Origin of the sequence: Marinobacter orientalis, from assembly GCF_004792665.1 — a bacterium.
Classification (GTDB): Bacteria; Pseudomonadota; Gammaproteobacteria; order Pseudomonadales; family Oleiphilaceae; genus Marinobacter; species Marinobacter orientalis.
Window position 1 is genome coordinate 402,898 of the sequence record NZ_SRZX01000002.1, and the last position, 49,791, is coordinate 452,688.

Annotated in this window: 47 protein-coding genes and 1 pseudogene; 34 read left to right on the top strand and 14 right to left on the bottom strand. The window is 57.6% G+C overall.

All coding sequences use genetic code 11. The annotated features are described in order from the left end of the window. Nucleotides 1–88 precede the first annotated feature (88 nt). From DIT72_RS18510 to DIT72_RS10095, 8 genes are all read left to right on the top strand, one after another. On the top strand, nt 89–409 hold the full coding sequence (locus tag DIT72_RS18510) for a cold shock domain-containing protein (RefSeq protein ID WP_323053139.1): 321 nt from the start codon (nt 89–91) through the stop codon (nt 407–409). A gap of 183 nt (nt 410–592) precedes the next feature. Next, entirely contained in the window at nt 593–1,234 is a 642-nt protein-coding gene (locus DIT72_RS10065) for a pseudouridine synthase (protein ID WP_135955102.1), read from the top strand. Next, nucleotides 1,231–1,680 carry an NUDIX hydrolase gene (locus tag DIT72_RS10070; RefSeq protein WP_135955103.1) on the top strand — a complete coding sequence of 150 codons (450 nt, stop codon included), beginning with the start codon at nt 1,231–1,233 and terminating at the stop codon, nt 1,678–1,680. The genes DIT72_RS10065 and DIT72_RS10070 overlap by 4 nt, the downstream gene beginning before the upstream one ends. Nucleotides 1,681–1,729: 49 nt before the next feature. Beyond that, entirely contained in the window at nt 1,730–2,890 is a 1,161-nt protein-coding gene (gene mnmA, locus DIT72_RS10075) for a tRNA 2-thiouridine(34) synthase MnmA (RefSeq protein ID WP_135955104.1), read from the top strand. Then, entirely contained in the window at nt 2,887–3,531 is a 645-nt protein-coding gene (hflD, locus tag DIT72_RS10080) for a high frequency lysogenization protein HflD (RefSeq protein WP_135955105.1), read from the top strand. Before mnmA ends, hflD begins: the two co-directional genes overlap by 4 nt. A 78-nt stretch (nt 3,532–3,609) precedes the next feature. After that, nucleotides 3,610–4,977 (top strand): adenylosuccinate lyase, encoded by a 1,368-nt coding sequence (gene purB / locus DIT72_RS10085; RefSeq protein ID WP_135955106.1) that lies wholly within the window; start codon nt 3,610–3,612, stop codon nt 4,975–4,977. Then, nucleotides 4,978–6,129, top strand: a complete 1,152-nt coding sequence (locus tag DIT72_RS10090) for a cupin domain-containing protein (protein WP_135955107.1) — start codon at nt 4,978–4,980, stop codon at nt 6,127–6,129. A 37-nt stretch (nt 6,130–6,166) separates the two neighbouring features. Next, a complete protein-coding gene (locus tag DIT72_RS10095) occupies nt 6,167–7,132 on the top strand; it encodes a GNAT family N-acetyltransferase (protein WP_135955108.1) in 966 nt (321 codons plus the stop codon). Here the strand turns inward: DIT72_RS10095 and DIT72_RS10100 are convergent. Next, a complete protein-coding gene (locus DIT72_RS10100; protein WP_135955109.1) occupies nt 7,121–8,131 on the bottom strand; it encodes a LysR family transcriptional regulator in 1,011 nt (336 codons plus the stop codon). The two genes, DIT72_RS10095 and DIT72_RS10100, sit on opposite strands and share 12 nt — an antisense overlap. Before the next feature lie 259 nt (nt 8,132–8,390). On the opposite strand from DIT72_RS10100, the gene DIT72_RS10105 reads away from it, so the two are divergent. Then, complete coding sequence (locus tag DIT72_RS10105; RefSeq protein ID WP_135955110.1) at nt 8,391–9,164, top strand: hypothetical protein; 774 nt, start codon at nt 8,391–8,393, stop codon at nt 9,162–9,164. A gap of 126 nt (nt 9,165–9,290) precedes the next feature. Then, nucleotides 9,291–11,561: a hybrid sensor histidine kinase/response regulator gene (locus DIT72_RS10110; protein ID WP_135955166.1), complete on the top strand. Its 2,271-nt coding sequence runs from the start codon at nt 9,291–9,293 to the stop codon at nt 11,559–11,561. Here DIT72_RS10110 and DIT72_RS10115 read toward each other — a convergent pair. Together DIT72_RS10115 and DIT72_RS10120 are read right to left on the bottom strand one after the other, a co-directional pair. Continuing rightward, nucleotides 11,521–11,991 (bottom strand): MarR family winged helix-turn-helix transcriptional regulator, encoded by a 471-nt coding sequence (locus DIT72_RS10115; protein WP_135955111.1) that lies wholly within the window; start codon nt 11,989–11,991, stop codon nt 11,521–11,523. The genes DIT72_RS10110 and DIT72_RS10115 overlap by 41 nt on opposite strands. Nucleotides 11,992–11,994: 3 nt before the next feature. Further along, nucleotides 11,995–12,480, bottom strand: a complete 486-nt coding sequence (locus tag DIT72_RS10120; RefSeq protein ID WP_135955112.1) for a glutathione peroxidase — start codon at nt 12,478–12,480, stop codon at nt 11,995–11,997. Nucleotides 12,481–12,721: 241 nt separating this feature from the next. Between DIT72_RS10120 and DIT72_RS10125 the strand changes: the two genes are divergently transcribed. The 3 genes from DIT72_RS10125 (at nt 12,722) to htpX (ending at nt 15,388) form a co-directional block, all read left to right on the top strand. Then, a complete protein-coding gene (locus DIT72_RS10125) occupies nt 12,722–13,936 on the top strand; it encodes a pyridoxal phosphate-dependent aminotransferase (RefSeq protein WP_135955113.1) in 1,215 nt (404 codons plus the stop codon). A gap of 11 nt (nt 13,937–13,947) precedes the next feature. Next, a complete protein-coding gene (locus DIT72_RS10130) occupies nt 13,948–14,409 on the top strand; it encodes a hypothetical protein (protein ID WP_135955114.1) in 462 nt (153 codons plus the stop codon). A gap of 97 nt (nt 14,410–14,506) precedes the next feature. Beyond that, complete coding sequence (htpX, locus tag DIT72_RS10135; protein WP_135955115.1) at nt 14,507–15,388, top strand: protease HtpX; 882 nt, start codon at nt 14,507–14,509, stop codon at nt 15,386–15,388. Here the strand turns inward: htpX and pdxB are convergent, their stop codons facing one another. The 3 genes from pdxB to DIT72_RS10150 are packed head-to-tail and all read right to left on the bottom strand — an operon-like array spanning nt 15,389 to nt 18,435. Then, entirely contained in the window at nt 15,389–16,543 is a 1,155-nt protein-coding gene (pdxB, locus tag DIT72_RS10140; RefSeq protein ID WP_135955116.1) for a 4-phosphoerythronate dehydrogenase PdxB, read from the bottom strand. Between the two features lie 20 nt (nt 16,544–16,563). Continuing rightward, entirely contained in the window at nt 16,564–17,850 is a 1,287-nt protein-coding gene (locus DIT72_RS10145; protein WP_135955117.1) for a DEAD/DEAH box helicase, read from the bottom strand. 6 nt (nt 17,851–17,856) lie between these two features. Beyond that, entirely contained in the window at nt 17,857–18,435 is a 579-nt protein-coding gene (locus tag DIT72_RS10150) for an elongation factor P hydroxylase (RefSeq protein WP_135955118.1), read from the bottom strand. Between the two features lie 151 nt (nt 18,436–18,586). On the opposite strand from DIT72_RS10150, the gene dsbD reads away from it, so the two are divergent. After that, nucleotides 18,587–20,497 (top strand): protein-disulfide reductase DsbD, encoded by a 1,911-nt coding sequence (dsbD, locus tag DIT72_RS10155; RefSeq protein ID WP_135955119.1) that lies wholly within the window; start codon nt 18,587–18,589, stop codon nt 20,495–20,497. 8 nt (nt 20,498–20,505) lie between these two features. Here dsbD and tusA read toward each other — a convergent pair whose 3' ends face one another. Beyond that, entirely contained in the window at nt 20,506–20,745 is a 240-nt protein-coding gene (tusA, locus tag DIT72_RS10160) for a sulfurtransferase TusA (protein WP_135955120.1), read from the bottom strand. An 85-nt stretch (nt 20,746–20,830) separates the two neighbouring features. Between tusA and DIT72_RS10165 the strand changes: the two genes are divergently transcribed. After that, the gene (locus DIT72_RS10165; protein ID WP_135955121.1) at nt 20,831–21,121 is read left to right on the top strand and encodes an antibiotic biosynthesis monooxygenase family protein; all 291 of its coding nucleotides are present in this window, start codon (nt 20,831–20,833) and stop codon (nt 21,119–21,121) included. Between the two features lie 20 nt (nt 21,122–21,141). On the opposite strand, the gene rlmM is transcribed toward DIT72_RS10165, so the two are convergent. Beyond that, a complete protein-coding gene (gene rlmM / locus DIT72_RS10170; protein ID WP_135955122.1) occupies nt 21,142–22,218 on the bottom strand; it encodes a 23S rRNA (cytidine(2498)-2'-O)-methyltransferase RlmM in 1,077 nt (358 codons plus the stop codon). 113 nt (nt 22,219–22,331) lie between these two features. Between rlmM and DIT72_RS10175 the strand changes: the two genes are divergently transcribed. Further along, entirely contained in the window at nt 22,332–24,173 is a 1,842-nt protein-coding gene (locus tag DIT72_RS10175; protein ID WP_135955123.1) for a sensor domain-containing diguanylate cyclase, read from the top strand. Between the two features lies 1 nt (nt 24,174). Here the strand turns inward: DIT72_RS10175 and DIT72_RS10180 are convergent, their stop codons facing one another. Continuing rightward, entirely contained in the window at nt 24,175–24,741 is a 567-nt protein-coding gene (locus tag DIT72_RS10180; protein ID WP_228260783.1) for an alpha/beta family hydrolase, read from the bottom strand. A gap of 323 nt (nt 24,742–25,064) precedes the next feature. Here DIT72_RS10180 and ccoN point away from each other — a divergent pair, with 323 nt between their 5' ends. The 9 genes from ccoN (at nt 25,065) to DIT72_RS10225 (ending at nt 33,763) form a co-directional block, all read left to right on the top strand. Continuing rightward, nucleotides 25,065–26,495: a cytochrome-c oxidase, cbb3-type subunit I gene (ccoN, locus tag DIT72_RS10185; RefSeq protein WP_135955124.1), complete on the top strand. Its 1,431-nt coding sequence runs from the start codon at nt 25,065–25,067 to the stop codon at nt 26,493–26,495. 15 nt (nt 26,496–26,510) lie between these two features. After that, a complete protein-coding gene (gene ccoO / locus DIT72_RS10190; RefSeq protein ID WP_135955125.1) occupies nt 26,511–27,119 on the top strand; it encodes a cytochrome-c oxidase, cbb3-type subunit II in 609 nt (202 codons plus the stop codon). Between the two features lie 5 nt (nt 27,120–27,124). Next, the gene (locus DIT72_RS10195) at nt 27,125–27,310 is read left to right on the top strand and encodes a cbb3-type cytochrome oxidase subunit 3 (RefSeq protein ID WP_135955126.1); all 186 of its coding nucleotides are present in this window, start codon (nt 27,125–27,127) and stop codon (nt 27,308–27,310) included. Next, nucleotides 27,307–28,197: a cytochrome-c oxidase, cbb3-type subunit III gene (gene ccoP, locus DIT72_RS10200; protein ID WP_135955127.1), complete on the top strand. Its 891-nt coding sequence runs from the start codon at nt 27,307–27,309 to the stop codon at nt 28,195–28,197. The genes DIT72_RS10195 and ccoP overlap by 4 nt, the downstream gene beginning before the upstream one ends. A 135-nt stretch (nt 28,198–28,332) precedes the next feature. Beyond that, complete coding sequence (ccoG, locus tag DIT72_RS10205; RefSeq protein ID WP_135955128.1) at nt 28,333–29,766, top strand: cytochrome c oxidase accessory protein CcoG; 1,434 nt, start codon at nt 28,333–28,335, stop codon at nt 29,764–29,766. Between the two features lie 42 nt (nt 29,767–29,808). After that, on the top strand, nt 29,809–30,324 hold the full coding sequence (locus DIT72_RS10210; RefSeq protein ID WP_135955129.1) for a FixH family protein: 516 nt from the start codon (nt 29,809–29,811) through the stop codon (nt 30,322–30,324). Further along, nucleotides 30,321–32,768: a heavy metal translocating P-type ATPase gene (locus DIT72_RS10215; RefSeq protein ID WP_135955130.1), complete on the top strand. Its 2,448-nt coding sequence runs from the start codon at nt 30,321–30,323 to the stop codon at nt 32,766–32,768. Before DIT72_RS10210 ends, DIT72_RS10215 begins: the two co-directional genes overlap by 4 nt. A gap of 54 nt (nt 32,769–32,822) precedes the next feature. Then, a complete protein-coding gene (ccoS, locus tag DIT72_RS10220; protein ID WP_206081094.1) occupies nt 32,823–33,065 on the top strand; it encodes a cbb3-type cytochrome oxidase assembly protein CcoS in 243 nt (80 codons plus the stop codon). Continuing rightward, nucleotides 33,065–33,763: a sulfite exporter TauE/SafE family protein gene (locus DIT72_RS10225; protein ID WP_135955132.1), complete on the top strand. Its 699-nt coding sequence runs from the start codon at nt 33,065–33,067 to the stop codon at nt 33,761–33,763. The genes ccoS and DIT72_RS10225 overlap by 1 nt, the downstream gene beginning before the upstream one ends. Nucleotides 33,764–33,789: 26 nt before the next feature. Here the strand turns inward: DIT72_RS10225 and ttcA are convergent, their stop codons facing one another. After that, the gene (gene ttcA / locus DIT72_RS10230) at nt 33,790–34,701 is read right to left on the bottom strand and encodes a tRNA 2-thiocytidine(32) synthetase TtcA (RefSeq protein ID WP_135955133.1); all 912 of its coding nucleotides are present in this window, start codon (nt 34,699–34,701) and stop codon (nt 33,790–33,792) included. Between the two features lie 149 nt (nt 34,702–34,850). Here ttcA and DIT72_RS10235 point away from each other — a divergent pair, with 149 nt between their 5' ends. Both DIT72_RS10235 and DIT72_RS10240 read left to right on the top strand, forming a co-directional pair. Next, nucleotides 34,851–35,498, top strand: a complete 648-nt coding sequence (locus DIT72_RS10235) for a DNA-J related domain-containing protein (RefSeq protein ID WP_228260784.1) — start codon at nt 34,851–34,853, stop codon at nt 35,496–35,498. A 37-nt stretch (nt 35,499–35,535) separates the two neighbouring features. After that, entirely contained in the window at nt 35,536–36,567 is a 1,032-nt protein-coding gene (locus DIT72_RS10240; protein WP_135955135.1) for a polysaccharide deacetylase family protein, read from the top strand. A gap of 17 nt (nt 36,568–36,584) precedes the next feature. Here the strand turns inward: DIT72_RS10240 and DIT72_RS10245 are convergent, their stop codons facing one another. Then, nucleotides 36,585–38,048, bottom strand: coding sequence for an SLC13 family permease (locus DIT72_RS10245; protein ID WP_135955136.1), 1,464 nt, complete (start codon nt 38,046–38,048; stop codon nt 36,585–36,587). A gap of 20 nt (nt 38,049–38,068) precedes the next feature. Continuing rightward, nucleotides 38,069–38,389, bottom strand: coding sequence for a TraR/DksA family transcriptional regulator (locus tag DIT72_RS10250; RefSeq protein ID WP_135955137.1), 321 nt, complete (start codon nt 38,387–38,389; stop codon nt 38,069–38,071). A gap of 159 nt (nt 38,390–38,548) precedes the next feature. Here DIT72_RS10250 and DIT72_RS10255 point away from each other — a divergent pair, with 159 nt between their 5' ends. The 5 genes from DIT72_RS10255 to DIT72_RS10275 all read left to right on the top strand — a co-directional run bounded on the left by DIT72_RS10255 (nt 38,549) and on the right by DIT72_RS10275 (nt 44,618). Continuing rightward, complete coding sequence (locus DIT72_RS10255) at nt 38,549–40,270, top strand: diguanylate cyclase domain-containing protein (RefSeq protein ID WP_135955138.1); 1,722 nt, start codon at nt 38,549–38,551, stop codon at nt 40,268–40,270. A 98-nt stretch (nt 40,271–40,368) separates the two neighbouring features. Next, the gene (locus DIT72_RS10260; protein WP_135955139.1) at nt 40,369–41,751 is read left to right on the top strand and encodes a sodium:solute symporter family transporter; all 1,383 of its coding nucleotides are present in this window, start codon (nt 40,369–40,371) and stop codon (nt 41,749–41,751) included. A 151-nt stretch (nt 41,752–41,902) separates the two neighbouring features. Then, the gene (locus tag DIT72_RS10265; RefSeq protein ID WP_135955140.1) at nt 41,903–43,156 is read left to right on the top strand and encodes a substrate-binding protein; all 1,254 of its coding nucleotides are present in this window, start codon (nt 41,903–41,905) and stop codon (nt 43,154–43,156) included. 254 nt (nt 43,157–43,410) lie between these two features. Then, entirely contained in the window at nt 43,411–43,887 is a 477-nt protein-coding gene (locus tag DIT72_RS18515) for a hypothetical protein (protein WP_323053140.1), read from the top strand. After that, the gene (locus DIT72_RS10275) at nt 43,884–44,618 is read left to right on the top strand and encodes a nitroreductase family protein (protein ID WP_135955141.1); all 735 of its coding nucleotides are present in this window, start codon (nt 43,884–43,886) and stop codon (nt 44,616–44,618) included. The genes DIT72_RS18515 and DIT72_RS10275 overlap by 4 nt, the downstream gene beginning before the upstream one ends. A 46-nt stretch (nt 44,619–44,664) precedes the next feature. Here DIT72_RS10275 and DIT72_RS10280 read toward each other — a convergent pair whose 3' ends face one another. Together DIT72_RS10280 and edd are read right to left on the bottom strand one after the other, a co-directional pair. Next, nucleotides 44,665–45,630: a glucokinase gene (locus DIT72_RS10280; RefSeq protein ID WP_135955142.1), complete on the bottom strand. Its 966-nt coding sequence runs from the start codon at nt 45,628–45,630 to the stop codon at nt 44,665–44,667. After that, nucleotides 45,627–47,447, bottom strand: a complete 1,821-nt coding sequence (gene edd / locus DIT72_RS10285) for a phosphogluconate dehydratase (protein WP_135955143.1) — start codon at nt 47,445–47,447, stop codon at nt 45,627–45,629. Before edd ends, DIT72_RS10280 begins: the two co-directional genes overlap by 4 nt. Before the next feature lie 168 nt (nt 47,448–47,615). On the opposite strand from edd, the pseudogene DIT72_RS10290 reads away from it, so the two are divergent. After that, nucleotides 47,616–47,915: pseudogene (locus tag DIT72_RS10290) on the top strand (erythrose-4-phosphate dehydrogenase); the annotation flags it as partial. Nucleotides 47,916–47,988: 73 nt separating this feature from the next. Beyond that, nucleotides 47,989–49,437 (top strand): pyruvate kinase, encoded by a 1,449-nt coding sequence (gene pyk, locus DIT72_RS10295; protein ID WP_135955144.1) that lies wholly within the window; start codon nt 47,989–47,991, stop codon nt 49,435–49,437. The last annotated feature ends 354 nt before the right edge of the window (nt 49,438–49,791 follow it).

A 49,791-nucleotide genomic window follows, 5' to 3' on the forward strand; every position in this document is an offset into this window, starting at 1 on the left:
GTGATTGACCTACTTCCGTGCAAGGCAGACGCTCGGCAAAATTGTCATCAACAAAGACACTGACAGTGAAAGAACAGGGGAGTTCAACATGCCAAGAGGCAAAGTGAAGTGGTTCAACAATGCCAAGGGTTATGGCTTCATTATCGAGGAAGGCTGCAGTGATGATCTGTTTGCCCATTTCTCTTCAGTGCAAATGGACGGTTACAAGACCTTGAAAGCCGGCCAGCCTGTCACTTTTGACAAAAAACCGAGTGACAAGGGTGTTCACGCCGTCAACATTGTCCCTGAAGAGCAGCCGAAGAAGCAGGATTCGCCGGAAAGCAGCGCGGAACCGAAGCCAGCTATCAGCGATGCCGGCGAAAATCAGGGCGCTGATTATCCGGGCCAGCCTCGTACCGCGAGTGGCTGATTAATCGGTTGTCGTAACCGACAATGCCTGGCAGCTGTACCACCGGAACTGCCAGGTAAAGGCCTCCTCTTGCTGAGAGTGGGACGGAGCCCTGTGTTCTCCGGTTTGCTCGAATCGCTCTGTTCCCCGCCTGTTTCTGGCATACTATCGGCTTTAATCCTGCACTGAAGGTTATACGCCGCAATGGCAACGTTGATCCTGTTCAATAAGCCTTTCCAGGTTCTGTGCCAGTTCAGCGATGAAAAGGGCGACGCTAACGGCGAACGCCGCTTCACGCTCGCGAACTGGATCACCATCCCTGCTGTTTACCCCGCCGGACGCCTGGACTTTGATTCCGAGGGGCTCTTGCTGCTGACGGATGATGGCCAGTTGCAGCACCGGATTGCCTCGCCCCGCCTAAAAATGCCGAAAACCTATTGGGTTCAGGTTGAAGGCGAAATGACCCCGGCAGCGCTGAATAAACTACGTGAAGGCGTCGTACTGAAAGATGGCAAAACCCGCCCGGCGGACGTCTCAGTCATGGAGCCGCCCGACATCTGGCCCAGAAACCCGCCTGTCCGTTACCGGGCGTCGATTCCCACCAGCTGGATCAGAATCACCATTACCGAAGGCAGGAACCGGCAGGTCCGGCGAATGACTGCTGCGGTGGGCTTCCCTACCCTGCGGCTGGTTCGTTATGGTATCGGAGACTGGACCCTGAACGGGCTTTCGCCCGGGGAGTTCCGGACAATAACTGTTCATGCGCCGGCAGCAGCAACGACTGAATCCGTGCGCAAGCCTTCAAAATTTCACAAACACTCATCCCGGAGACGCCCTCGCCCATGACCTGGACACCCCACGCCACCGTCGCTGTTATTGTCGAAGATGACCAGGGCCGCTTTCTGCTGGTAGAAGAGTTCAGTCACGGTCAGGTGGTGTTCAACCAGCCCGCCGGACATGTGGAGGAAGGCGAGAAGATTATCGATGCCGTGCTCAGGGAAACCCTGGAGGAAACGGGCTGGACGGTGGAACCGCAACACTTTCTCGGAATATACACCTACAAGGCGCCGGCCAATGGTGTGACCTACTATCGCTTCTGCTTTTCCGCCAAAGCCCTGGACAGGGTCACCCAGCAACTCGATGACGGTATCATCGCCGCCCACTGGCTGACACCGGATGAAATCAGGCAGCGGTCAGAGAAGCTTCGCAGTCCGCTGGTGATGCAGTGCATAGACGATTACCGAAACGGACGTCGCTTTCCCCTGGATGTCATTGTCGAGCCGCAGACGTAAGCGGGCTTAAATGCTAGAATCCGCCCCTTTGAACCCGACAGACCCAGACATGACTAAAGCACCAGAAAATACCCGAGTGATTGTCGGCATGTCCGGCGGCGTAGACTCTTCCGTGGCAGCCTGGCTCCTGAAAGATCAGGGCTACCGGGTGGAAGGGCTGTTCATGAAGAACTGGGACGAGGACGACGGTACCGAATACTGCACCGCCATGACCGACCTGGCGGATGCGCGGGCGGTTGCGGATGCTATCGGAATCACCCTGCACACCGCCAGCTTTGCCGCAGAATACTGGGACCGGGTCTTTGAACACTTTCTGTCTGAATACAGGGCCGGCCGGACCCCGAACCCGGACATCCTGTGCAACAAGGAAGTGAAGTTCCGCGCTTTTCTCGACTACGCCATCACCCTGGGCGCCGATTACATTGCCACCGGCCATTACACCCGCCGGAGGCCACTGAATGATGGTAGTGGAAGGGCTGAACTGCTCAAGGGGCTGGATCCCAACAAGGACCAGAGCTACTTCCTGCACGCGGTTTCCGGCGAGCGCATCGCCCGCACCCTGTTTCCGGTGGGGGAGCTGGAAAAGCCGGAAGTTCGCCGCATTGCCGCGGAACAGGGCTTCATTACCCATGACAAAAAGGATTCCACTGGCATCTGCTTCATCGGCGAGCGCAAATTCCGGGATTTCCTGAAACAGTACATCCCTGCGCAGCCCGGCAATATCGAAACGCCCGACGGGCAGGTCATTGGCCGCCACCAGGGCCTGATGTATCACACCATTGGCCAGCGCCAGGGGCTGGGTATCGGCGGCCTGAGCGAGTTTGGTGACCAGCCCTGGTACGTGGCGGAAAAAGATCTCTCCCGTAATGTATTGATTGCCGTTCAGGGCAAGCACCACCCGCTGCTGTTTTCCCGCGGGCTGCTCAGTGGGCCGGCAGACTGGATTGCCGGTGCGCCGCCGGCGGCGGAATTCCGCTGCAAGGCCAAGACCCGTTACCGCCAGCCGGATCAGGACTGCGTAGTGACCGCATTGGACAGCGGATTCAAGGTAGTGTTTGACGAGGCCCAGAGGGCCGTCACACCTGGTCAGTCCGTGGTCTTCTATGAGGGTGAAGTCTGCCTTGGCGGTGGCGTTATCGAACAGACCTGGCGGGATGGCGACGAGGAACCAACAGTGACTGTCAGCAGGGCAGAGGGAGCCGGCGCATGAGCCGATCGATACACGACCAGACTCTTGCCCTGGCGGGGGTGTTTCAGGCCTCGGCACTGGTGCAGCAAGTGGCCCACTCCGGGCAATGTGCGGAGTCCAGCTTTGAAACCTGCATGCGCTCCCTGTTCGCCACACAACCGGAAACCACCCTCGATGTGTATGGCGGCGAACTGAAAGATCTGCGTGAAGGCCTGTCCACGCTGGCCAGCGTTCTCAGCCAACAGAGCAGGCAGCAGGATATTGAAGTGCTGCGTTATGCCCTGAATCTGATCAACCTGTCGTCAAAGCTGCGTCGTAACAGCGACATGCTGGATGTGATTGGGAGCCGGATAGACCAGGCACGGCATACCGCCAGCCATTTCGGATACAGCCACGGCAACCTGATTGCCAACGTGGCTTCCATTTACACAGACACCATCAGCACCTTCCGCCAGCGTATCCACGTCACTGGTGAGCCCACCATTCTCCAGCGCGAGGAAAACGCCGCCAAAGTACGTGCTTTGCTGCTGGCCGGCGTGCGTTCCTCAATACTCTGGCACCAGACCGGCGGACGGCGCTGGCAGCTCATTTTCAACCGCCGCAAGGTGATCATGACCGCCCGCGAGCTTGCGGAGAAGGCAAACCGGTCGGTTTACGACTGATTCCCGATCGCCGCTGGTGTATCATACCGTCCCCCAATTATTCTTTTGCCCATTCTCTGATGATTTGAGAGGTTTTCGATGGAACTCAACGCCCTGACCGCCATTTCCCCTGTCGATGGACGCTATGGCAGCAAAGTCAGCGTTTTCCGTGACATTTTCAGTGAATATGGCCTGATCAGGAACCGTGTGACCGTCGAACTCCGTTGGCTGCAGAAGCTGGCTGCTCACCCCGGCATCACCGAAGTGCCGGCCCTGTCCCCTGAAGCCAACCAGTTTCTGGACAGCATGGTCGCCGGCTTCAGCCTGGCGGATGCCGAGCGGATCAAGGGCATTGAGCGCACCACCAATCACGACGTCAAAGCGGTGGAATACTTCATCAAGCAAAAGATCGCAGACGTTCCTGAACTGCACGCGGTGACTGAATTCGTGCATTTTGCCTGTACTTCAGAGGACATCAACAACCTGTCTCACGCGTTGATGCTGCGTGAAGGCCTGGACCATGGCCTGTTTCCAGCCATGGACAGGATTGTGGACCGGCTCGCTGAGCTGGCCCATGAACACGCCGCCCAGCCCATGCTGTCCCGCACCCATGGCCAGACCGCATCGCCGTCAACCGTGGGCAAGGAACTGGCCAACGTGGTTTATCGCCTGCGCCGCCAGATGAAGCAGATTCGCGCTGTGGAACTGATGGGCAAGATCAACGGCGCTGTGGGCAACTACAATGCCCATCTCTCGTCCTATCCATCCATCGACTGGGCTGCCAGTGCCAAAGACTTCGTTGAGAGCCTGGGCCTGGACTGGAATCCGTATACCACGCAAATCGAGCCCCACGATTACATCGCCGAGCTCTACGATGCCATTGCCCGCTTCAACACCATCCTGATCGATCTGGACCGGGATATCTGGGGCTACATTTCCCTGGGCTATTTCAAACAGAAAACCGTGGAAGGCGAAGTGGGTTCGTCCACCATGCCCCACAAGGTCAACCCCATCGATTTCGAGAACTCCGAGGGCAATCTGGGCATTGCCAATGCCCTGTTCAGCCACCTGTCCGCCAAGCTGCCGATTTCCCGCTGGCAACGTGACCTCACCGACTCCACGGTGCTGCGCAACCTCGGCGTCGGTTTTGCTCACAGTCTGATTGCCTATGAGGCAACCCTGAAAGGCCTGAGCAAGCTGGAAATCAACCCTGCAAGGCTTGACGAAGACCTGAACCACGCCTGGGAAGTCCTGGCAGAGCCTATCCAGACTGTTATGCGCCGCTACAGCATCGACAAGCCCTACGAGAAACTCAAGGCGCTGACCCGCGGCAAGGCCATGACGCCGGATGTAATCAAGGCCTTTGTGGACTCTCTGGATATTCCCGATACTGCCAAAACAGAACTCATGGAACTCACTCCGGGCACGTACATTGGCAACGCCACCCAACAGGCACAGGATATCTGAATGAAACTGCCCGGCGGAATGCCCGCGGAAGAATTCCTGCGGGATTACTGGCAGAAAAAGCCTCTGGTGATCCGCCAGGCATTTCCGGGCTTTGAATGCCCGGTGTCGGCAGACGAACTGGCCGGGCTGGCCTGCGAAGAAGCAGTCGAATCCCGCATCGTGATCGAGAATGACAACGGCAAACCCTGGCAGTTGCATAATGGTCCCTTTGAGCCCGAGCGCTTCGGCAAACTGCCGCAAAGTCACTGGACACTCCTGGTGCAGGGCCTTGATCACTGGGTTCCTGACATCGCGGACCTGCTGGATGAATTCCGTTTTGTGCCCAACTGGCGTCTGGATGACATTATGGCCAGTTATGCGCCGGAAGGCGGCAGCGTGGGGCCCCATTACGACCAGTACGACGTCTTCCTGCTGCAGGCCCAGGGGCATCGGCGATGGACATTCGGTGGCCACTGCGATCACACCTCTCCCCGTGTGGACGGTACACCGTTGCGTATTCTCAGCGGTTGGGACGGCGAAGAGACTGTGATCCTGGCACCCGGTGACATGCTCTACCTGCCACCCGGCATTGGCCATCACGGCGTTGCCGAGGATGACTGTATTACCCTGTCCGTCGGCTTTCGGGCACCCACCATTGACGATGTGCTTACCGGATTCACCGACTTCCTCTGCAGCCAGTCCGATGCCTCGGAGCACCTCGATGATCCTGACCTGACAGTGCAGGAGAATCCCGGCATCATTGCTCCCAAGGTGATCGACCGCCTTGAGGGCGTGATTCGTGAAAAACTCACCGATAAACGCCAGCTGGCGCTCTGGTTCGGCCAGTACGCCACGGTTCCCAAGAGTCTTGATATTGTGGTACCGGCGGAGGAACCGGTAACACCAGCCTTGCTCAGTGAGTGGATTGCAGCCGGCAACCTGTTACGCTGGAATGAAGGCTCGCGTTTCGCCTACCATGAGTTTGCTGAGGATACGGCACTGTTCGTGGATGGCGAGCAGTTCCTGCTGCGGGGCGACGCCCGGCCGCTGGCCCCGCTGCTCTGTGCCGGCGCCCGGCTGGACATGGCAGCGCTGGCTGAATTTGTCGGCGATGAGGCGATCTGTGGGCTATTGAGTAACCTCGTCAACCAGGGTTCATTGTATTTCGAGTGACACTTTATTTTGAATGACAGGAGTGGGTGCAGGCGCAATGACCGTGCGGATTCGAAAATACAGCTGGCAACTGGCGCCGGCCGACATCCGGAACATACGCCAGACCGTGTTTGTGGAAGAGCAACAGGTACCGCCGGAGCTGGAATGGGACGACACCGACGAGATCGCCGATCATTACCTGGTGGTCCTGCCCGACAACACCCCCGTCGGGGTCGGCCGGCTATTCTCTACCCTTGAAGAGACCGCCCATATCGGGCGCATGGCCATTCTTCCTGCCCATCGCGGCAAGGGTATCGGCAAGCGCCTGCTGCGCCACCTGGTATCTGAAGCAGCCGGCCGCTTCAGCGAGCTTCGGCTTTCGGCCCAGGAACACGCCATCCCCTTCTACCAGCGCTCTGGCTTCCATGTCTGCTCGGATCTTTACGACGACGCTGGCATTCCCCATGTCGACATGCGCTGCCTGGCGCCACAACTGCTCAGTAACGCGTTCGGCACCCGCCAGGCTCCCATGCTGCTGGGAGAAGACCGCGACGCCTGGCTGTTTCACAGCGAACAAACCATGACGGAACTGATGGATTCGGTGGTCGGCCAGGCTCGCCAGCGGCTCTGGCTGTATGACCGCCTGCTTGACCACGATCTCTACGATCGCCTGCGTTTGCGGGAACTGATATCCACACTGGCCCGCCGCCATCGGCTCAGCGAGGTACGCCTGCTGATTCACGACGACAAGCCACTGGTCAAACACCGGCACCGGATCGTGGAACTGATGCGCCGCCTGCCCAGCAGGATTGAACTGAGGCTGGTCAACGATGACTACCCTGTGGGAGATCAACCGTTCCTGCTGGTCGATCGGGAAGGTGTGGTTTTCCGGCACGACTTTTACAAGCCGGAGGGGTTCGCGAAATTTTCCGACAGCGGCCGGGTCAGGCTGCTGGCGGAATCCTTCCAGCGCATGTGGGACGTCGGCAAGAGCTCACTTGAGTTGAGGGAACTACCGCTCTGAGTGATGGATGCCAGGGACATCGGCGGATTCAAACTGTGCTCCGAACGGTGCAAACTCCATATCGACCTCCTCCGCCACTTCGGCAATCAGTCTGCGTAACCACTGGTGATCGGTGTTGTGCTGCAACAGCGGACTCCAGGCCATCTTCAACTCGAACGGCGGAATCTCGAACGGCGGCACCTTGACCACCAGATTGGGATTGTCCTTCTGTAGCCAGGCCGCCCGCGACGGCAGGGTAGCGATCAGGTCGTGCTGTTCCGCCAGCAACATCGCTACCTGGTAATGCCGCGTAAACACCGAGATCTGCCTCTTCCGGCCCATCAGTGACAGCGCCTCGTCCACCCAGCCCAGACGCTGGACATCCTTCGGATTCACTCCTACCCCGACACCGAAACCCGTCTTGCTGACCCATATATGGCTGGCATCCAGGTAGGTGTCCAGGGTAAACGGCTGCTTGTGAATCGGGTTACGGACGTTCATCAGGCAGGCAAAGTACTCGGTCCACAGGGTTTTCTGGTGGAAGGACTGAGGAATCTTGTCGAACCGGTTGATGGCCATGTCGAGGCGGCCCTGCTCCACGTCCAGAAAACTGACGTCACTGGGCGTGAGGACATCCAGAGTGACATGGGGTGCTTCCTGGCGAATCCGCCGCAGCACCCGTGGCATCAGGCAGGATTCGGCGTAATCGCTGGCCATGATCCGGAACACCCGCTGGCTTTCCATGGCGGCGAAGGCGGTTTTCTCATGAACGGCCCGCTCGATGTCTGAGAGGATGCCCCGCACCAGTGGCTGCAGTTCTGTTGCCCGTTCCGTTGCGGTCATGCCCTCACTGGTTCTTACCAGCAATGGATCACCGAACAGATCCCTCAACCGTCGCAAGCCGTTGCTCATGGCCGGCTGTGTGATGCCCAGGTGATTGGCCGCCTTGGTGACGTTCCGCTCCCGCAGAAGCACATCGAGATAAACCAGCAAATTCAGATCGACCCGGGAAATATCCATAGATTGGCACCTGTTTGAAGACCGGCATTGCCCGTCACCGGACTCGGCCTTAGGAACGCAGTGGCAGCTACATTCACAAAAATAATGAAGTTAATCATACCAATTCACTTAAATGATATAAAGCCACCATCGTTCACATTTCAAAACGGAATCGTTTCCGGATTTCTGCTAGTCTTTCGGATATTTGCTGGATGTCTACGCTCTGTTTGAGCCACCGGAGCCCCAGCGGCCGTCCATAAGCCGGAGTTTTTTAAACAGAATGGATACCACAATGATTGTGCTGCTACTGGCAGCTATCGTTATTATTTCGATCATCATTATTGTGGCCAGCCAGATGCGGGAACGGGCGCGTATTGAGCGCGCTCGGAAAATCACCGCCCTGGAGGACAGCTACAATCGGGCCAATCGTCTTCTTTGCGAAATTCCCGGCCAATACCTCACCAACGATCTCAAGCTGCTGCTGATCAGACATATGGAGGAAACCTGCAAGGACCTCCAGGCTCTGAAGTCCAGCCAAGCTGTCAGTGACTGGCTCAGTAAGGCTCAGCAACTGAAAAAGCAGGTTATGGAGGACCAGGACCGGCGCCCTCCTGTCAAGATCGATTCACCCGAAAAATCCAGCTATGTCAAAGAGCTGCTGCAGAATCTTTTCAAAATGATTGAAGGCATGCACAAGGCCGGAAAGATCGACAGCGCCACTGCCAAGAAAAATCTGAAATTTGTACTGTTCCTGGTGCACAAGACCCATGCCGACCTTCATGTGTTCCAGGCCCGCGACTATGTCAAGCAGAACCAGATTCGCAAGGCCATTCACGCCTATCACCTGGCCAGTACCGAAATGGGTAAGTCCAGAGATAACCCGATGGCCTTGAAGGCGGTCAAGAGCTTCCGCACCCGCATCAAGGAACTGGAAGCCATGAAAGGTGACGAATCACGGGATGGCAGTGCAGAAAACCAGTCACGTCTGGACCGGGAATGGGATACGTTCCTTCACGATGACGAATGGCGGAAAAAGGCTGATTACGACGACTGATAGCGGGCCAGGGGCCCGTCGACACACTCCGAAACGCTGACCGACAGGGACTGTGGATACACTGTGACAACTCCATTCAAAACGCGGCTTTCCTATCGTCTGACCCGGGACACCGTTTTGATCGCCATGGTTCTTGGCCTGGCCCTCAATGTTGTCCAGGTCACCATTGACTACTTCACTGCCCGCGAATCCATGGAGCAGGAAATCCGCGCCCTCATCGAAATAAGCCACAGCCCCGCGTCCCAGATTGCCTATAACATCGACATCCGGCTCGCGGAGGAATTACTGGAAGGCCTGCTTCGTCATCCTGCCACCATTGATGCCCGCATCATCGATAACAATGGCCAGACCATGGCGGCTGCCAGCCAGAGCAGCCCCGAGTCACGATACCGCTGGATCAGTGATCTGTTATTTGGAGACAGCCGCGTTTTCAGCGAAGATCTGATGGTGCCGCAATTGAGCGAGCTTTCCCTTGGCAACCTGACGGTCACCATCGACACCTATCATTATGGTCTGCTGTTCCTGCAACGGGCCGGCTATACCCTGGTGAGCGGGTTGCTGAAAAGCCTTGTGCTGACGGGGGCACTGCTCGCCATTTTCTATTTCGTGCTGACCCGGCCCATGCTCAATGTGATTGGCGCTCTGAGCCGCGTCCGTGCACAGTCCCCGGAAAAAGTCCGGCTCCCCGTACCCGCCAATCACCGCGAAGATGAAATCGGCCAGATGGTCGGCGTCATCAATCAGCATCTGGAAACCATGGAGTCCAGTCTGGCGCAATTGCGAGAGGCAGAAAGCGCCATAAAGAATTACTCCTCACAGCTGGAACAGGAGGTAGACGACCGCACCCGGGAAATCTCGAAAAAGAACGAAGCGCTTCAGCGAGGTAACCAGGCACTCGTAAAAGCCAAGGAAGACGCCGTTCGCCGCGCCCGTTCCCGCGCCAACTTCCTCGCCAGTATGAGCCACGAAATCCGCACGCCGCTCAACGGTGTACTGGGCATGCTCAGCCTGACCCTGGAAGGCGACCTGGATCCGACACAGCGCAACCGTCTTGAGATCGCACTCAACGCAGGGCAAAGCCTGCTCGGCCTGCTTAACGATATTCTCGACATCTCCAAGGTGGAGGCGGGCAAGCTCAGCCTTGAAAACATTCCCTTCAGTGTCCGCAACCTGATAGAGGAGTGCGCAACACTGCACGCTCAGCAGGCACGGCGCAAAAACATCGACGTTGTGACTGACATCGAATGCGACCTGCCCGAATCTTTTATTGGCGACCCGACCCGGATCCGACAGATCCTCAACAACCTGCTGAGCAACGCCATCAAGTTCACCGATGAGGGAAACGTCCGAATTCGTGCAACCCATTTTGACGGCAAGCTGCGGATTGATGTGATTGACACCGGTATCGGGATGTCCAGGGAAGGTCTGCGCCGGATTTTCTCGCCATTTTCCCAGGCAGATTCCGACACCACACGGTTATACGGAGGAACCGGGCTCGGTCTTACACTGTGTCGACAGCTGGTGGAGCGCATGCAGGGGCAGATTCTGGTGGATTCAGAGGAGCGCCGGGGTACGCACTTTACGGTCAACCTGCCCCTGCCGGTGTACGACCGTGACAGAACCGGCATATCTCCCTCCGACATACCGGAAGCTGTCAGAGTCTCGGGGGTGGATCTGGCCATCTCCCATGAACATCCACACCGGCTGCCCATCGAGAGTCAGCTGAGAGCCTGGAGCATTCCCGTTCGCGATGCAGATCGCAAAGGAGGCGGCATCCTGATGGTGGCTGCCGACAATGAGGACGACTCAGGCCGGGACTTTGCGGCTCGCTGGCAGGGGACCGGCGTCATCGTGGTAGACAGGAACGGAACCAGTGTCGCTTCCGGCAATCAGCAGATTCTGTCCATGCCACTGAGGCGGGATCAGCTATTCCGTACTCTTTGCGCCGCAGCAGCTTCTGGACCGGCGGCAGGCAGGGATGCCCCACATGCAGAGGAAGGCGAGGCCATAACCGGGTCGCTGAACCTGTTGCTTGTAGAAGACAATCAGGTCAACCAGATTGTTGCCAGCAGCATGCTCCGCAAACTGGGGCATAGGGTCACCCTGGCGGAAAACGGCAAGCGTGCGCTGGCGGCCCTGAAATCAGGAGAATTCGATATTGTGCTGATGGATTGCCAGATGCCGGTAATGGACGGCTATGAAGCCACCCGCAGAATCCGTGAGAATCCAGCGTGGCGCAATCTTCCGGTCATCGCGGTAACGGCCAATGTCATGCAGGGAGACCGCGATGACTGCCTGCAGGCCGGGATGAACGATTACATCACCAAACCCTACAATCGTGCCGAACTGAAAGCAATTATCGACCGCTGGGCTCCCCCCGAGTCTCAAGAAGGCTGAGGACTGAACGTAATTCGTCCCGCAGCGCTACCCTGCGCTGTTCACTGATACCCGTGCCACACAGCAGCCGGCCGGGAATCTCCCGGGCCTGCCGGCGCAGCGCGTTGCCCTTCTCTGTAGACGATATAGTTACCACCCGCTCGTCGGCCGTATCCCGCTGGCGGGTAACCAGGTCACGATCAGCCAGGCGCTTCAGCAGAGGTGTCAGAGTGCCGGAGTCCAGGCGCAGTCGCTTACCCAGATCAGACACTCTCACTGTTTTGCCATCCTGATCCGCCTGCCACAACACCAGCATGACCAGATATTGCGGGTAGGTAAGACCGATCTCTTTCAGCAACGGGCGGTAACGGGCGGTTACCGCCCGGTTGGCCGCGTAAAGCGCAAAACAGAGCTGGTTGTCGAGCGCCAGGACGTCGTCTTCGGTGGCCATGGCTTACAGCAACTTCTCGATATCGGCGCGGATGGCCGAGGGCTTCGTGGTAGGTGGGTAACGGCCCACAACCTCGCCATCCCTGCTCACCAGGAACTTGGTAAAGTTCCATTTTATCGCTTCTGATCCCAGCAGGCCCCGGGCGTTGTGTTTCAGATACTGGAACAGGGGGTGGGCGTTGGGACCGTTGACCTCGACTTTGGAGAACATGGGAAAATCCACGCCATAGTTCAGGCTGCAGAATTCACTGATGGCCTTGTCGTCTGCCGGGTCCTGGTTGCGAAACTGGTTGCAGGGAAAGCCGAGCACTTCGAGACCCTTGTCCTTCAGGTCCGTATACAGGGATTGCAGACCTTCGAACTGCGGGGTAAACCCACACTTGCTGGCGGTGTTGACGATCAGCAGAACCTTGCCGCGAAACTCTTCAAGGGAATGCTCCCGGCCATGGATGTCGGTGGCCCTGAAATCGTAGATGCTTTCTTTGCTCATGGTAACTGTCCTGCGAGTTTTCCATAATTATATTGTGCACAATATATATAACAACTGAATCTGGCGTTGTTAACTGCTCCGGCTCAGGAACACTGTGAGGTTTGCGCGTTAAATCTCTGCACCTGTGCCACAATTCATCACAATTGGCCTGTTGTCGCTGCCCCCTGCTCCGCTAGAATACAGGCCTGCCTCCAAAATATGGCACTTATAACCCTTATCAATCCGAGGACAAACCGGGCTTATGCAGAACTATCTCAAATCCGCCAAGCTGGATAATGTCTGTTACGAGATACGTGGCGTGGTTCTGCGCGAGGCCCGCCGTCTCGAGGAAGAGGGCCATCGGGTTCTGAAACTGAACATCGGCAACCCGGCGGCGTTTGAACTGGATGTACCGGAAGAAATCCAGCAGGACGTAATCTACAACATGCATCTGGCCCAGGGTTATGTCGAGTCCAAGGGGCTGTTCTCTGCCCGCAAGGCAGTGATGCACTATTGCCAGCAACGGGGCATCGACAAGGTGGATATCGACGATATCTTCCTGGGCAATGGCGTCAGCGAAATGATCGTGATGTCCATGCAGGCCATGCTCAACACCGGTGACGAAGTCCTGATTCCGGCCCCCGACTACCCCCTGTGGACTGCTGCGGTGACGCTGTCCAGCGGCAAACCGGTACATTACCGCTGTGACGAAGCACAGGACTGGTTCCCGGACATCGACGATATCCGCAAGAAGATCACCCGCCGCACCCGGGCCATCGTGCTTATCAATCCCAACAATCCGACCGGTGCCGTCTATTCACGGGAGTTGCTGGAGCAGGTGGTTGAACTGGCCCGGCAACACAACCTGATTGTGATGTCGGACGAAATTTACGACAAGATTCTTTACGACGGCACCGAGCACATTCCCACCGCCTCACTGGCGGATGATGTGCTGTTCCTGACCTATAACGGCCTGTCGAAGAACTACCGCGCCGCCGGCTACCGTTCCGGCTGGATGATTATCAGTGGCGCCAAACACCGTGCAAGGGACCTGATCGAAGGCATCGAAATGCTCTCGAACATGCGCCTGTGTGCCAATGTGCCGGCCCAGCTTGCCATCCAGACAGCCCTGGGCGGTTACCAGTCCATTGACGACCTGGTGGCGCCGGGTGGGCGGCTTTACGAGCAGCGGGAAACCGCCTGGAACCTGCTCAATGATATTCCCGGCGTCAGTTGTGTGAAGCCAAAAGGCGCGCTCTACCTGTTCCCCAGGCTGGACCCGAAGCGCTTCCCCATCGTCAATGATGAAAAGCTGGTACTGGACCTGCTGTTACAGGAGCGCATTCTGCTGGTTCAGGGCTCTGCCTTCAACATTGACGACAAACAGCACCTGCGTGTGGTTTTCCTGCCTCGGGAAGATGCCCTGGAAGACGCCATGAAGCGCCTGGCACACTTCCTGTCTTCCTATCAGCTGTAAAAGGAGGCTTCATGGCGGACATCCATATTGAAGAGTTCTACAGGGACGCCGCGATTGCCCTGATCCAGCTCTACAATGCCTTTCCCCGTCGGGTGAATCTGTTCGTTGAAGATATTGCCGGCTCCGACGAGCCGGATGAATTCGGGTTACACAGCAAGCGCCACATGGCCTGCTTCGGCACCCTGCTCTGGCTGGCGGAAGAAGGTCTGTTGCGTTATGTGGATACCATACGCCAGGAAGCCCTGGATCAGGCGGTGCTGACACAGCGGGCGTTTGTGCGTATGAGCTCACCTGCCAGCCCGGACCTGCAGGAGGAAGACCTGCCGCAACGCGGCCAGGATCTGCCACCGGCTATCCGGGAAGACTTCTCCACCCATATCCATGTGCTTCGTACTGCCCTTCGGAGCGGCAGCTCGGTAAAAATCAGCCGGGTCATGCAGGCGACTTTTTTTCGCGATAAAACCGATCATTAAATCAGCGTAAACCTGTTGAACAAGGCCGCATCAGCCACATATAAAGATTCGCGTACAAACCGCTGTCTGCGGCTGATCATTCAACAAGGAATTCAAGATGCGTATTCTGCTGTTTCTTGCCACCAACCTGGCGGTCATTCTGGTTGCCAGCTTCACCCTGAAACTGCTGGGGGTAGACAGCTACCTGGCACAGAACGGAATCCAGTATGGCTCACTGCTGGCCTTTGCTGCCGTTTTCGGCTTTGCCGGTGCGATAATCTCGCTGCTGATCTCCAAGCCCATGGCAAAATGGAGTACCAAGGCCAAGGTCATCGAATCACCCAGAACACCCGCTGAACGCTGGCTGGTGGATACGGTCCGGGCACTGGCCAAAAATGCCGGTATCGGCATGCCGGAAGTCGCTATTTTCCCCGCGTCCCAGTCCAACGCGTTTGCAACGGGCTGGAACAGGAATAATGCCCTGGTGGCGGTCAGCGAGGGCCTGCTTCACCGCTTCAACAAAGATGAAATCCGTGCGGTGCTGGGCCACGAAATCGGCCACGTGGCCAACGGGGACATGGTGACACTTGCCCTGATCCAGGGCGTCGTAAACACCTTCGTGATTTTCGCTTCGCGGGTGATTGGCTCGTTTGTGGACCGCGTGGTGTTCAAGAACGAGAGCGGGCACGGTATCGGCTTTTTCGTGGTAAGCATTGCGGCAGAGATCGTACTGGGCATCCTCGCCAGCACCATCGTGTTCTGGTTCTCGCGGCGCCGGGAGTTTCGGGCTGATATCGCCGGAGCCCAACTGGCAGGACGTGGCGCGATGATCAATGCCCTCGCCCGGCTCAAGCAGGAAAGTGAGGTGCCGGACCAGATGCCGGACAGCCTGCAGGCATTCGGCATCAATCGGGGCGCACGGGCCGGTCTCAGCGCGCTGTTCATGACCCATCCACCCCTTCAGAGCCGCATCGAAGCACTTCAGAAAGCACAGCTGTAACTACAACTTGAGTTTGAAACCAAGGGCCCGGAAAGTATCCTGCATGGACTTGCTGGTGCCCTTGAGCTGAATCTTTACGCTGGAGAACTCCCGCCGGACCGGATAATCCCGCCGCAGGCGGTCAAACGCCGGCCCGCGCTCCTCGGCTGGCAGTGACATTGCCAGCCGCATGCGGGCATCGTCCCGACGAGGGTCGTAACAGGAGCGCATGGCAATATTCGCCGAGTCCATTTCCTCCGCCGCACTGGTGAACGAGAGCTTCGCCAATGCCGGTTCCGGCAAAAACTGACCGGCCTTCTTGCGGGCAGGCAGGCCCAGGCAACGACTCAGAGCCTGATACACCATCTCACTGCCCTGCACCTTGCCTTCCAGGCTGTAGCCCGCGATATGGGGTGTTGCAAGCCATACCCTGTCGAGCAACTCGCTGTGAATGCGGGGCTCGTGCTCCCACACATCCAGCACGACGGTGGGCGCATTGGGCTCGTCCAGGCGCGCCAGCAGGGCAGAGCTGTCGATGACTTCGCCGCGACTGGTATTGATCAGCAACTGATGTTCCCTCAGCGCCGACAACCGCTCCGGCCCGAACAGATGCAGCGTATCGTGCTCTCCCTCACGGGTCAGAGGGGTATGCAGTGTTACCACATCACAGGCCATGACCTCTTCGAGGCTGACAAACTTCTGACCGTCGTCGCCTTCCCGCTCGGCCCGGGGCGGGTCGCAACACAGCACATCAAAGTCCAGCCGCTCCAGCTTATGGGCCAGTTCTCCGCCCACATTACCGGCGCCGACAATGCCGACACTGAGCTTTGTCCAGTCGGCCACGCCCCGCCTCTCGGCGTGCAGTGAGATCACCGACATTACATATTCAACCACACTGTTGGCGTTACAACCGGGTGCTGCCGCGAATGCAATGCCGCTGGAGGCAAGCCATTGCTGATCCACATGGTCGGTACCAATGGTACAGGTGCCAACAAAGCGCACGCGACTGCCTTCCAGCAATGCCTGGTTCACCCGGGTTACCGAACGAACCAGCAGAATATCCGCATTCTGGACATCGGCGGCCGACATTGCGCGGCCGGACACACGATCTATTTCGCCGATATCGCCAAAGAAGGAATCAAGCAAGGGTATGTTTTCGTCCGCGACTATGCGCATGATGCAGTCTCCCCGACCTGTCAGTTCCTGCGTTGGCGCTGGTTACCGCCGCGGCCATCCTGGCTGCGACTGCCCTGCGCGCGCCGGCCACCGCGCTTGCGGGTGATCGGCGGCTTGGCCAGCGGGGTCATCAGCTCTTCGTCAGGCACGGTTGTGGTGAGCTTCTGGCCGATGTAGGACTCTATAGCCGGCAATGAAAAGGCGTCATCCTCACTGGCGAAGCTGACGGAGATACCATGCTTCCCTGCCCGCCCGGTCCGTCCGATACGGTGAACGTAATCTTCGGCATTATCCGGCAGATTATAGTTGAATACGTGTGTCACACCATCAACATGGATACCGCGGCCTGCCACATCGGTGGCTACCAGCACCTGAATGCTGCCTTCCTTGAACTGATCCAGAGTTTTGAGTCGCTTGTTCTGGGCGATTTCACCGGACATCAGAGCCACCTTGACGCCCTGATTACGCAGATCCTCGTCCAGATCACGACACTGGTCACGGCGATTGGCGAATACCAGAGCCTTTTCAACCTCCGGGCGCTGGAGGTAGTTCACCAGTACCGGCAGCTTCTCGTCCTCACCCACCAGGTAGACAGTCTGCTTCACCCGTTCAGCGGTCTTCTGCTCCGGCTCGATTTCGACGAATTCGGCGTTGCGTGTCCACATCGAAGCCAGATTGAGCACATCCTGGTTGAAGGTCGCGCTGAACAGCAGTGTCTGGCGCTCTTCCTTCGGCGTACATTTACGGATAATACGCTTCACATCCGGAATAAAGCCCATATCCAGCATACGGTCGGCCTCATCCAGAATCAGGATATCGATCTGGTCCAGAAACACGTCCTGGGACCCCAGAAAATCGATCAGGCGTCCTGGCGTGGCCACCAGGATATCCACAATCTCGTTCTGTAACTGGTCGCGCTGTTTGTCGTAATTCATACCGCCAACCACGGTGACCACATTATGTCCGGTGTAACCGCACAACTGCTCCGCATCCTTGGCAATCTGCATCGCCAGCTCCCGGGTGGGCGCCAGGGCCAGCACTCTGGGCTCGGAAGCGAATCTGTCGGACTCCGGGATCGGCGTTTCCAGCATGCTCTGGATGGCAGTGATCAGAAAGGCAGCCGTTTTGCCGGTACCGGTCTGCGCCTGGCCAATCAGATCCTGGCAGGCCAGTGTAAACGGGAGGGTTTCTGCCTGGATTGGCGTACAGTGCTCAAAACCGATATCGGTGATGGCATCAAGTACTCGCTGGTCCAGGTTCAGATCCTTGAAAAGTATTTTGCCGGCTTCGGGTGCGTCAGATGTCATATAGCTTCAATTTACCTCAGTGTCTGTGGCGGAACATTCGGGCATCAGGCGCCTGGTCTCTTTGTTCCAGACTTCGTTAAAGTCAGCCTCGGTTCCATAAAATGTCCGCAGCGTCTGAAAAAACATGCCGGCTCGGGCCGGCAAGCCATGCTCCAGATAATCACTGGCCTGCGCCGTCACATTCCTGCGAAAAGCGTCTTCGTCCCAGGCTCCGTTACCGGAAAGATTGTCGACGCTGACGTGAAACCGGGCGCGCGCTGCAACCGAAAACAGCCATTCAATAGCCTGGGGCTTTATTTCCGCCTTTTCAAAAGCCTGTTGCTGCTTCACGCTGCGGCCATCCGGGCAGTACCAATAGCCGAAATCCCTGAGTGTGCGCCGATGCTCACCGGCAATACACCAATGGCTGATTTCATGCAGCGCGCTGGCATAATAGCCGTGAGCAAAGATGATCTGTGCAAAGCCGTCAGGCTTCGTTGCCGGTAAATACTCGGGTTCATCGCCGCCCCTGACCAGAACAGTCCGGTAGTCTGCCCGGAACAGGCCATTAAACAGCGTGATAAGATCGTCTGGATCATGTCTCATGGGACGGGTATTGTGCGACTTTAGACCGTTCAATACCAGAGGGAACTTTTGCCCGGCAACTGTGTCCATTGCAACCTGAAGCGACGCTGTCCAGACCTTTCCCGGTTGAGCGCCCGATAACCGCCGATCCACCAACGGTACTCTATTAACTATGACCGGAAACACGACAACCTCATGCAGTATTGCCCCGACCAGGGCGTTGAGCCGCTTATTGCTGTTTCTGGCATTATCCGCGTTTTCTGCAATTACCGCCGGGGCCGGCAATTCCCTGTTTGGCAACAACAACGATTTCCTCCCGGTTGATGAGGCACTGCCCTTCAGTTTTACCGTAGACAACGGCGCTGTCTTACTGTCCTGGGATATTGCGCCCGAGCACTACCTGTATCAGGGGCGCATCAGCGTCAACAGCACCACCGAGGGTGTCGAACTGGGGGAACCGGAGTTCTCCTATACCGGTACCGACACCGAAGATGAGTTCTTTGGCAAGGTCACTGTGTTTTATGAGCCGGTCGAGGCCCGGGTTCCGGTAAAACTCTCCGAAGGCATTCGCGAGGCCGAGCTACAGGTGACTTACCAGGGCTGCGCCAATGCCGGGCTCTGCTATCCTCCCCAGACCCGGGACGTACTCTATTACGCCGGTACCGGCGCCAGCCCGGATGCTACAGCAGGCAGCAGTTCAGCGGGCTCCGCCTCCTCCGGCACCAGCCAGCAGCCGCCTGAAGACACTTCCACCGCGACAGGTCTGGCAGGCTTTCTCGCCAACCAGTCGACTCTGGTTATTGCCGGGCTGTTCCTGTTACTGGGCCTGGGGCTTACGTTTACTCCCTGCGTGCTGCCCATGGTGCCGATTATTTCGTCACTGGTATCCTCCCGAAATACCAGTTCAACCGGTCACGCACTGCTTCTTTCCGGCAGTTATGTGCTGGGCATGGCCCTCACCTATGCAGCAGCAGGTGTCATTACCGGCTTGCTTGGCGCCAGTTTCAACCTCCAGGCCCAGCTTCAGTCCCCCTGGGTATTGGGCGTTTTCGCAGCGCTGTTCGTGGTATTTGCAATGTCCATGTTCAACCTGTTTGAAATCCAGCTGCCGCGCTTTATCCGTGAGCCACTCAACGATGCCAGCCATCGCCTGACCGGCACCCGCGTAGCCAGCATTTTCGGCATTGGCGCTCTGTCGGCCCTTATTGTTTCTCCCTGCGTTTCCGCACCGCTTGCCGGCAGCCTGTTATACATCAGCACTACCCAGGACGCGGTGATCGGGGGTGTTGCTCTGTTCGCGCTGGGCCTGGGCATGGGAATTCCCCTGATACTGGTAGCGGTTGGCGGCCGCAAACTGCTGCCATCGACCGGCCCCTGGATGAACGTTGTCAAGGCTTTCTACGGGGTTATGCTACTGGCTGTTGCCATCTGGCTGGTGGAGAGGATGGTGCCGGGGTGGCTGGCACTGACTCTGTGGGGACTGCTGGTGGCCATCACGGGTGTGCAACTGGGCGCTTTCGACGCTGCCAGGGCTGGCTGGGAACGTACCCGCAAGGGTATGGGGCTGGTCATGTTTGCCTACGGCATAGCTCTGCTTGCCGGTGCGGTCTCTGGAGCAAATGATCCCCTAAAGCCCCTGGCTGCGTTCACTGCATCGAATCAGCCAATGGCAGGAAGCCCGTCACCAGCCGGAGTGGCAGCGACTCATGCCGGGTTCGTCCGGCTGGAATCTCCGGCGGATATTCGCAGTGAGCTTGCACAGGCCAGCCGCAACGGCACCCCTGTGATGCTCGACTTTTACGCCGACTGGTGCATCTCCTGCAAGGTCATGGAACGCAACGTTTTCAGTGACGGCACCGTTATCCAGGCACTGGCGCCCTACAAGCTCCTGCAACTGGATATGACCGATAACACACCAGAGCAGCAGGCGCTGCTGAACGAGCTTGGCCTGTTCGGGCCGCCGGCAATACTGTTCTACAACAACTCCGGCGCAGAGATAGAAACGGCCCGCGTGCTCGGCGAGATGGACCGCGACCAGTTTCTTGGCCATCTCAATGAACTGGGCATTTCCGGCGAATCCTGACCGGTTAATCAGCTGCCGCGGCGGATATAGAACACGAACTCCTTTCCATCTTCACCGCTATCCACCAGTTCATGGTCGAGAAACTGGCAGAATCGCGGAATGTCCCGGGTTGTGGAGGGGTCTGTCGCCACTACCTTCAGTACGGCACCCGGGCTGATCTCTACAATCCGGTTATGCAACATCATCACCGGTTCCGGGCAAAACAGGCCGCGGGCATCAAGCTCTGCATCATAATCCTGCTCTTGCAATGTCAGTCTCCTGAAATTCCACCTGAAATTTGAAAAAAACCTGCTAAATTGTTGTTTATAGATGTCTAATAATACGAGGTAAACAATGATCCGGGTACTGATTGAACGCCACATCGCCGAATCGCTTGAACCCGTCTACGAGGAGAGATCCCGCAGGGTTCTTCAGAATGCCGTGAGCGCCCCGGGCTTTGTGTCCGGCGAAACCCTCGTGGATACCCACGATCCCAACCACCGGTTTACCCTGTCCAACTGGCGCTCGGAAGCAGACTGGCAACGCTGGTTTCTGTCCGAAGAGCGCCGCGAGCTGATGGCCGAGCTTGTCCCGATGATGGACCGGGAGGAAGTCATTACCGTGCTCGGGCACAGTCACAACTAGAGTCCCGTCTGGCTATCGGCTCAGGCTACACGCTCAATAAAGCAGGTAATCTCCTCACGGTCATGATAGAGGTGGCGGGCCCTGATACGGAAGTTCATTTCGGTCTGGGCCAGCCCCTGTTCCAGAATGTCCCTGCAAATCAACCACTCGTCGTATCTTTTTTTCATTGGCAGTTTAAGATTGAACACCGTATAGCGGCACAGTTTCGCGGTCAGCCAGTCCACGGCCAGTGCCGCGGTACGGCGCGGGTGATCCACAATATCGCAAACCATCCAGTCCACCCCCCGCCTTGGCCGCCACTGGTAACCGTCGGCCTCTACATGCCGGACATGCCCTGACGCCATCAGATCGCCATTCATTGGACCATTATCAACGGCAGTTACCATCATGCCCTGTTTGACCAACTGCCAGGTCCAGCCTCCGGGAGCCGCACCCAGATCCACTGCCTGCTTGCCGCCACCGAGGTAATCAAGCTCGTTTCCAGGAGGCAAAAACACCTTCCAGGCTTCCTCCAGCTTGAGCGCCGAGCGGCTGGGAGCCGAAGCCGGCAGACGCAAGCGAGGTATACCACTGACGAAGCGGGCCCGGTTGCCGGCCATGCTGACACCGGCAATAACCCGGTCAAACCCGAGCAGCAACAACTCCAGACGGGCCGGCGATTCGCCCTGGGGATCTGACTGCAACAGTCCCGCCCCCCGCAGCCCTCTGGAAAGCGGAGACACCCATTTGCGGGCAAAATTGCCAAGATCCGGGTCACTGTTGTTTTCGGGCAACCGGACCTCCACCCTCGCGCAGGCCGGAAACGCCGCATCCACTGACTTCAGGCTATCAATGACGGCGCCCACACGGTCCGTCGTCGGCAACGCCACGTCCGCCAGGACAACAAACCAGTCTCTGACAAAGACCAGGGTGTGGATGGACAGTGTGTCCAGCAATGTATCAGCAGAGACCGGACCCGGGAGATTAAAGATCACGAAGCCCCGGGAATCCCCGGGCTCGAAGTAGCCGTAAATCCCGAGTGCTGCCGCGGCATCCGTTAGCTCCCGTCCTGCTTCTGTCTCGAAGCCTGGCCGGCAGAAGACCATCAGTCGTTCCATCTGTCACCTGAACAGGGTTCGTCTTTGGAACCCGTAAATTTGAATCTGTTTAACATCCACACAACCTGCGATTGACTAAACTGCTGAGTTTTCCGCTGGCAGGAATACTCCGGATGCTGCTGTACCTGCGTTATGCCCTATCGTTTGCCGCACTGCTGCTTTTAACAGGCGTGGCAATGGCGTTTCAGTCAGCACCGACTGAACATTGCCCGGCACTTGATGCCAGCAACGCAAAGCAGCGGGAGGCCCTGATGGACTACGCATGCTACCTCAGAGTCGCCCCCGGAGAACCGGCATACAATGCCGGAACACCGGAAGAACTGCCCGATGACGCCCAGTGGACTTCGGCTGACGGCAACGACCTCGTATTCAGTCACACCGACGCTGTTTACTGGATCCGTCTCAATGTGCGCAATTCCGGCGATGCACGCCAACTCTGGTACCTGAAGCTCAGCTATCCCCTGCTGGATAAAGTCGCTTTCTGGCATTCAGGCATTGACGGTACCTCTGTCACCCACACCGGAGACCAGTACCCATTCATGTCCCGCGGCGTAGATTACCGGTATTTCCTGCTCCCCGTCACGCTCGGTGGCAGTGAAAACAGGGCCATTACCATCCGGATCGAAAGCAGTGGCGCCCTGAACGTCCCCCTCTCCCTGGAAACACCGGACGCTATCATTGCCCAAAGCAATCATCTGACCCTGATTCACGGGCTGTTCTATGGTGCACTGCTTGTGTTTTCAGGGTTCAACCTGCTGCTGTTCTTCAGCTCAGGTACCGCGTACTACTTCTACAATGCCTTTTATATGGCTTCACTGGGTCTTTTCCTTTTTGCCATGGGCGGCTTCGCCAACCAGTATTTCTGGCCTGACAGCACGGCTTTTGCCAATACATCCATTCCCATGCTGATATCCGTCAGTTCTCTGGCAATGACCCTGTTCGGCCGTTCCTTTCTGGAAATCCGCCCTGGTTCAAGGGCAGACCGGATACTCAGGGGGCTGGCACTGGCCAGCCTTGGCCTGTTTTTGATGACCTTCATCCTGCCCTATAACAAATCCATTGTGTTGACCACCACTGTTGCCCTGCTCATTATTGGCAGCCTGTTCCTGGTCGGGCTTATTCGCTGGCGCCAGGGGTACCTGCCCGCAAAGTGGTACGTTTTGGCCTGGTCCGGAATGCTGGCCGGAGCCCTCATCTACGCCCTTGCCGCATTCGGTTACCTCGCCGACTTCCTGGCGCGGGAAATTTTCATGCAGGTTGCCGTGGGCGCGCAGGTGATTCTTCTCAACTATGCCATGGTTCAGCGATGGCGCCTTCTGAATCAGAAACTGCTGAATGCAGAACAGAGCGCTCGCACAAATCTGGAGCTCAAAGTGCACGAACGCACGGCGCAACTGCGCAACACAATGCGTGAACTGGAGCGAGCGAACCGCCAGTTGGCGACCCTGAGCCTCAATGATGCGCTGACCGGGCTACACAACCGGCGCCACCTTGACAACCTCCTGCCTGAACTGTGCGCCGAATCCCGTCGCAGCAGCCAGCCACTGACCATCGCGCTGCTCGATGCGGATCATTTTAAAGCAGTGAACGATAAGTGGGGACACGATTTCGGCGACCAGTGCCTTCAGCACATCGCCGACATACTCAGGCGCCACGCCAAGCGGCCAAGGGATGTGGCAATCCGCTTCGGCGGAGAGGAGTTTGCGCTGTTATTACCTGGCACCGGAGCAGACGGAGCCGGCAAGCTCTGCGAGCAGATTCTGCAAGATCTGGCCAGCACCAGCGTGGTCACCGGTCATGGAGAGCGGGTCCAACTGACCATGAGTGCAGGCACCGCAACACTTGTATCAGGGGAAGATCAGAGAGAGCTCTTCCGGCGAGCTGACGAAGCCCTCTACCGGGCCAAGGCTGCCGGCCGGAACCGGACGGAACAATCAGAACCCGAGACCTGCTGACTCATTTCAGGCAGTGCATAAAAGCGGCTGCCCGGCCTGCTGCCTGCCGCAGCATTTCATCATGACTTTCCTGTTGCCGGGCCAGCGGCCGGTAGTCGTGATCACCGCCTTCAAGCCACGACAGCCTTACATTCTCCATTGCGGCCAGACCACGCTCCTCTTCCTCTACCTCATGTCTCCGTCCGAAAGGATCCCTCGTGCCCTGAATTATCTGGAGTGGCCGCTTCAGATCCTGAAAATGATTTATCCGCCACCTATCCGGCTTGCCCGGCGGATGAAACGGGTATCCGAAACAGACGGCACCACGGATCCCGGGCGGAAAGCCCCCTTGTGCGATCATGTGACTGGCCATCCTGCCCCCCATGGACTTGCCGCCAATGAAAAGCGGGCAACCGCCGTCCGGCCCGGCGGCAACATCGGCAATGGCCTGGCGAAAACACTCCAACAGCGCCGGCTGTCGATCCGGAGGTCTTTTCCGACCATCCTGCCGGCGTTTTACCATATAGGGAAATTCAAACCGCAGGGTGGTTACTCCCTGTAAAGAAAGCGATTTGGCGAGCCTTTCCATAAATTCGGAATCTGCCGGTGCGCCGGCTCCATGTGCCAGCAGCAGCCTTGGTGCAGTGAGGCTGCCAACAGCTTCAGACCTGTAAAATGTTACGGGATTCACAATACCCCCGAATCGTGACTAATATTAATGGCGTGGCTGCCATACATCCGCGTTTTCCCGACCGTTCTATTGCTTTGGGAATTACTCTAATGTATTCGCCATGTTACTGATTTAGACGCATTTGATAGAGCGTGCGAGTTGACCTGTGTCATTGCAAACAGCTAATGCTTTCTCCATACTTGCGCCCGCATATTTCCCACTCTAAACCCATTGGTAAGGCTATGAGCACATTAAATGCAAACCTGACATACAACTACAAGGTGGTGAGGCAATTTACCATCATGACGGTGGTATGGGGGATTGTAGGGATGGCCCTTGGCGTGCTGATTGCAGCACAACTGGTCTGGCCCGCCCTCAACCTCGACCTGCCCTGGACCCACTTCGGCCGTTTGCGGCCGCTGCATACCAACGCCGTTATCTTCGGCTTTGGCGGAAGTGCCCTGTTCGCTACGGCCTACTACGTGGTGCAGCGCACCTGTCAGGCGCGCCTGTTTTCGGACGGACTCGCGGCATTTACCTTCTGGGGCTGGCAGGCCATCATCGTGGCTGCCGCCATTACCCTGCCAATGGGATTCACCACCTCCAAGGAATACGCCGAGCTTGAATGGCCGATCGACATCGCCATTGCAGTGGTCTGGGTATGCTACGCAGTGGTGTTCTTCGGCACTGTCATGAAGCGCAGCACGCCCCACATCTACGTCGCGAACTGGTTCTACGGCGCGTTCATCATTACCGTGGCGGTGCTCCACATCGGCAACAGCATGGCGCTGCCCGCAACCGCCTTCAAGTCGTACTCTGCGTATGCCGGTGTTACCGATGCAATGATGCAGTGGTGGTACGGCCACAATGCCGTTGGTTTCTTCCTGACCGCCGGCTTTCTGGGCATGATGTACTACTTTGTTCCCAAACAGGCCAACCGTCCTGTCTACTCCTACCGCCTGTCGATTGTGCACTTCTGGGCACTGATCGCGACTTATGTCTGGGCCGGTGGCCACCACCTGCACTACTCCGCACTGCCGGACTGGGCACAGACCGCGGGCATGGTGATGTCCCTGATTCTGTTGGCACCGTCCTGGGGCGGCATGATCAACGGCATGATGACCCTGTCAGGCGCATGGCACAAATTGCGTACCGACCCGATCCTGCGATTCCTCGTGGTGTCCCTGTCGTTCTACGGCATGTCCACCTTTGAAGGCCCGATGATGTCCATCAAGACGGTGAACGCCCTGTCCCACAATACTGACTGGACTATCGGCCACGTCCACTCCGGCGCGCTGGGCTGGGTTGCCATGATCAGTATCGGTGCCGTTTACCACCTGATTCCCAAGTTATGGGGCGTCAAGGCCATGTACAGCACTGCAATGATCAACGCTCACTTCTGGCTGGCAACGGTCGGCACCGTGCTCTACATCGTCGCAATGTGGGTCAACGGCATCATGCAGGGCCTGATGTGGCGCGCTGTCAACGAAGACGGCACCCTGACCTACAGCTTTGTTGAGGCACTGGAAGCGTCCTACCCGGGCTACCTCGTGCGCTTCCTTGGCGGTGTGATCTTCCTGTCGGGCATGCTGGTAATGGCATACAACGTCTACATGACCGTGCGTCAGAAAGACGCCGTTGCTCAAGACAACACAGCAGCACAAGCGGCGTAACGGGAGACCTTGTTGATGAAACACGAAATTATTGAAAAGAACATAGGGATAATGATCGTACTGATCATCCTGACCATCAGTGGCGGTTTCCTGGCAGAAGTTGTGCCCCTGTTTTTCCAGAAAAGCGTCAATGAGCCGATAGAAGGTCTTGAGCCATTGTCAGCACTCGAGCAGGAAGGCAGGGACATCTATATCCGTGAGGGTTGCAGTGTCTGTCATACCCAGCAGATCCGGCCATTCAGGGCCGAAACCGAGCGCTACGGCCACTATTCCGTTGCGGGCGAGTTCGTATACGACCGTCCGTTCCTGTGGGGTTCCAAGCGCACAGGCCCTGACCTTGCCCGTGTCGGTGGTCGTTACTCCGACGCCTGGCAGCGCCAGCACCTGTACGATCCGCGCAGCGTGGTTCCGGAATCCAACATGCCCGCCTTCCCCTGGCTATTCGAGGACCGGGTTGATCACACTGCTACCGAGGCCAAGATCAGAACACTCCAGACACTGGGCGTGCCATACACTGACGAGCAGGTTGCAACCGCAGCTGAGGAAGTGCGAGGCAAATTCGAAATCGAAGCTCTGGTCGCGTACCTGCAACAGCTTGGTACCGTGATTTCAGAGACACGGTGAAACCTATGGATTTAAACGAGTTACGCGGCGTTCACACACTGGTCATCATGGCCATGTTCTTCGGCATCATCTGGTGGGCCTACAGCTCTCACCGCAAGAAAGCCAACGAAGAAGCGGCCCACCTGCCCTTCGACGACGATGAGGTGGAAAAGCGTACTCTTGAACAGGAAAAAACGGAGAAAAAACGATGAGTACCTTTTGGAGCATCTGGATCAGCGTGATCGTGCTCGGTACAGTGTTTGGTTGCTGGTGGCTTCTTTTTGCCACCCGCAAGAACCAGACTACTGATACTGAAACCGACAGGACGGTGGGTCATTCCTTCGATGGCATCGAGGAATACGATAACCCGCTTCCGAAGTGGTGGTACTACCTGTTTGTGGCAACGTGCGTTTTTTCCCTGGGCTACCTGGCATTGTATCCCGGCCTGGGTAATTTCCAGGGCCTGCTGGGGTGGTCATCGACTAACCAGTGGGAAGCGGAAGTTCAGGAGGCTGAAGCCCAATACGGTGAGCTCTACGCCAAATTTGGTGATACGCCGGTACCGGAGCTGGCAGAAAACGATGATGCCATGAAGATGGGTCAGCGGCTGTTTGCCAACAACTGCGCCACCTGTCACGGCTCGGCCGGCCGGGGATCCCTGGGCTTTCCGAACCTGACCGACGACGACTGGCTGTATGGCGGAGATCCTGACTCGATCCTGACCACTCTTCACGAGGGGCGCAATGGCAACATGCCCGCCATGGGCACCATGCCTAACATGAGCAACGAACAGGTCGACCAGGTGGTCAATTACGTGCTGAGCTTCAGCGACCGGGAAAGGGATGCCGAGGCAGCAGAGAAGGGTGCAGAGGTTTATGCCCAGGCCTGCGTCGCCTGTCATGGCCCTGATGCCAAAGGCAATCAGGATCTTGGCGCACCAGACCTGACCGACGACACCTGGCTTTACGGTTCCACCTATGACTGGATCAGGGAAACCGTTGTCAACGGCCGTCAGAACCAGATGCCCGCACAGGGCGACCGGCTTTCTGATGATCAGATCCAGATTCTGGCTGCGTACGTCTACAGCCTGTCCAACTGAATGTCCGGCCGGGGCCTGTCAGCTCCGGCCCGGTCTGCTCAACCCTGTGTCTGCCACGGCGGGCACAGGCTTGAGAAGATCCCCGCCCCACAGGATCTTCTGTGACAAGGGCACCACATCATCGGGAGGTTAACGATGAGCAGTGAGATTCCGGTCAAGCAGGTTGACCCATCCTCTGACGCCTCCGACAACAAAAACAAAAATACCGGAACTGTCGAGCTATACGCCAGCCGCAAGAAAATCTATGTGAAAGAGGTCAAGGGCTTCTTTCAGCGCATTCGCAATGTCAGCCTGACCGCCCTGATGGGCATGTATTTTCTGTTCGTCTGGATCACTGTGGATGGCGAGCCGCTGATTCTGTTTGACCTGCCGGCGCGCGAATTTCATCTGTTCGGTGCCACCTTCTACCCCCAGGATTTTATCCTGCTGTCGGGCATGCTCATTATCTGTGCCTTCGGTCTGTTCTTTATTACGACACTTTTTGGCCGCGTCTGGTGCGGTTATACCTGCCCACAAACGGTCTGGACCTTTATTTTCATGTGGGTTGAAGAGCGCATTGAGGGCGGGCGCAACAAGCGTATAAAACTGGACAAGGCGCCCCGCTCTGCCGAGAAGGTCGCCAAGAAATCGGCAAAACACTCTGCATGGCTGTTTATCGCCCTTGCCACCGGCGTCACATTTGTCGGTTACTTCTATCCCATCCGTGAGCTGATCACTGACCTGTTCACCCTGCAGGCCAATGGCTGGGCCTACTTCTGGGTAGCCTTTTTTACCGTGGCAACCTATCTGAATGCCGGCTGGATGCGTGAGCAGGTATGCCTGTACATGTGCCCCTATGCCCGGTTCCAGTCGGTAATGTTCGACCCCAATACCCGGATCGTGTCCTACGACCCCAACCGTGGCGAACCCAGAGGCAGCCGCAAGAAAGGTGTTGATCCCGCCGAGCTTGGCCTGGGAGACTGTATTGATTGTGGACAGTGCGTCCAGGTCTGCCCCACCGGCATCGACATCCGTGATGGCCTGCAATACGAGTGTATTGGCTGCGCTTTGTGCATCGATGCCTGCGACGAGGTCATGGACAAGATGAACTATCCGCGCGGGCTTATTCGCTACACCACGGAAAACGAGCTGGAGGGAAAGACCTCCAAACTTCTGCGGCCGCGTACTTTCGGCTATGGTTTGGTGTTGCTGCTGATGGTTGCCGCGATGGCATTCACCATTGCCACCAGGGTTCCGGCACAGCTGGACGTGCTCAGGGATCGCGGCGCTCTGTTCAGTTACAACGGCGATGGCCGGATAGAGAACACCTATACGCTTAAAATTGCCAACATGACCGAAGTCCCGCAAACATTTGCGATTTCAGCCTCAGGTCTTGAAGGCATGCGGGTGCTGACACAGGACACTGTAACCGTGGAGAGCGGTGAGAACCGGTCTGTACCGACCGTAGTGGATGTTGCACCAGAGGCTATCTCGGAAAGCAACACTGACATTGTGTTCACCCTTGAATCACAATCCGATGAGAATCTCGTTCTTGAAACTGAAAGCCGTTTTGTCGGTCCTAATCGCTGATCCCGGAATCAGGTTCCGGGAATAGCACTGAGAGATGCAACTATGACTGAGAATACATCCGAAGGCCCCTGGTATCGCCAGCCCTGGCTTCTGTTCCTGCTGATCTTTCCGGGAGCCGCGATTATCTGGTGCACCATTGCCATTACGGTAGCACTCAACACCCAGAACTCCATGGTGACCGACGATTATTCCAAGGAAGGTCGCGGCATCAATATGGAAATTGCCCGCGATGAAACGGCAAAGGATCTCGGGCTCATTGCCGAAATGGCCTTCAGGGAGAGAAAGATCAATCTGTCCGTCGATACCAGTAACGGCCGTGCCGACTACCCATACCTGATTCTCAACCTGTTCCATCCGACCATCGCCGAGCGAGATCTGACCATTCAGTTTCGTTCCATCGGCGGGGGCCAGTACGTAGCAGACCTGAACCAGTCCATAGAGGGCCGCTGGTACTTTGATCTGCGGGGACCCGATAATGACTGGCGCCTGAAAGGCGAATCCAGTTTGCCCTCGGACCGCCCACTGACTCTCGGTGTGGGCGCTGAAGACCGCGGGTGAAACCCTTGGATTGCTACCATTGCGGAGAGCCGGCACCCGGGAATCCCGCCATCACGCTTGTGCTTGACGGCGACGTGCGCCACTTTTGTTGCCAGGGCTGCAAGGCTGTCTGCGAGACCATCCGCGCGGAGGGCCTTGACGGCTTCTACCAGTTCCGTACCGAACCGGCCGTTACGCCGAGACAACTGACAGGCTCCGAACTCGACCGGATACGGGAACTGGACCACCCCCTGGTGCAGAAATCGTTCGTATCACCGGTCAAGTCAGGCCGGGAAGCGACCCTGCTGATCAGCGACATTACCTGCGCCGCCTGCATATGGTTGCTGGAGAACCATATGGCGAAGCAGCCGGGAGTCATCTCGTTCTCCGTCAACCACAGTACCCAGCGGGCCCGCCTGGTATGGAACCCGGAACAGGCCAGGCTCAGCGACCTGCTGATTGCCATCCACGAACTCGGTTATCGCGCCCGCCCCTACCAGGCCGATGAGGCAGAACGGGCACTCAAAGCTGAACACCGGTCCGCGCTGATCCGCCTCGCGGTTGCCGGCATTGGTTCTTTCCAGACCATGATGCTGGCGTTTCCCCTGTACTTTGAACTGGTCAGTGAGCTGTCTCCGGAATTTGTCAGTTTTTTCCGCTGGTTCAGCCTCCTGGTGGCTACACCCGTGGTGCTCTACAGTGCCCGACCCTTTTTCACCAATGCACTGAGGGATCTTCGTAGCCGACACCTGACCATGGATGTGCCAGTGGCCACTGCCATTGGCCTGGCCTACGTCGCCAGTGTCTGGGTTACCGTGTTCGGAGGCGAGGAAGTCTATTTCGAGTCGGTGTGCATGTTCACCTTCTTCCTTCAGCTTGGCCGTTATATTGAAATGCAGGCACGTTACAGGGCGGGATTGACCGGCAACGCACTTGCCGGGTTCCAGCCCATGGTCGCCAGCCGTGTCAGGGGTAATGAGAGTGAGGTTGTCCCAAGCCATGAGCTGGCCGCGGGAGACGTAATCAGGGTCAGGCCCGGTGAAACCCTGCCGGCCGATGGAGTGATTGTAAGCGGCCATTCCACCCTGAATGAAGCCGCGCTGACAGGCGAGTACCTTCCGGAAACCCGGAACCCGGGCGATGAGGTGCACGCGGGTAGCGTGAACGGCGAAAATCCGCTGGAGGTGGAAGTCCGCCGCGCCGGGGCTCAGACACGGCTTTCCGGCATCCTTCGCATTCTCGACCGGGTCCAGGCGGAAAAACCACCGGTCGCGTTAATGGCAGACCGCATCGCCGGGGTGTTTGTCAGCCGCGTACTGATCCTGACACCTGTTATCTGGGCTGGCTGGTGGCTGGCCGGAGCAGATAATGCCTTTGACATCACGCTGTCTGTACTGGTGGTTACCTGCCCGTGCGCCCTTTCGCTGGCCACCCCCACGGCCATCACCTCAGCCACCATGCGTCTGCGCAAACTCGGCCTGCTGCCCACGCGCGGGCATACGCTTGAATCGCTGAACACCATCGATACGGTGGTTTTCGACAAGACCGGCACTCTCACCCGGGGCGAACTGAGCCTTGTGGGCACCCGGGTATTCGGAAGCTTCAGCCGCGAACAATGTCTTGAAATCGCAGCAAGCCTGGAAAAACATTCGGAACACCCTGTTGCCCGGGTTTTCCATAATCTCCGTGGCAACTCTGCCCGCAACGTACAGAACCATCTCGGGGGAGGCCTCTCCGGCGAGCTTGACGGACAGAAATTTTGCATAGGTCACAGGGATTTTGTTGAGGCCAGTGCCGGCCGTCCGCCACCGGCAAGCGACGATCACCGGGGCATGGAGATCTGGCTGGCAAGCGACAGCCAGTGGCTCGCCCGTTTTACCCTTGACGACGAACCGCGGCCAGAGGCAAGGGAAGCTGTGCAGTTGCTGCAGCAGGCGGGCCTGCGAACGATTCTGCTCAGCGGAGACCGTTCCGGCCATGTGACACAGATTGCGCAGACACTGGGTATCGATGAAGCCATCGGCCAGGCCTCGCCGGAGGACAAGCTTCGGGTTCTGGAGAGGCTAGGTGAGCAGGGCCGGCGTATCATGATGGTTGGCGATGGCCTCAACGATTTGCCATCCATGGCAGGTGCCGGTGTTTCCGTGGCAATGGGCAGCGCCGCCGACCTGACGCAGCTCAAGGCAGACGCCGTGTTGCTCAGCGGACAGCTGACCCAGTTGGCCGAAGCTCTCAAAACTGCCCAGCGGACCCGCCGCATCATTCGTCAGAACATGGCGTGGGCACTTGGCTACAATCTGTGTGCCCTGCCTTTGGCGGCTGCCGGCCTGGTACCGCCCTGGCTTGCGGCAATCGGCATGTCCATCAGCTCGCTGGTTGTGGTACTCAATGCCATGAGGCTGGGTCGAACCCCAAAAAGACCCGAGTCGCCCGCGCCGGCGGTTGGCGCCGAGGTAACGTCCTGATACCGTGGACGTCGAATTACCCACACAGCCTGAGGAAGCGCCGTGAAAATTGTAATGATCCTTGTACCGGTCATGCTGGTACTCGTAGCGCTGGGCATTGTGCTGTTTTCCTGGGCCGTTAAGAACGGCCAGTATGATGATCTGGATGGTCCGGCCCATCGCATTCTCTACGACGATGACAAGGACCGGATTCCGGACGACGCAAAGCAGCCCGAACAGAAAACCGCCTCCCGCAGTAACAGAGCCTCCGGAGGCGAAGCAGGAGACGACGAGCCGGAGGAAGACCGGACATCCTGATGGGTGAAGAACTTTACCTGAGTTATTCCAGTGCCTTCCTGATCGGACTGCTCGGCAGCACCCACTGCCTGAGCATGTGCGGCGGAATCAGCGCTTCCCTGTCCATGGCCCTGCCTGTTGGCCGGGGTTTCCGCATACGCCAGACCATCATGCTGCTGGCCTTCAATGGTGGCCGCATTGGCAGCTATGCTCTCATCGCGGCGCTAATCGCACTGCTCAGCACCAGTGCATCCGGCTACTGGACGCAACTGGGCCCCGTTCTTCGGACACTGGCCGGCACCTTACTGATTCTGATGGGACTTTCCATGGGGCAGTGGTGGCAGGGAATCCGCTATGTGGAGCGTATCGGCACACCGGTCTGGAAACGCCTTTCCCCCCTGACCAGGCACGTACTGCCGGTACACCACGTCAGGCAGGCATTGGCGCTGGGTGCGCTCTGGGGCTGGCTACCTTGTGGTCTGGTCTACAGTACCCTGGGGTGGGCAGCCTTGCAGCCCACCGTGGGCAGTGCCGCCACCACCATGCTGTTCTTTGGCCTGGGCACCCTGCCCTCCATGCTGGCAACCGGATACGCGGCTACCTGGATTCGCAGGCTCAGGGAACAGAAACACTTCCGGCAGTTGGCAGGGCTGCTGCTGATCGGCTTCGGTATCTGGACCCTGCCAGTCACCGCCATGCTGTATTCGGGTCACGGATAGGGTCTTTGCCCTGTTTGCAGACGGTGTCAGATATTGAGCACGTCCAGCCGTCCGAAATCCGTCCTTTCCGGTTCAACCGTTCCAACGGACTGCCCGCCATCCGGGCGCCGTGAACCGTCACGGAAATCATAAAGAGCCGTGTCGGCAAGGTGGGAGGGCTCCACATTGCACATGGCACGGAACATGGTTTCCAGCCGGCCGGGGTGCTGCTTGTCCCAGGCCTGGAACATGTCCTTGATCACCTGACGCTGGAGGTTTTCCTGCGAGCCACACAGATTACAGGGAATGATCGGAAATTCCCGCAGGCGCGCGTAGCGGGCAATGTCCTTTTCACGGCTAAAGGCCAGCGGGCGTATTACCGTATTCCGGCCATCGTCGCTGTGCAGAACCGGAGGCATGGATTTCAGCTTGCCTCCATAAAACATATTCAGGAAAAGTGTTTCCAGAAGATCATCCCGGTGATGACCCAGGGCGATTTTCGTCACCCCGTGTTCTTCGGCAAAATTATAGAGAATTCCGCGACGTAGACGGGAACAGAGCCCGCAGGTGGTTTTCCCTTCCGGCACTTTGTCCTTGACGATACTGTAGGTGTCCTTCTCGATGATGTGATATTCGATACCAAGGGCTGCCAGATATTCGGGCAGCACCTCTTCCGGGAATCCCGGCTGTTTCTGGTCCAGGTTCACGGCAATCAGTTCAAAGTGCACTGGCGCACTTTTCTGAAGGTTCATCAGAATATCGAGCATGGCGTAAGAGTCCTTGCCGCCAGACAGGCAGCACATGACTTTATCGCCGGCTTCAATCATCGAGAAATCGGCAATCGCCTGCCCCATCTCCCGGCGCAGACGCTTCTGCAGCTTGTTGAATTCCAGTTTCTGCCTGCGTTCGGCTTCGGAAGTCAGGACAGGTTCAGGGTTGGCAGTTATTGCTTCGGACATAGATGGACGTCGTTCATTGGGTCAGTGAGGATCGGATTATACGCGTGCAAATGCTCCAGGGACAGGATACACACAGGAGGCAGCAACTGCAGGCCCCTCTTCCGTAACGGCGCCCCGTCACCTACCATAACGGGATGAATCAACCTGATATGGCTAAAACTGCCACTCAAACCCCCGATTCCGGCGCAGAGGACGACAGGCTGAATGTCCAGATTCATCACCTGTTGGTTGCCACCGAGCACATTCTCCGGCAGAACCCGGCCGGCATTAACGAGCTCGGGCTTATCAAGACCCTGCAGAAAGCGCCCTGGGAGTTGCTCGGCACAGTAAACTTTGCGGAACCGGATAAACTCTACCCGGTTCATTTTCTGCTGTTCCACGTGCTTTATCGCCTCCGCGACCAGCTTGCCAGTGGCGGCGAAACGCTCACTATCTCACCGCTGGTTATCCGCCTCCACCGGAGCCGTGTCGTGGCTGGTACGGGATTGCCAGACCAGCGGGACGAGCTGAGACACTTCTATCTGGATCTGTCCGGATACAGGATGCCTGAAGAGTCCATCAACCGGATGATGGAAGACTTCTGGGCAGGGCGCAGCGGTTTACGGCCGGAACCTGGGGAAATCCGGGAAGCAGCAGCCACCCTGGGCTTCGACGGCGTTCCGGCGGGATTTGATGAGGTGAAACAACGTTTCCGCAGGGTGGTGATGCGTGCTCACCCTGACCGGGGTGGCGAAACCGAGACCATTCAACACCTGAACCAGGCGTTCGCAATGTTGAAGGCCCATTTCAGAACCTGAAAGAGCCGATCGTCCAGATCACAGAGGAACAGACACAATGGCAAAACGAATCACGACCCTATCCTTTCTGATGGCATCGCTGGCCGGCTTCGCCCTGAGTGCGCAGGCTGATCTCGTTGTGCTCCAGTATCACCATGTCAGTGATTCCACGCCCCCGTCCACCAGCACATCGGTGTCCCTTTTTGAAGGGCAACTGGAGATGATCGACGAACTCGGAATTGACGTGGTACCCCTGGAATCAGCAACCCGGGACGCACTGGCTGGCAAACTGGATAGTCGCGAGCAGGTGGCCATCACCTTTGACGACGCCTACGAATCCGTCTATTCCACTGCCATACCGGAACTCGAAAAACGGGGTTATCCCTATACAATATTCGTGAACACCGATGCCATCGGCAGCCATGGCTACATGACCTGGGATCAACTCGAAGAGGTACGTGACAGAACCGGCGTCACTATTGCCAATCACAGCGAAGACCACGGTCACATGGCGAAGCGTCCCGATGAAAGCCGGAGCGAATGGGCACAACGTGTGGAAAGCAGCCTTGATACCGCCCAGGAAATCCTGGTAGACAGGCTTGGTATCGACGTACCGATGTTTGCCTATCCCTACGGAGAGTTTGACGAGGCGCTGGAGCAAAAAATCGAGGAGCGTGGCTGGCTGGGGTACGGTCAGCAATCAGGCGCCATTGGCGCCAATTCCGACGCCACACGCCTGCCCCGCTTTCCCATGGCTAATGCCTACGGCCAACTCAACAGCCTGGAGCACAAACTGCGCAGCAAGGCCTTACCGGTAGATGCCAGCACCTTGCCTGATGGCGTTATCAGCGAAAATCCGCCGACACTGTCATTCACCGTCCCTGACGCCATCAGTCCAGACCGACTGACCTGCTTCGCATCAGGACAGGGCCGGGTGGATCTCAAGGTTTCCGGAGACGAAGTCAGTGTCAGAGCCCCCGACAGCTTCAGTAGCCGTCGTTTCCGCTACAACTGCACCCATCCCGCCCCGGATGGCAGTTTTTACTGGCTGTCCCAGCAGTGGCTCGATCTGAGCAGGCCTGAGGACTAGTGGCGCGAGCCCCCGGGTCAGATCGTGAACACAAGCCCAAGCAGCAGATAACTGAAAGCTGTCACCACAACAATACCCAGGACATTCAGCGCAAACCCTGCCCTGATCATATCCTGGATTCTCATATGGCCGCTGGAGAAAACAATGGCGTTGGGCGGTGTCGCCACAGGCATCATGAAGGCGCAGCTGGCGGCAATGGCGGCGGGCACTGTCAGTAGCAGCACCGACATCTCCTGGGACATGGCCAGCGCCCCGAGCAATGGCAGGAAGGCCGCCGCTGTCGCGGTATTGCTGGTGACCTCGGTGAGGAAAATAATGACACCCACTACCAGGGCAATCATCACCAGTGTCGGCAAATGTCCCGCCACCGACAGACTCTCGGCAATCCATTCCGCCAGACCGGAGCTACTGATGACGCCCGCCATGGCGAGGCCACCACCAAATAACAACAGTACCCCCCAGGGAATCCCCTGAGCCGTCTCCCAATCCAGCACGAACACCCGCTCTTTCAGGTTTACCGGAATCAGGAACATGGCGATGGCAGCGGCAATGGCAATGCCGGTGTCGCTTAACCACGGCATCAGACCATCAGACAGCAGCGGCCGGAAGATCCACGCCGACGCGGTTACCACAAAAACCAGGGCGACCAGCTTTTCGCCTTTCTGCAAAGGGCCAAGAGCCTTCAGTTCGTCGTTTATCATCTCGCCACTGCCTGCCTGGTTACCCAGCCCGAAATCCGTGCGGGTCAGCCACCACCAGGTCAGTGCCAGCATCAACAGCGACACCGGCACCCCCAGCAGCATCCACTGGGCAAAACCGACCGATATACCCTGGTTTTCACTCAAATAGGCGGCGAGCAAAGCATTGGGAGGGGTGCCGATCAGCGTGGCAATACCACCAACACTGGCAGAATAGGCAATGGCCAGGAGCAGCGCCGTGGCATAACGGCGAACACCTTCCTTGTTGGGGGAATCCATCATCGCAATAACCGACAGGCCGATCGGCAGCATCATGATCGATGTAGCGGTATTGCTGACCCACATACTCAAAAACGCCGTGGCGATCATGAACCCGGCAATCTGGCGGCGAGGTTTATCACCCACGCCTCTGAGAGTTAACAGCGCAATACGCCGGTGCAGATTCCACCGTTGCATCGCCAATCCCAGCGTGAAGCCGCCAAGAAACAGGAAGATGATGGGATTGGCGTAAGGTGTTGTCGCATCCTTGATGCCACCCAGTCCTAGCGCTGGTATCAGTACAATCGGAACCAGTGCCGTTGCCGGAATGGGGATCGCCTCGGTGGACCACCAGGTGGCCATCAGCAGCATCAGCCCGAGTGCTGCCCAGGCCTCTGCCCCCATCCCTTCCGGGGCTGGTATAACCAGGGTCATAAGCAGAAAGAGAGGGCCGAGAATCAATCCGATCACCCGGCTCTTTGGCAGCCCCTCGGGCTTATTGTCGGAAGTGGCAGCTTCAGACATGCTGTTTCCTTTTTACCGGATCAGTCTTCGGCACATATTACACAGACCGTGGTATAAGGCAGCACCTGCAACCTCCGCGGGTCTATCTCCTCCCCACAGCTCTCGCATTCGTCTCCCAGACCATTAGCCAGCCGTTCCAGGGCATGCTCAATCTGCGCCAGTTCACTACGGACTTCAGTTTCCAGGGAATCCACTACCTCATCATTCTGGGTCTGTACGGCCTGCTCTTCAAAGTCCTTCTCCAGAGCACCATCCTGGCGGTGCTGATGGGCCTCGTACTTTGCCAGCCGCGCTTTCAGGTCAGCGCGCAGGTTCTCAAGTTCCGACTTGCGATTACTCATAGGGACCTCCTGTGTCGGGGTTCTGCCCCGGGATAAATACCGCTTACCATAAAGCATAAGCGTGACAGGCATTTGATGCTTGTCAAAATTACCCGATCCGATCCGGTCCACAATAAACACCGGTCCACTTTTCAAAAACAAGAATACCAAGGAGAAACAATGGGGCAGCAGCTACCCATTTCCCGCATCATGCACAGCGGCATGCTGCTTCAGTGTGCACCCGACACCACTATTGCCCGGGCCGCAGCGCGCATGGCGGATCACTCGGTAAGCTCCATTCTCATCGTCGACGATGGCCAGGTTGCCGGCATCTGGACGGAACACGACGCGTTGGCGGTGGACTTTTCGGATTCTGCTGTTCTGCAACAACCTGTGTCGTCAGTGATGAGTGCGCCGGTTGCCACACTACCACATTCCATGGATATCGGAGCAGCGGCCATCGAGTTTCGTGAACAGGGCCTGCGGCATTTTCTGGTTGTGGACGACCACGACTCTCCGGTTGGCATTCTGTCCCAGACCGACATGGCCCTGAACCAGGGGCTGGAACCTTATCTGCGGCTGAGGGAAGTCAAAGCGGTAATTCCGCGCGCCGCCGTTGTAGTCGATGGCGCACTGCCGGTATCGGAGGTTGCCCGCCGGATGCACAGTCAACATACCGATGCCGTTGTGGTGAAGTGCGGTACCGAACTGGGGATACTCACCGAGCGCGATATTATCCGTTTTATTGCCCATGATGTCGGCAATAGTCCGGCCTCACAGCTTGCCACACGCCCCCTGCTTTCCGTGCGCGAAACCGCGCCGTTGATCCACGCCAGGGATCTGCTCCTCGAGAAGCACATCAGACATCTGGCTGTCACCAACAACAATGGAGAGGTCACCGGGCTGGTTGGCTATCACGACATGTTATCCGGGGCAGAACAGATGTACCTTGAAGACCTGCGTACCGCCCTGGAGCAGCGGGATCAGGCACTGGCAAGGTCGCGCAGGACCTTGCAGCTGGCGGAACGGGTTATTGAGTCTTCTTTTGAAGGCATCATGGTGACCGACGCCAAGGTCACCATTGAGTTCGTCAATCCCGCCTTTACCCGGCTCACCGGCTATTGCGCTGAAGAAGTGATTGGAAAGACCCCGGAAATGCTATCATCCGGCCGCCACGACGCGGACTTCTACCAACGGATGTGGCACTCTCTCACCACTCATGGCTACTGGCGCGGCGAAATCTGGAACCGCCGCAAAACCGGTGAACTGTATCTGGAATTGCTCACCATTACGGCGATTACCAACGACGAGGGCGAAACCACCCATTACGCCGGGCTGTTCACAGACATTACCCAGAACCGCAGGAACGAAGAACAGATCCGCCAGCTGGCCTACTACGATGCCCTCACTGGTGTCCCTAACCGGCGCCTGCTTGAAGACCGGCTGGAACACGCCATCCGTCACGCCCACCGCAAAGAAATGCTCCTGGCCGTCATGTTCATCGACCTTGACCATTTCAAGCAGGTCAACGATACCCTGGGCCATGCCATTGGTGACGAACTTCTTTTGCAGTTCACCCACCGGGTTCAGGACTGCCTGCGGGAAGACGATACTCTTGCAAGGCTGGGTGGCGATGAATTCATTGTACTATTGCCAGAGATGGATCACGTCGACGACGTGCATTGTGTCGCCCGCCGTCTCCTGGGGATCGCGAGTCAGCCCTACCTTCTTGGTGGCAAACAGGTGACCATCGGTTCCAGCATCGGAGTGGGTCTTTATCCGGATGATGGCGCCAATGCCAATGAGCTGATACAGGCTGCCGACATTGCCATGTATCGCGCCAAGCGGGATGGCCGCAATCTTTATTGCTTCTTCCACCCCGAGACCACCGCAACCGTCTGAAGTACCCACTGACGCTGAAGGCCGGTTATCGCAGCGCTGTCCGTAATGTGTCAAGATTCCGGCCTCTACGGCCTCTACGACTGGCAGGGAGTATCACCATGCTTTACACCACCATAGCTGCCCTGGCAGCTGCCCTGATTCTTTTTACCTGGCTGGGGCTGCGTGCCCGCCTTGCTGATGGTGGTCTGGACGACTATGTGACTGCCCGCAACAGTCAGGGCGCGCGGGCTCTGGGGTTATCTTTTCTGGCCTCGGGCATGGGTGGCTGGATATTGTTTGCTCCCCCGGAAGTTGGCGCCCTGGTGGGCCCCGTGGCCCTGGCCGGTTATGCACTGGGAGCAGCCCTTCCCTTTATCGTTTTTGCTTTCTGCGGCCCGGCCATACGCCGCTACCTGCCCCGGGGCCGCAGTATCGGTGAGTTTGCCCAGGCATGCTACGGCAACGCAGTTCGCCGCTACGTGTCTCTGATCTCTGTGCTTTACATGTTGTGTTTCGTGACAGCGGAACTGACCGCCATCGGTGCCATCACCTCGATGCTTTCCGGAGTCAACGGCAATGTTGCGGTGTTGGGCGTGGCCATTGCCACGCTGATTTACACGGCCTGGGGTGGTCTGCGTGCCAGTATTGTTACTGACCAATGGCAGGCCTTTCTGCTAATCGGCTTGCTGGCGATTGTAGGGTTTGTGGCCATGGAGCGGTTGCCCGAACTGGATGCAGCCAGCGCGCCATCGGCGCCGGTCGGTAGCGCGCTGGGCGTTGCCCTGACACTGGTTATCGCGGTGACGGCTGCCAACCTGTTTCATCAGGGTTACTGGCAGCGGCTATGGTCCGCTCGCGACACCTCCGCCTTGCGCCAGGGCGCCCTGTTCGGGGGAGTGATTACCATCGTCGTGGTTGCGGTGGTGGGCGCCCTGGGCATTGCCGCCGCGATGAGTGGAGCGGATCTGGGAGCGCCACCGATTCCTTTCTTCGCGCTGCTCTCAGGCGCGCCCGCCTGGCTGACCATTCCCGCTCTGGTACTGGCATTGACACTGGTGGCCTCATCAGTGGACACCCTGCAAAATGCGCTTGCATCCCTGGCCGTAACCGAGAAACAGGGGCTCTCCATTACCTCTGCCAGATGGATTACCGTCATCCTGATGATTCCCGTGGTCATTGTGTCGCTGCAGGGTATTTCCGTGCTGAGACTGTTTCTGATTGCCGACCTTCTCTGCGCCACTGCGGTGGTCCCGGTATTGATGGGGCTATGGCAAAAAATGACTACGACAGCGGCAGTATCGGGGGGCCTTGCTGGCCTGGCCGGAGCAATTATTCCGGGATGGATTACTGGTGGCAGCCTGATGGCAGGATTGGAGATCGCGAGTTTTCCGGGAGGCATCCCCACATTGCTGCCCTTTGTAGGCGCTCTCATTGCCTCTACCGCTGTCAGCCTGGTGCTGGCTTTGGCTGCCAGGGCCCGGTCACCGCGCGTCCGGCATTAACAGAGTGATGACATCGCTGACAAAACGTTACACAACCTTCCACCTTAGTACGATTGTTGCGTCGACAGACTGCCGCGACACTGCTGCTTTATAAAAACAACATCCGGGGGCCCGTATTTCCGGCCCGGCGCGACCATGGAGACCTTCGCCGATGCTCTGCAAGAAGCTTTTTGTTTCCCTCATACTGACTCTGCTGGTAACCACTACTGTAGCGGCAGAATCCCTGAAAATAGGACTGAACTATCCACAAACCGGACGCTACAAGGACCAGGGCCTGCAGCAACGGCTGGGAGCGTTTCTGGCTGTTGATGAAATCAACAGGGCCGGCGGCATCATGGGCCGCGACGTGAAGCTGGTGATACGAAACACCTCGGGTGAGCCAGACAAGGGCGCAAAAAACACCGCCGAACTGATCGATCAAGAGGGTGCCCAGATGGTTTTCGGCGGCGTTTCCAGCGCTGTTGCAATATCATCCGGTAGAGCTGCCAGGGAAAGAGACAGGATCTACTTCGGAACCCTGACCTACTCCAATGCCACCACCGGCGCCGCCGGCCACGATCACATGTTCCGGGAACCCTATAATGCCTGGATGGCGGCCAAGGCACTGAGCCAGTACCTCAATAGCCAGCACGCCGATGACGAATACTTCTATATCACCGCAGACTATACCTGGGGCTGGTCAGTGGAAGAGTCGGTGAGGAAGTTCACCAATACCGATGACACCGATGCACACCAGGGGGTAAAGACACCCTTCCCCCGCGCCCTGATTACGGATTTCCGCAAGGCCCTGGAGGAGGCGGAAAAAAGCGGTGCCAAGGTACTGATGATGGTGCTGTTCGGGGATGACATGGTACGGGCGCTGAATGTAGCTTATGAAATGGGCCTGACCAAAAAAATGCAGGTAGTCATTCCCAATCTCACACTCGGCATGGCTCGCCAGGTGGGCCCGACGATTATGGAAGGGATTATCGGCGGAGCTCCCTGGGTATGGAGTGCGCCGTATCAGTATGACTATCCAAGGGGTAAGGAATTCGTTGAAGCTTTCTCCAGCCGCTACGAAATGCGACCGTCTACCGCGGCGGCGTCCGCCTACAGCATTGTCTATCAATACAAGGACGCTGTTGAACGTGCAGGCACCACCAATACCGGCCGGGTGATCCGGGCACTGGAGGGCCACAGGTACAGTTTCCTGAAAGACGAGCAGTACTGGCGGGAGTTTGACCACCAGAATGTGCAGACTGTCTACGTGGTAAGGGTAAAACCCCGGAACGAAATCATGGCCGATGAATACTCCAGTGATTACTTTGAGATCATCGATTCCATGCCCGGAGACGAGGCCGCTCAGACGCGGGAGGAATGGGAGGCCCGTCGCAGGGAGGCAGGTCAGCCGCTCAGCCTCCAGTAAGTTGCTGTCGGAAAACGCAGTCGCTATTTACCGCGGCTGCCGCAACTCCTGCATGAGAATAATGCAGGAGTTGCACCTGGTCTGATCCTGACCGATATACTCTTGCATAATCAAGTTTGATGTTTTGCGGAAATCGGAAGAAACAGCCGGCAGCGTTCTTGCACTGGCGGCAGGAGATGACAAAGAATGACCAGGGAGAACAATCAGTTTGACGTTGTGGTTGTCGGTGGCGGCATTAACGGAAGGGGATCGCAATGGATCCACTCAAGCCCGACATTGCCATAGGATTTGAGTACCTGTTGAATATTGTTAACCCGTACTTCAAGCATCAACTCACTGAGAGCGATGCAGTCTGGTCTTACTCCGGCGTTCGTCCGCTGATGGATGACAAGCAACACGACGCCAAGAAGGCATCCCGCGATTACTCCTTCGAAGCCGACAGGACAGAGAGCAAAGCACCGGTTATTCCAGTATTTGGCGGCAAGATCACGACTTATCGAAAGCTGGCAGAAGTGGCCACCGACACACTCTGCCAGTTCTTCCCCCATGCTGCGGGACCCTGGACCAAACAGGGCCTCTATGCCACCGAAGATGATCTCCGGGAGCCGGACAGGTGCCTGTCGACTCTGGCAGCCACATGTTCGCGGCAAGGGTCTGGCTCCCTTGCTGCCTCAGGAGGTTGCGAACCCGGCAGAATTCTCAACACCGACAACAGGAACTGCCCGTCATGAACCTCACGTCAGACATTGCGCCGAATGCAACTCTGGAGGAATTCCGCAAAGTAGTGCGCAGCCGCCGCTCGGTGCGCCGGTTTACTGATGAGGCAGTGCCGGAACCGGTACTGGACGACTGCCTGGAGCTGGCCATGCTGGCCCCCAATTCCAGCAACCTGCAGCCCTGGGAATTTTTTGTGGTCAGAACGCCGGACCTGAGAGCAAAGCTTGCCGAGGCCTGCCTTGGCCAGAACGCGGCGAAAACCGCGCCGGTACTGATTGCAGTCGTTGCCAGAACGGACACCTGGCGCCGGCATTCGCGTATGGCACTGGAGCAATGGCCGGAGGAAAAACTGCCGGGAATTGTTGAGAAGTATTATTCGAAAATCGCACCTGTCCATTACAGCCAGGGGCCTTTGGGGTTATTTGGCGCGACCAAGAAAGCAGCGGGGCTGTTGGTGGGCCTGACAAGACCGGTTCCCCGGGGACCCTATTCGCCGAACGAGATGAAAATCTGGGCCACCAAGTCCACTGCTCTGGCTGCGGAAAATCTGATGCTGGCACTGAGGGCGCACGGCTACGATTCCTGCCCCATGGAAGGCTTTGATGAATGCCGGGTTCGACGCCTGCTGAAGCTGCCCAAAAAAGGCCTGGTAACCATGATACTGGCGGCCGGGAAGCGCTCCGAAAACGGCGTCTACAACCGCCAGTACCGCTTTGACAGGGATGAACTGGTCCATTACCTGTGAACTGTGCTGTCGACGCCCCGGAAAGAGTCGCAACAGCGTCTGCACCCTACACTTCCATATTGGTCAGCGCTTCCGCTGCGCCGAAAAGGCCGGTGTAGCCTTCAGTGACAAGATAAACCGGTGTTGCCTCCAGCAGCGGTCGCATTCGGCCCTTGTCCTCGAAGCCCTTCTGAAACGGACTCTCCAGGAAAAAGTCGATAAATTGAGGGAGAATACCGCCACACAGATAGACACCGCCGGTCCCGCCCAGAGTCAGCACGCCATTGCCGGCGACACGTCCGAGAATCTCACAGAAATGCCCGAGGGTCTGTCGCGCAAGCGCGTCGGAATTATCCAGCGCTGCGGCAGTTATTTTCTCCGGTGCATCCAGAGAGGCCGTCACATCCTGTATTTCGGCATGTGCCCGGTACAGATTCAGCAACCCCTGGCCACAGAGAATTCGCTCTACCGACACGCGACCGAACCGGGCTTTCAGAATCTTCAGTACCGCCATCCCGGTATCGTCCGTGGGCGCAAAATCCACATGCCCCCCCTCGGTCGTCAAGGGAACCCATCCCTTCTGCAGTGGAACCAGGCCGGAAACTCCGAGCCCTGTCCCCGGCCCGATCACCAGCCGTGGACGGCGGACATCCCCCGGGCCCCCACAAACATGAATCAGATTCTCAGGGGCCACATGGAGAATCCCCAGCGCCATGGCCGTAAAATCGTTGATGACCTTGAAGGCACTCCAGCCAAACTGGCGGCGCACCTCTTCACTGTCAAAACGCCAGTGATTGTTGGTCATCCTCACCCGGGTGCCCGACACCGGAGAAGCCACTGCCAGGCACGCCTCCTTCACCTCCTCTACTCCGGACCGCTGCAGGTAATCGGTAATGGCGGAATCGAGATTGTCGTAGCTGCTGCACGCCAGAACCTCAATGGCTTCGGGCGTTACATCACCGGAACGTACCAGGGCAAACCTGGCGTTGGTGCCGCCGATATCCCCTACCAGTGAATAGTTGGTTGTCGTCATGCGTCATGATTCCAGAAAAAACTGGCCCCTTCTTCCGGGGTACTGGCCGCTTTACGCATCCAGCCAAATAACTCCCGGCCCAGACCATGATGATAACTGCTCAGGTCAGCCTTTTCCGACTCCCTCGCAGCAAATTCCTCTTGTGGCACATCAGCTTCCAGTTTACCGGTGACTGCATCCAGGGTAATGACATCGCCAGGGTGTATCCGTGAAAGAGGACCACCATTGGCCGCTTCGGGGTAGACATGAATGGCTGCGGGCACCTTGCCCGAGGCCCCCGACATACGTCCGTCCGTTACCAGTCCAACCCTGAAACCGCGATCCTGCAGCACGCCAAGAAAGGGAGTCAGTTTGTGCAATTCCGGCATACCATTGGCTTTCGGCCCCTGGAAACGGACAACAACAATACAGTCTTTATCCAGGTCACCGGCCTCGAACGCCGCTTTGAGTTCGTTCTGGTCATTAAAGACCACCGCCGGCGCCTTGACGGTACGGTGCTCCTCCGCAACCGCCGACACCTTGATAACACCCCGGCCAAGATTACCCTCCAGAACGCGGAGACCACCGTCAGCTGCAAAAGGTTCTTTTGCCGTGCTCAGCACATCCGGTCTGGCGCTTGTCGCGGGGGCGGGTTTCCAGACCAGCCGGTCACCTTCGATCTCGGGCATACGGGCGTACTGTTCCAGTCCGTGGCCCACCACCGTTTCCACATCATTGTGAAGGAAACCGGCATCCAGCAGCTCCCGGATCAGGAACGGCGTGCCGCCAGCTTCGTGGAAGGCGTTTATATCTTCCTGGCCGTTAGGGTAGATGCGGGTCATCGAGGGCACCACCGACGACAGTTCGGAGTAGTCATTCCAGTCGATGATAATGCCAGCCGCCCGCGCAATGGCGATCCAGTGAATGGTGTGATTGGTTGAGCCACCGGTGACCAGCAGTGCAACCAGGGCGTTGACGATGCTCTTTTCATCCACCATGTCCCCCAGGCCAAGTTTGCCGCCATGGGGTTTGGACAGACGGATCACCTGCTCCGTGGCCGCCCGTGTCAGTTCGTCCCGTAACGGCGTACCCGGGTTCACGAAGGCGGCACCGGGCAGGTGCAGTCCCATCACTTCCACCAGAAGCTGGTTGCTGTTGGCTGTGCCATAGAAGGTACAGGTACCCGGGCTGTGATAAGACTGCGACTCCGCTTCAAGCAACTCCTCCCTGCCGATCTTCCCTTCGGCATACAATTGGCGGATACGCTGTTTTTCCTTGTTGGGCAGCCCGGAAGGCATGGGCCCCGCAGGTACCAGCACCGTTGGCAGGTAACCAAAACTGAGGGAACCGATCAGCAGGCCGGGCACGATCTTGTCGCAGATGCCCAACAGCACGGTCGCATCAAACATGTTGTGACTGAGGGCAACCGACGTACTCATGGCGATGGTGTCGCGGGAGAACAGGCTGAGCTCCATACCCGGCTGCCCCTGGGTAACGCCGTCACACATGGCGGGCGTGCCGCCGGCAAACTGTGCGACGGATCCCATGGTGTGGGCCGCTTCACGAATCACATCCGGGAAGTCCTTGTAAGGCTGATGAGCGGACAACATGTCGTTGTAGGCGGAGACGATGGCCACATTGGCCTTGTTCATGAGCTTTAAGGTATCTTTGTCTGACTGATTGCAGGCGGCAAACCCGTGCGCCAGATTGCCGCAGGAAAGCGAGCTGCGCTGAGGCGATTGCGCCTTGAGCTGTTCCATCCGGCCAAGGTAGTCCTGACGTGTTTTGCGGCTGCGCTCGATGATGCGCCGGGTAACCGCCTCTACTGTCGGGTGCATAGTGGGCCTCCTGAAATGTCGTTATTCAGCTACTTTTCAATTGCCGTAAGTTTACGTTCTTTTTGCTGTTTTTCCACCGATAATGATTCATTTATTTATTTTTTATTGTTATATTTACTACATCATCAGCAGATATAAAACGCAGACGTCATGGCGGTTTACGGTGTCAACGACCAGAAGCTCAGTGATGTTTATCACACCGACCTTTACCGTACACGCTCAGCCACCCAGCCGATAGTTGCTAGCAAAACCGGCGCTGCTGTGAAAAACAGCCCGGTACTTGGTTATAAGCCGAAAAACTGGTCACTGTGGATTTCAACCATAATGCTCTGTTCAGTATTTTTGACGCCAACCACACGGGCCATGGGACGTCATGCAAAAGTCATGGCCTGGTACGATAATGAATGGGGCTTCTGCAACCGGATGCTCGATAATGCCGTTGCACTGATGAAAAAGGCGAGCCAGTAAAACTGGCGACCTGCCAGACATTCATCGGCAGTCACCGGAAAGCTTCACTGAAAAACAAAAGGAAACTGGAATCATGCTAAGGCGTACCAAGATCGTCGCCACTCTCGGCCCCGCCACCGACTCGCCGGAATCACTGTCGGCCATCATTGCCGCCGGTGTAGACGTGACGCGGCTGAATTTTTCCCACGGCAGCGCGGAGGATCACATGGAACGCGCCCGCCGGGTGCGGGAAAGCGCTGCCAGCAATGGCCGCTTCGTGGCCCTGCTGGCGGATCTGCAGGGCCCGAAACTGCGGATTGCCCGCTTCTCCGATAATAAGGTAACCCTCAAGGCCGGCCAGCAGTTCGTCCTGGACGCGGCCATGGACAAGGAAGCCGGCAATGAAGAACGGGTTGGTATCGACTATGAGCAGCTGATCGAAGACGTCAAGCCGGGGGACATCCTGGTACTCGATGATGGCCGAATAGAGATGGAAGTCGAGACCGTCGACGACACCAGCATTTGCTCCCGCGTCCTTATCGGTGGCCCCCTGTCCAACAACAAGGGCCTCAACAAGCGCGGTGGTGGCCTGTCAGCAGAAGCGCTGACCGAAAAAGACAAACAGGATATCAAGACCGCCGCCCGCCTGGGCGCCGATTATGTGGCCGTGTCTTTTGTACGCAACGCCGAAGACATGCATGTTGCCCGCCGCCTGCTGAAAGAAGCAGGCTCCGAAGCCCGTCTGGTTGCCAAAATCGAGCGCGCGGAACTGGCCCACGACAACGCCGCCCTCGACGCCGTGATTGAGGCTTCCGATGCAGTCATGGTCGCCCGTGGCGATCTGGCTGTGGAAATCGGCGACGCCGAACTGGTGGGGGTGCAGAAACACATCATCAACCGCGCACGAGCCCTCAATACCGTGGTCATTACCGCCACCCAGATGATGGAATCCATGATCGAGAACCCGATGCCCACCCGGGCTGAGGTGTCCGACGTGGCCAATGCGGTGATGGACTACACCGATGCGGTAATGCTTTCTGCAGAAACTGCTGTTGGTGACTACCCCGTAGAGGCGGTGGAAGCGATGGTGCGCATCTGTATCGGTGCCGAGAAGCAGCCTTCGATGCACCAGTCGAAGCACCGGATTCACGAAAGCATGGAGCACGTAGACGAGGCCATTGCCCTCTCTGCAATGTATGCGGCCAATCACCTGCAGGGCGTTACGTCGATCATCTGCATGTCAGAAACCGGCGCCACTCCCCTGCTGATGTCCCGCATCAAATCGAGCCTTCCGATCTTTACTTTCTCTCGCCATCATTCCACCCAGCATCGGGTAACGATGTTCCGTGGCGTGCAGACGGTGCCATTTGATTCGGCGGCAATTGCGCCCGAGCAGACAAACGCCCGCGCGGTGGCTGAGCTGGTAAGGATGGGAGTCGTCAAGGAGGGTGATCTGGTAGTGATTACCAAGGGTGATTACGTTAATGCCCAGGGTGGCACCAACACCATGAAGATTGTTCGCGTTGGTGCGGATATTCGCTGACCTGTTAGGTTGGGAGCTTCGCCTTCGGTAGCCTGCTGGTTTGGTGGCTGGAGGCTGCGGGGCGGGGCTTCTGTTTGAACCTTTCCGATATCGCCCGTTTACTGCATTTACCGTAGGTCGGATTAGCGAAGCGTAATCCGACAAATGGCAACGATACGAAACACAGTGTCGGATTACGCTTCGCTAATCCGTATATGGTCTCCTCCCCGTTTGCAAGGTCTCAGTGCTCGATGTCAGGGACAGGTTTGCGCCCGTATATCCGGCCTGTTTAGCGAGGCGGCTTTGTCGCCTCTGGCCTTGATGGAAGATCCGCGCCTGCCGTCCTTATCGACCTAACGGCCTGTTGGGCCTTCG

Coding starts and splice junctions, on each gene's coding strand:
- DIT72_RS18510 (WP_323053139.1), top strand. CDS start 89: ATGCCAAGAGGCAAAGTGAAGTGGTTCAACAATGCCAAGGGTTATGGC.
- DIT72_RS10065 (WP_135955102.1), top strand. CDS start 593: ATGGCAACGTTGATCCTGTTCAATAAGCCTTTCCAGGTTCTGTGCCAG.
- DIT72_RS10070 (WP_135955103.1), top strand. CDS start 1,231: ATGACCTGGACACCCCACGCCACCGTCGCTGTTATTGTCGAAGATGAC.
- mnmA (WP_135955104.1), top strand. CDS start 1,730: ATGACTAAAGCACCAGAAAATACCCGAGTGATTGTCGGCATGTCCGGC.
- hflD (WP_135955105.1), top strand. CDS start 2,887: ATGAGCCGATCGATACACGACCAGACTCTTGCCCTGGCGGGGGTGTTT.
- purB (WP_135955106.1), top strand. CDS start 3,610: ATGGAACTCAACGCCCTGACCGCCATTTCCCCTGTCGATGGACGCTAT.
- DIT72_RS10090 (WP_135955107.1), top strand. CDS start 4,978: ATGAAACTGCCCGGCGGAATGCCCGCGGAAGAATTCCTGCGGGATTAC.
- DIT72_RS10095 (WP_135955108.1), top strand. CDS start 6,167: ATGACCGTGCGGATTCGAAAATACAGCTGGCAACTGGCGCCGGCCGAC.
- DIT72_RS10100 (WP_135955109.1), bottom strand. CDS start 8,131: ATGGATATTTCCCGGGTCGATCTGAATTTGCTGGTTTATCTCGATGTG.
- DIT72_RS10105 (WP_135955110.1), top strand. CDS start 8,391: ATGGATACCACAATGATTGTGCTGCTACTGGCAGCTATCGTTATTATT.
- DIT72_RS10110 (WP_135955166.1), top strand. CDS start 9,291: ATGGTTCTTGGCCTGGCCCTCAATGTTGTCCAGGTCACCATTGACTAC.
- DIT72_RS10115 (WP_135955111.1), bottom strand. CDS start 11,991: ATGGCCACCGAAGACGACGTCCTGGCGCTCGACAACCAGCTCTGTTTT.
- DIT72_RS10120 (WP_135955112.1), bottom strand. CDS start 12,480: ATGAGCAAAGAAAGCATCTACGATTTCAGGGCCACCGACATCCATGGC.
- DIT72_RS10125 (WP_135955113.1), top strand. CDS start 12,722: ATGCAGAACTATCTCAAATCCGCCAAGCTGGATAATGTCTGTTACGAG.
- DIT72_RS10130 (WP_135955114.1), top strand. CDS start 13,948: ATGGCGGACATCCATATTGAAGAGTTCTACAGGGACGCCGCGATTGCC.
- htpX (WP_135955115.1), top strand. CDS start 14,507: ATGCGTATTCTGCTGTTTCTTGCCACCAACCTGGCGGTCATTCTGGTT.
- pdxB (WP_135955116.1), bottom strand. CDS start 16,543: ATGCGCATAGTCGCGGACGAAAACATACCCTTGCTTGATTCCTTCTTT.
- DIT72_RS10145 (WP_135955117.1), bottom strand. CDS start 17,850: ATGACATCTGACGCACCCGAAGCCGGCAAAATACTTTTCAAGGATCTG.
- DIT72_RS10150 (WP_135955118.1), bottom strand. CDS start 18,435: ATGAGACATGATCCAGACGATCTTATCACGCTGTTTAATGGCCTGTTC.
- dsbD (WP_135955119.1), top strand. CDS start 18,587: ATGACCGGAAACACGACAACCTCATGCAGTATTGCCCCGACCAGGGCG.
- DIT72_RS10165 (WP_135955121.1), top strand. CDS start 20,831: ATGATCCGGGTACTGATTGAACGCCACATCGCCGAATCGCTTGAACCC.
- rlmM (WP_135955122.1), bottom strand. CDS start 22,218: ATGGAACGACTGATGGTCTTCTGCCGGCCAGGCTTCGAGACAGAAGCA.
- DIT72_RS10175 (WP_135955123.1), top strand. CDS start 22,332: ATGCTGCTGTACCTGCGTTATGCCCTATCGTTTGCCGCACTGCTGCTT.
- DIT72_RS10180 (WP_228260783.1), bottom strand. CDS start 24,741: ATGGAAAGGCTCGCCAAATCGCTTTCTTTACAGGGAGTAACCACCCTG.
- ccoN (WP_135955124.1), top strand. CDS start 25,065: ATGAGCACATTAAATGCAAACCTGACATACAACTACAAGGTGGTGAGG.
- ccoO (WP_135955125.1), top strand. CDS start 26,511: ATGAAACACGAAATTATTGAAAAGAACATAGGGATAATGATCGTACTG.
- DIT72_RS10195 (WP_135955126.1), top strand. CDS start 27,125: ATGGATTTAAACGAGTTACGCGGCGTTCACACACTGGTCATCATGGCC.
- ccoP (WP_135955127.1), top strand. CDS start 27,307: ATGAGTACCTTTTGGAGCATCTGGATCAGCGTGATCGTGCTCGGTACA.
- ccoG (WP_135955128.1), top strand. CDS start 28,333: ATGAGCAGTGAGATTCCGGTCAAGCAGGTTGACCCATCCTCTGACGCC.
- DIT72_RS10210 (WP_135955129.1), top strand. CDS start 29,809: ATGACTGAGAATACATCCGAAGGCCCCTGGTATCGCCAGCCCTGGCTT.
- ccoS (WP_206081094.1), top strand. CDS start 32,823: ATGATCCTTGTACCGGTCATGCTGGTACTCGTAGCGCTGGGCATTGTG.
- DIT72_RS10225 (WP_135955132.1), top strand. CDS start 33,065: ATGGGTGAAGAACTTTACCTGAGTTATTCCAGTGCCTTCCTGATCGGA.
- ttcA (WP_135955133.1), bottom strand. CDS start 34,701: ATGTCCGAAGCAATAACTGCCAACCCTGAACCTGTCCTGACTTCCGAA.
- DIT72_RS10235 (WP_228260784.1), top strand. CDS start 34,851: ATGGCTAAAACTGCCACTCAAACCCCCGATTCCGGCGCAGAGGACGAC.
- DIT72_RS10240 (WP_135955135.1), top strand. CDS start 35,536: ATGGCAAAACGAATCACGACCCTATCCTTTCTGATGGCATCGCTGGCC.
- DIT72_RS10245 (WP_135955136.1), bottom strand. CDS start 38,048: ATGTCTGAAGCTGCCACTTCCGACAATAAGCCCGAGGGGCTGCCAAAG.
- DIT72_RS10250 (WP_135955137.1), bottom strand. CDS start 38,389: ATGAGTAATCGCAAGTCGGAACTTGAGAACCTGCGCGCTGACCTGAAA.
- DIT72_RS10255 (WP_135955138.1), top strand. CDS start 38,549: ATGGGGCAGCAGCTACCCATTTCCCGCATCATGCACAGCGGCATGCTG.
- DIT72_RS10260 (WP_135955139.1), top strand. CDS start 40,369: ATGCTTTACACCACCATAGCTGCCCTGGCAGCTGCCCTGATTCTTTTT.
- DIT72_RS10265 (WP_135955140.1), top strand. CDS start 41,903: ATGCTCTGCAAGAAGCTTTTTGTTTCCCTCATACTGACTCTGCTGGTA.
- DIT72_RS18515 (WP_323053140.1), top strand. CDS start 43,411: ATGGATCCACTCAAGCCCGACATTGCCATAGGATTTGAGTACCTGTTG.
- DIT72_RS10275 (WP_135955141.1), top strand. CDS start 43,884: ATGAACCTCACGTCAGACATTGCGCCGAATGCAACTCTGGAGGAATTC.
- DIT72_RS10280 (WP_135955142.1), bottom strand. CDS start 45,630: ATGACGACAACCAACTATTCACTGGTAGGGGATATCGGCGGCACCAAC.
- edd (WP_135955143.1), bottom strand. CDS start 47,447: ATGCACCCGACAGTAGAGGCGGTTACCCGGCGCATCATCGAGCGCAGC.
- pyk (WP_135955144.1), top strand. CDS start 47,989: ATGCTAAGGCGTACCAAGATCGTCGCCACTCTCGGCCCCGCCACCGAC.